At 32.6% G+C, this 41,790-nt stretch carries 41 protein-coding genes; 29 read left to right on the forward strand and 12 right to left on the reverse strand.

Going from position 1 to position 41,790, the window contains the following annotated elements; genetic code table 11:
• Window positions 1–871 precede the first annotated feature (871 nt).
• The 18 genes from AC1DY0_RS16810 to AC1DY0_RS16895 all read left to right on the forward strand — a co-directional run bounded on the left by AC1DY0_RS16810 (window position 872) and on the right by AC1DY0_RS16895 (window position 15,653).
• Window positions 872–1,450 (forward strand): Crp/Fnr family transcriptional regulator, encoded by a 579-nt coding sequence (locus tag AC1DY0_RS16810; protein WP_477189742.1) that lies wholly within the window; start codon window positions 872–874, stop codon window positions 1,448–1,450.
• A gap of 92 nt (window positions 1,451–1,542) precedes the next feature.
• A complete protein-coding gene (locus AC1DY0_RS16815) occupies window positions 1,543–2,088 on the forward strand; it encodes a YceI family protein (RefSeq protein ID WP_477189743.1) in 546 nt (181 codons plus the stop codon).
• A gap of 134 nt (window positions 2,089–2,222) precedes the next feature.
• A complete protein-coding gene (locus tag AC1DY0_RS16820) occupies window positions 2,223–2,603 on the forward strand; it encodes a nuclear transport factor 2 family protein (protein WP_477189744.1) in 381 nt (126 codons plus the stop codon).
• Between the two features lie 16 nt (window positions 2,604–2,619).
• Complete coding sequence (locus tag AC1DY0_RS16825) at window positions 2,620–3,705, forward strand: NAD(P)H-dependent flavin oxidoreductase (RefSeq protein WP_477189745.1); 1,086 nt, start codon at window positions 2,620–2,622, stop codon at window positions 3,703–3,705.
• 106 nt (window positions 3,706–3,811) lie between these two features.
• Complete coding sequence (locus AC1DY0_RS16830) at window positions 3,812–4,393, forward strand: TetR/AcrR family transcriptional regulator (protein ID WP_477189746.1); 582 nt, start codon at window positions 3,812–3,814, stop codon at window positions 4,391–4,393.
• A gap of 61 nt (window positions 4,394–4,454) precedes the next feature.
• Complete coding sequence (locus tag AC1DY0_RS16835; RefSeq protein ID WP_477189747.1) at window positions 4,455–5,666, forward strand: MFS transporter; 1,212 nt, start codon at window positions 4,455–4,457, stop codon at window positions 5,664–5,666.
• A gap of 284 nt (window positions 5,667–5,950) precedes the next feature.
• Window positions 5,951–6,952, forward strand: coding sequence for a nitrilase-related carbon-nitrogen hydrolase (locus tag AC1DY0_RS16840; RefSeq protein ID WP_477189748.1), 1,002 nt, complete (start codon window positions 5,951–5,953; stop codon window positions 6,950–6,952).
• A 53-nt stretch (window positions 6,953–7,005) separates the two neighbouring features.
• Entirely contained in the window at window positions 7,006–8,304 is a 1,299-nt protein-coding gene (locus tag AC1DY0_RS16845; protein ID WP_477189749.1) for an epoxide hydrolase family protein, read from the forward strand.
• Between the two features lie 58 nt (window positions 8,305–8,362).
• Window positions 8,363–8,773 carry a cupin domain-containing protein gene (locus AC1DY0_RS16850; protein WP_477189750.1) on the forward strand — a complete coding sequence of 137 codons (411 nt, stop codon included), beginning with the start codon at window positions 8,363–8,365 and terminating at the stop codon, window positions 8,771–8,773.
• 41 nt (window positions 8,774–8,814) lie between these two features.
• Complete coding sequence (locus tag AC1DY0_RS16855) at window positions 8,815–9,234, forward strand: organic hydroperoxide resistance protein (RefSeq protein ID WP_477189751.1); 420 nt, start codon at window positions 8,815–8,817, stop codon at window positions 9,232–9,234.
• Window positions 9,235–9,355: 121 nt separating this feature from the next.
• Complete coding sequence (locus AC1DY0_RS16860) at window positions 9,356–9,571, forward strand: DUF2798 domain-containing protein (protein ID WP_477189752.1); 216 nt, start codon at window positions 9,356–9,358, stop codon at window positions 9,569–9,571.
• A 95-nt stretch (window positions 9,572–9,666) separates the two neighbouring features.
• On the forward strand, window positions 9,667–10,389 hold the full coding sequence (locus AC1DY0_RS16865) for a hypothetical protein (protein WP_477189753.1): 723 nt from the start codon (window positions 9,667–9,669) through the stop codon (window positions 10,387–10,389).
• Between the two features lie 870 nt (window positions 10,390–11,259).
• Window positions 11,260–11,793 (forward strand): YceI family protein, encoded by a 534-nt coding sequence (locus AC1DY0_RS16870; RefSeq protein WP_477189754.1) that lies wholly within the window; start codon window positions 11,260–11,262, stop codon window positions 11,791–11,793.
• Window positions 11,794–11,818: 25 nt separating this feature from the next.
• Window positions 11,819–12,037 (forward strand): tautomerase family protein, encoded by a 219-nt coding sequence (locus tag AC1DY0_RS16875; protein ID WP_477189755.1) that lies wholly within the window; start codon window positions 11,819–11,821, stop codon window positions 12,035–12,037.
• Window positions 12,038–12,043: 6 nt separating this feature from the next.
• A complete protein-coding gene (locus AC1DY0_RS16880; protein ID WP_477189756.1) occupies window positions 12,044–12,778 on the forward strand; it encodes an SDR family NAD(P)-dependent oxidoreductase in 735 nt (244 codons plus the stop codon).
• Between the two features lie 71 nt (window positions 12,779–12,849).
• A complete protein-coding gene (locus AC1DY0_RS16885; RefSeq protein WP_477189757.1) occupies window positions 12,850–13,608 on the forward strand; it encodes a type 1 glutamine amidotransferase domain-containing protein in 759 nt (252 codons plus the stop codon).
• A 283-nt stretch (window positions 13,609–13,891) separates the two neighbouring features.
• A complete protein-coding gene (locus AC1DY0_RS16890; protein ID WP_477189758.1) occupies window positions 13,892–14,911 on the forward strand; it encodes a sensor histidine kinase in 1,020 nt (339 codons plus the stop codon).
• Entirely contained in the window at window positions 14,892–15,653 is a 762-nt protein-coding gene (locus AC1DY0_RS16895) for a LytR/AlgR family response regulator transcription factor (protein ID WP_477189759.1), read from the forward strand. Before AC1DY0_RS16890 ends, AC1DY0_RS16895 begins: the two co-directional genes overlap by 20 nt.
• A gap of 147 nt (window positions 15,654–15,800) precedes the next feature.
• Here the strand turns inward: AC1DY0_RS16895 and AC1DY0_RS16900 are convergent, their stop codons facing one another.
• Both AC1DY0_RS16900 and AC1DY0_RS16905 read right to left on the reverse strand, forming a co-directional pair.
• The gene (locus AC1DY0_RS16900; RefSeq protein ID WP_477189760.1) at window positions 15,801–16,595 is read right to left on the reverse strand and encodes an alpha/beta hydrolase; all 795 of its coding nucleotides are present in this window, start codon (window positions 16,593–16,595) and stop codon (window positions 15,801–15,803) included.
• A gap of 13 nt (window positions 16,596–16,608) precedes the next feature.
• Entirely contained in the window at window positions 16,609–17,028 is a 420-nt protein-coding gene (locus tag AC1DY0_RS16905; protein WP_477189761.1) for an organic hydroperoxide resistance protein, read from the reverse strand.
• A 506-nt stretch (window positions 17,029–17,534) separates the two neighbouring features.
• Between AC1DY0_RS16905 and AC1DY0_RS16910 the strand changes: the two genes are divergently transcribed.
• The 5 genes from AC1DY0_RS16910 (at window position 17,535) to AC1DY0_RS16930 (ending at window position 21,381) form a co-directional block, all read left to right on the forward strand.
• Complete coding sequence (locus AC1DY0_RS16910) at window positions 17,535–18,290, forward strand: DUF1223 domain-containing protein (RefSeq protein ID WP_477189762.1); 756 nt, start codon at window positions 17,535–17,537, stop codon at window positions 18,288–18,290.
• 26 nt (window positions 18,291–18,316) lie between these two features.
• Window positions 18,317–18,991 carry an SDR family NAD(P)-dependent oxidoreductase gene (locus AC1DY0_RS16915; RefSeq protein ID WP_477189763.1) on the forward strand — a complete coding sequence of 225 codons (675 nt, stop codon included), beginning with the start codon at window positions 18,317–18,319 and terminating at the stop codon, window positions 18,989–18,991.
• Window positions 18,992–19,180: 189 nt separating this feature from the next.
• Window positions 19,181–19,642, forward strand: a complete 462-nt coding sequence (locus tag AC1DY0_RS16920; protein ID WP_477189764.1) for a DoxX family protein — start codon at window positions 19,181–19,183, stop codon at window positions 19,640–19,642.
• 77 nt (window positions 19,643–19,719) lie between these two features.
• On the forward strand, window positions 19,720–20,211 hold the full coding sequence (gene msrA, locus AC1DY0_RS16925; RefSeq protein ID WP_477189765.1) for a peptide-methionine (S)-S-oxide reductase MsrA: 492 nt from the start codon (window positions 19,720–19,722) through the stop codon (window positions 20,209–20,211).
• Between the two features lie 516 nt (window positions 20,212–20,727).
• Window positions 20,728–21,381, forward strand: a complete 654-nt coding sequence (locus AC1DY0_RS16930) for a M15 family metallopeptidase (RefSeq protein ID WP_477189766.1) — start codon at window positions 20,728–20,730, stop codon at window positions 21,379–21,381.
• Between the two features lie 653 nt (window positions 21,382–22,034).
• On the opposite strand, the gene AC1DY0_RS16935 is transcribed toward AC1DY0_RS16930, so the two are convergent.
• From AC1DY0_RS16935 to tsaD, 8 genes are all read right to left on the reverse strand, one after another.
• A complete protein-coding gene (locus AC1DY0_RS16935) occupies window positions 22,035–22,601 on the reverse strand; it encodes a hypothetical protein (protein WP_477189767.1) in 567 nt (188 codons plus the stop codon).
• Window positions 22,602–22,687: 86 nt separating this feature from the next.
• Window positions 22,688–23,869: a THUMP-like domain-containing protein gene (locus tag AC1DY0_RS16940; RefSeq protein ID WP_477189768.1), complete on the reverse strand. Its 1,182-nt coding sequence runs from the start codon at window positions 23,867–23,869 to the stop codon at window positions 22,688–22,690.
• Window position 23,870: 1 nt separating this feature from the next.
• Window positions 23,871–24,962 (reverse strand): AI-2E family transporter, encoded by a 1,092-nt coding sequence (locus AC1DY0_RS16945; RefSeq protein ID WP_477189769.1) that lies wholly within the window; start codon window positions 24,960–24,962, stop codon window positions 23,871–23,873.
• A 75-nt stretch (window positions 24,963–25,037) separates the two neighbouring features.
• Window positions 25,038–25,988, reverse strand: coding sequence for a zinc metalloprotease (locus AC1DY0_RS16950; protein ID WP_477189770.1), 951 nt, complete (start codon window positions 25,986–25,988; stop codon window positions 25,038–25,040).
• Window positions 25,989–26,185: 197 nt separating this feature from the next.
• Window positions 26,186–27,136 carry a zinc metalloprotease gene (locus tag AC1DY0_RS16955; RefSeq protein ID WP_477189771.1) on the reverse strand — a complete coding sequence of 317 codons (951 nt, stop codon included), beginning with the start codon at window positions 27,134–27,136 and terminating at the stop codon, window positions 26,186–26,188.
• A 317-nt stretch (window positions 27,137–27,453) separates the two neighbouring features.
• Window positions 27,454–28,095 (reverse strand): DUF4159 domain-containing protein, encoded by a 642-nt coding sequence (locus AC1DY0_RS16960; RefSeq protein ID WP_477189772.1) that lies wholly within the window; start codon window positions 28,093–28,095, stop codon window positions 27,454–27,456.
• A gap of 28 nt (window positions 28,096–28,123) precedes the next feature.
• Window positions 28,124–28,831, reverse strand: a complete 708-nt coding sequence (locus AC1DY0_RS16965) for a 16S rRNA (uracil(1498)-N(3))-methyltransferase (RefSeq protein ID WP_477189773.1) — start codon at window positions 28,829–28,831, stop codon at window positions 28,124–28,126.
• Window positions 28,832–28,833: 2 nt separating this feature from the next.
• Window positions 28,834–29,856, reverse strand: coding sequence for a tRNA (adenosine(37)-N6)-threonylcarbamoyltransferase complex transferase subunit TsaD (gene tsaD / locus AC1DY0_RS16970; protein WP_477189774.1), 1,023 nt, complete (start codon window positions 29,854–29,856; stop codon window positions 28,834–28,836).
• Between the two features lie 268 nt (window positions 29,857–30,124).
• Between tsaD and AC1DY0_RS16975 the strand changes: the two genes are divergently transcribed.
• From AC1DY0_RS16975 to AC1DY0_RS16995, 5 genes are all read left to right on the forward strand, one after another.
• Window positions 30,125–34,501 carry a translocation/assembly module TamB domain-containing protein gene (locus AC1DY0_RS16975; protein WP_477189775.1) on the forward strand — a complete coding sequence of 1,459 codons (4,377 nt, stop codon included), beginning with the start codon at window positions 30,125–30,127 and terminating at the stop codon, window positions 34,499–34,501.
• 318 nt (window positions 34,502–34,819) lie between these two features.
• Window positions 34,820–35,806, forward strand: coding sequence for a 6-phosphofructokinase (pfkA, locus tag AC1DY0_RS16980; protein ID WP_477189776.1), 987 nt, complete (start codon window positions 34,820–34,822; stop codon window positions 35,804–35,806).
• Window positions 35,807–35,859: 53 nt separating this feature from the next.
• Window positions 35,860–36,864: a type I glyceraldehyde-3-phosphate dehydrogenase gene (gene gap / locus AC1DY0_RS16985; protein WP_477189777.1), complete on the forward strand. Its 1,005-nt coding sequence runs from the start codon at window positions 35,860–35,862 to the stop codon at window positions 36,862–36,864.
• 128 nt (window positions 36,865–36,992) lie between these two features.
• Complete coding sequence (locus AC1DY0_RS16990; protein ID WP_477189778.1) at window positions 36,993–37,844, forward strand: N-acetylglucosamine kinase; 852 nt, start codon at window positions 36,993–36,995, stop codon at window positions 37,842–37,844.
• Window positions 37,845–37,848: 4 nt separating this feature from the next.
• On the forward strand, window positions 37,849–38,223 hold the full coding sequence (locus AC1DY0_RS16995; protein WP_477189779.1) for a methylglyoxal synthase: 375 nt from the start codon (window positions 37,849–37,851) through the stop codon (window positions 38,221–38,223).
• On the opposite strand, the gene AC1DY0_RS17000 is transcribed toward AC1DY0_RS16995, so the two are convergent.
• Window positions 38,204–38,584 carry a RidA family protein gene (locus AC1DY0_RS17000; RefSeq protein WP_477189780.1) on the reverse strand — a complete coding sequence of 127 codons (381 nt, stop codon included), beginning with the start codon at window positions 38,582–38,584 and terminating at the stop codon, window positions 38,204–38,206. The genes AC1DY0_RS16995 and AC1DY0_RS17000 overlap by 20 nt on opposite strands.
• Before the next feature lie 22 nt (window positions 38,585–38,606).
• The gene (locus AC1DY0_RS17005) at window positions 38,607–41,282 is read right to left on the reverse strand and encodes a putative LPS assembly protein LptD (protein ID WP_477189781.1); all 2,676 of its coding nucleotides are present in this window, start codon (window positions 41,280–41,282) and stop codon (window positions 38,607–38,609) included.
• A gap of 128 nt (window positions 41,283–41,410) precedes the next feature.
• Between AC1DY0_RS17005 and AC1DY0_RS17010 the strand changes: the two genes are divergently transcribed.
• Window positions 41,411–41,790 (forward strand): N-acetylmuramoyl-L-alanine amidase family protein (locus tag AC1DY0_RS17010; protein WP_477189782.1); only part of this gene is annotated, 380 nt, incomplete at its 3' end.

Raw genomic sequence — 41,790 nt, forward strand, 5'->3', positions numbered from 1 at the left:
AAATGCATTAAACTCTTGTGGAGGTTTGATTTTCTCCTCAAAATACAAGTGTAATATTTCTTCTGTGTTAGTAGCGGAAATCACTTCAAAGTGATCTACTAAAAAATCAGGTAGCATAAATTTTAAAAGGTCTATAGGAGTCATCTCTAATTCTTAGATTACAAAGCTCTTATTTTATTTTGACATTTCCTCCCCAGGTTTTGTTCTTGATCCCATTTACCGAGATAAATCACGTAATTTTGATATGAAATTGCATATTTTTCGCATATGACTATAGAGATAAAATTATTCACGAATGAAAATGAAACGCCTGAAGGTTTTCCTTTGGCGGTCCATATTTCTCATCAGGGGAAAGAAAGCTTAAAAACATTGCTTTTTGCAAATAAAGTCATTTTATCCAGGATGGAAAAACAATTTCCGAGAAGCATCCGGATTATGATGTTTTGGCGCCTATATTTATGATAAATGCTAATTTGAATACCTTAAAATCATTTTTCTAATAATACATATCATAGTTTGGTTTGGAATAATTTAACAGCATCCCATCATAAATTTGTTTGGTGTATGCAATCTGTTTACTTGTCTCATATTTAGTAAATATTTGTTACAAAACTTTTTAATATTTGATTTTCCTTTTGTTACAAAGTGTGTAATGTTCTGCAATTTAAATTTGATTATTTTATGGACAAAATTGCGTCAGAAGTTTTCAAAATTATATTGAAATCATATTGAATCGGATAATTTGAATTCAAAATAGATAATCAATAAGTTCATTTGATTTTATAACTTTACAAAGGTTTATTAAGATTAAATCGGGTTATGAATTTAATTTGATTTTTTTGAAAATTAAGCCAGTATTTATTCAAATTAAATGATGGAAGCCAAATTATTATTGCAAGAACATATAGCCAAAACGGCTTCACTTACAGAAGAAGAATTCGATTATATATTTTCTCATTTTAAACCTCAGTCTTTTAAAAAAGGACAAGCTGTTCTTAGTGAAGGGGATAAAGTAGAGTGTGAGTATTTTGTGATTTCAGGTTGTTTGAAAGCTTTTTTTATTAATGATGAAGTCAAAATGTACATATTACAGTTTGCTATGCCAACTTGGTGGACTTCAGATTATACTGCTTTATATAATCAGACTCCTGCAACAATAAGTATTGACTGTATTACTGATGCCGAAGTGCTTTGTCTTTCTAACAATGATCGTGAAAAACTTTGCAAGGAGTTTCATCAAGTGGAGCATTTTTTCCGCTGGCGAACCAATAAAGGATATATCGCCTCCCAGAAACGATTATTATCTTTTATGAATAATAATGTAAAAGTTCGCTATGAAGAACTTTTGGCATTATATCCACAATTATACAATCTTGTTCCAAAGCATTTGATTGCGGCTTATTTAGGAGTTTCTAGAGAAACCTTAAGTCGGCTTTATGCCTCACATTAACCCAAATCAGAATGTGATGTAGGTCACGTAACCAATTTCTATATCCACCGTTCCTTTGTATTGTACTTTTAAATACAATAAAAATGGAAACAATGAATTTTAAAATCGTAAGCTCAAACAGCAGCGTCGATTGGACTGGCAGAAAAGTAACCGGTGCACATAATGGTACAATTGGTATCAAAGAAGGTAATTTCATCCTAAACGATGGAAAGTTGAAAAGTGGAATTGTTGTTATCGATACAGCAACCATTAAAATATTGGATATAGCAGATTCAGATACAAATGCGCAATTTGCAGGTCATCTCGCCTCTGATGATTTTTTCTCTATCGAAAAATTCCCTACAGCATCTTTTGATATTTTTACTGCAAAAGAGTTGTCAAACAGCGCTTATTATCTTGAAGGAAACCTTACTATAAAAGGTATTACACATCTTGTTGGGTTTGAAGCAGAAGTAGAGAATAATAGAAATATAATTTCTCTTAATGGAAAACTGATCATTGATCGTACAAAATATGATATCAAATTCCGTTCTGGTAATTTCTTTAAAGATTTGGGAGATACACTGATTTACAACAATTTTGAGTTGGATTTTAATGTTACTGCCGAAGCCATATTCTCAGAACAATCTAAAAACTAAAGCGATGCCTTACGTAAAAATTGAATTGATCAGTGAAGCTGGGCATAATTTAAATTAAGATGAAAAAATTTGCAATACTAATAGCTTTAATGTCCTGTGTAACATCAGGACTTAAAGCACAAAATAATATCAAAATGGAAAATCAACAAGAAGATGTATTAGCCATCACAGACGCAGTAGAAAACTATTATTTTAAAGGAATTTATGAAGGAGATGTAATACTGTTAGGGAGTATTTTTAATCCCGGAACATTAGTTTATGGCGACGTAAAAGGGCAACCATATTTTAAAACAGTAGATGTTTATTTAGATGGTGTAAAAAACAGACAGAGTCCGAAAGATTCTGGAAAACCTTTTAAAGGGGAAATTTTGAACATAAAAGTCGTAAATTCAATTGCGATTGCGGAGATTAATGTCAAAATGTATGACTTTAATTATCGAGATTTTTTATCTTTTCATAAGATTAATGGTAAATGGCTCATTGTCAATAAAATGTTGTCAGATATAAGTAGATAAACTAAAATGATATATCATGTGGTACAATACAAAAGCTTCAGCGTTGTTAGGAATCCAGTATCCAATACTTCAAGGACCATTTGGAGGTAATTTGTCATCAGTAGAATTAACGGCAGCGGTTTCCAATGCAGGAGGTCTTGGCGGTTATGGAGCGTATACAATGAGTCCGCAGGAAATTTATGAGGCAGACAGGCAAATAAAAGCAGCAACTAATAAACCTTATAACTTAAACCTGTGGGTATCTGATTCGGATATGGATCCAAACGGTCTAACGGATGAGCAGTACAACAAAGCTAAAGAGGTTTTTAAACCTTATTTTGATGAAGTCGGTATTCCTTTGCCGGAGAAACCAGCATCATTCCAATCCAGATTTGAAAATCAGTTGGAAGTGATTTTGGATGTTCGTCCAAAAGTGTTCAGTTTTATGTTTGGCGTCCCTTCTGCGGATGTTTTAGAGCAATGCAAAAAAATGGGTATTGTGACCGTTGGTGCGGCAACAACTTTGGATGAAGCTATTTTTTTGGAAAATTCAGGAGTAGATATGATTATCGCGTCAGGTTTTGAAGCTGGTGGTCATCGACCTTCCTTCTTAGCATCGGCAGAATCTTCTTTAACAGGAACTTTTGTTTTATTGCAATTAATTCGGGAAAAAGTAAAAATTCCGGTTATTGCAGCTGGTGGAATTGCCAATGGAAAAGGCGTTGCAGCAGCTTTAGCTTTAGGAGCAAGTGCAGCTCAAATAGGAACAGCTTTTTTAGCTTGTGATGAGTCAAATGCTTTGCCAATTCATAAACAAATGTTGTTTTCTGATGCAGCAAAATATACCACATTGTCACGGGCATACACAGGAAGACTCGGCCGGGGAATAATCAGCAGAATTGCTAAGGAAATTATAGGCAAAGAAGCTAATGTGCTGCCATTTCCATTGCAGACGACTTTTATCTCGCCATTGCGAAAAGCAGCACTTGATCAGCAAAAATGGGATATGATATTGTTTTGGGGCGGCCAAATAGCGCCAATCTTAAAACACACAAAAGCTAATGAGTTAATGCGTTCTTTAATTGAGGAAACCTCAGCTTACTTTAATGATTTAAAGGCATAAGAACAAAAATCAAATAAGTCCTTGTCATGTTGACATTTAAAAAAAAAGTTAAAATGATTGCGATTAAGACCGAACGGTCTATATTTGCATTTTAAAATTGAAAGTTATGAGTAAAGCAGAACGCACTAGACAATTCATAATTGAAACATCCGCTCCTATAATTAACAGAAAGGGGATGGCTGGAACTTCTTTGAGTGATATTATGGAGGCTACTAAACTGGCCAAAGGCGGTATTTATGGCAACTTTGAGAACAAAGAAGAGATTTGTATGAAATCATTTTTATATCTAAGATCTCAATTGGCCAATAAGTTAGATAAAGCTGTATTGGAAGGTAAATCGGCCAAGGTAAAGTTTTATAATTTGTTGGATGTGTATGCAAATGATAAAAATACTGTAGATGGTTGTCCTATTTTAAATTTTGGAGCGGAAGCTGATGATACAAATCCAGCTATGAAAGAACACGTAAAAAATGCTATTTGTTCCGCTCAAAAAAGATTTTTTAATATAATAGAGAATGGTATTGAGAGTCAGGAATTATCACCAAAAGTAAATGCGGAACATTTTGGCATAAAAGTTTTCGCTACGATTGAAGGAGCTATTTTATGTAGAAAAGTTCTAGGAAGTAATGACCAAATGAAAATTATTTTAGAGAGTATCAAAACTGAATTTGACACATATTTACTGTAGTTTTTTTTTGATTATTTTAAGACCAATCGGTCTTTTTTATTAATTGTTACTATAAAAAAAAATGAAAAATTTAAAAGAAAATCATCAAGGCTTTAGTACCATATTGGCCTTGGCACTTATTCCGTTATCGGGATTTGCAACAGATATTTATTTACCGTCACTTCCCTCCATGGCTAAGGATCTGCATGTTTCACCATCTGCCATTCAACTTTCGCTTGTCTTCTTTATGTTCAGTTTAGGAGTTAGCCAGATTTTCATCGGGAGTATATTGGATAGCTTCGGACGCTTTAAAATTAGTATTGCGTCACTGGCGGTATTTTCGGTTACAAGCTTCATTATTGCTTTTGTTCCCAATATTTATGTGATATATGCTATGCGAATTATTCAAGGAATTGCAATTGCATTTATTGTAGTCGCTAAACGTGCTTATTTTGTAGATCTTTATTCGGGTGAAAAATTAAAAAATTATATTAGTATATTCTCTATAATTTGGGCTTGCGCACCTATAATGGCGCCGTTTTTAGGAGGATACTTGCAAAGTAATTTTGACTGGAGATCCAACTTCTATTTCCTCGGTGGGTTATCATTACTTTTTCTGATTTTAGAACTTTTATATAGTGGCGAATCTATAAAGTATTATCATCCTTTTAAATTAAAATCTATAGCAAAAACCTACTCCGGTATGCTAAAATCAGGTGATTTTACGTTGGGATTATTAATTCTTGGCATATGCTTTGGTCTTGTTGTAGTTTATAGTCTATCAAGTCCTTTTATCGTAGAACGTGTATTTGGGTATTCAGCAATTACTACAGGCTATAGTTCTTTATTATCAGGACTATCCGTTATGACTGGAGGGATTATTTCCAAATCTCTTATTCATAAACCTTTAGGAAAGAAAGTAACTATTGCGGTTTCTGTACAAGTTATTTTGGTTTTACTTATGATTTTTACAGCTTCGATAGAAAGTAATATTTATACTTTGATAGGCTTCACAATGGGAATCAACGTCTGTGGAGGTTTTATTTTTAATAACATTTATGGGTATTGTCTAAGTCGTTTTTCTAAAAATGCAGGAGTGGCAAGTGGTCTTACTGGCGGTGGTACATATATGGTAAGCTCAATATTCAGCTATGGATTTGTAAATTTATATGCTGTAAAAAGCCAGTTATTGCTAGGATTTGCAAATATTTCACTAATCATGCTTATCTGCCTTATTTTCATGGCTTTTAACAGATTTAGGTTAATTAATTTGGCTATTAGTGCTACCAAATAATAAATTATAAAGCCCAAATATTAGGGTTTTTATCTAGGTTTTAAATGAATACCAGTTTCCCCAAGACTGTTTGTCAAATTGATAGCTTTTTCTAGCTATTGATAAAAAACATTAAAACAAATAAAGAATTTTTCAGATTAAGGACATACAGAAAAATTTGACTTTCAACATTGTCCACTTCAGCTCCCATTTTGTCCTATTCCCTTATTTATTAGTAGCATAGACTTTTATGGAGCATTAATTTTGACACATAATAAAATAATAAATCATTAAAAAAAGAAACAATGGAAAATATCAAAAAATCAGAAACTAGTAGAGTGGTTAAAGTTGCCGCTGTACAAATCAGTCCAGTATTATACAGTAGAGAAGGTACTGTTGAAAAGGTGGTAAACAAGATTCGTGAGCTAGGAAAAAAAGGAGTGCAATATGCCACTTTTCCTGAAACAATTATACCCTATTATCCTTATTTCTCTTTTGTTCAGGCTCCATATGCAATGGCGAAAGAACATCTGCGATTATTGGAAGAATCAGTTACTGTACCATCTGCCGACACCGATGCTATTGGTAAGGCAGCTAAAGAAGCAAACATGGTGGTATCGATTGGTGTAAACGAACGTGACGGAGGAACAATTTATAACACACAACTACTATTTGATGCAGATGGAACACTTATTCAGCGTCGACGCAAATTAACGCCAACCTATCACGAAAGAATGATTTGGGGGCAGGGTGATGCATCCGGTCTACGTGCTGTTGACAGTGCTGTCGGACGCATTGGACAGTTGGCCTGTTGGGAACATTACAATCCATTATTCCGTTATGCACTTATCGCCGATGGTGAACAGATTCACTCAGCGATGTATCCCGGGTCTTTTTTGGGTCCTTTGCACAGCGAGCAGACAGAAATTAACGTTCGCCAACACGCTCTTGAATCAGCTTGTTTCGTGGTTGTTGCAACAGGTTGGTTGGATAAAGATCAATTGGCACAAATAGCATCAGATACTGGAGGTCCAATTGGTCCCATATCAGGTGGTTGTTTTACTGCCATTGTTGGTCCAGATGGTCAACTTATTGGAGAACCAATTAAAGATGGCGAAGGTGAAGTTATTGCTGATATTGATTTTGCACAGATAGATGCGCGTAAAAGATTAATGGATGCCAGTGGTCATTATAGTCGTCCTGAGTTGTTGAGTTTGCTTATAGACCGTACACCAACTGCTCACGTACACGAACGTTTAGTTTATACAGAGCCAGCTACAGTTCAAAATCAAGTTTTGAAAGAGTAATAATGAGCAGAAGAATAAAGAATAAAAATTAAAAGAAAAAAAGAAATAAAAAAATGAAAAATTCAAGAAATATTATGGGTCGTGCTTTATGGACTGGGGTGTTAGCATTACAGTTAACTGTTGCTGCGGCGCAAGGAGGATCAAAAAAAGCGGATGTAAAAAATGATGAGGCTATCCGCCCTTATCGGGTTGCTATTTCTAATACAGATTTGAAAGATCTACGGGAACGTGTATTGGCCACAAAATGGCCTAGTAAAGAAACTGTTGCTGACCAGTCACAAGGTGTACAACTTTCTAAATTGCAAGGTTTGGTGCAATATTGGTGCACCAATTATGATTGGAGAAAAGCAGAAGCAAAACTAAATGCATACCCTCAATTTATAACTAAGATAGACGGAGTGGATATTCACTTCATCCATGTTCGTTCTAAAGTGCCTAACGCTATGCCACTTATATTAACACATGGATGGCCGGGTTCAATATTTGAATTTATTAAAGTCATTGGGCCACTAACTGATCCAGTAGCTTATGGTGGAAAAGCAGAAGATGCTTTTGATGTTATCATACCTTCATTGCCAGGTTTTGGTTTTTCAGGAAAACCAACTGAAGCAGGATGGGATGTAGACCGAATAGGAAAAGCTTGGGCAGTATTAGTAAATCGTCTTGGATATAAACATTACGTTGCTCAAGGTGGAGATTGGGGTGCTGGAGTAGTTAATTCAATGGCATTGCAGGCTCCTGAAGGATTATTGGGTATCCACAGCAATTTACCTGCAACATTACCTGCAGAAGCAGGTAAAGCACTAGGAAGCGGAATAGCACCAGAAGGGTTTTCTCCTCAGGAAAAAGCAGCTTTCGATCACCTTAGTAAATCGATCAAAGAGGGAAATTTTACCTATAAATCAACAATGACTTCACGTCCACAAGCGATTGGTTACGGTATGAACGACTCTCCAGTTGCTCTTGCTTCATGGCTTCTTTTGCATCCTGGTTTTTCTAATTGGTCTTACGGAAATGATCCTAAACAGTCTCTAACAAAAGATGAGGTATTGGATGATATTACACTTTATTGGTTAACCAACTCTGGAACTTCCTCAGCCCGAATTTACTGGGAAAACAGAAACAAAGAAATTGTTAGCGCAGGTTCAATGAAAACCGATCAAATCAAGTTGCCGGTTGCTATTACAGTATTTCCTGAGGATGTATTTACATCTCCGCAATCATGGGCCCGTCGTGCTTTTAATAATCTGATTTACTTCCATGAAGTGGATAAAGGGGGGCATTTTGCAGCATGGGAGCAACCACAATTATTTACACAAGAATTGCGCCTGGCATTTAAATCACTGCGCTAATCCATACGAAGGGCAACATATATTAGTTGCCCTTCTATTACCACAATAAATAGAACATATGAAAAAGAGAAAAAAAATATTGCTGATTGCCATTATTGTCATGGGTATTGGCGCACTACTGTTCCCAAATGATGCTTTAGCACAACAGTCCGGAATAAAACGTACAGATCTTCAGCGACACGATATTAGTGTTTCTGGATACGAAACTGTTCAGGCTCGCATTGACTTTGAACCGGGTACTGCCTTCGGAATGCATTCTCACCCAGGTGAAGAAGTGATCTATGTTCTGGAAGGATTGTTGGAGTACGAGGTCGAGGGTGAACAACCGGTAGATCTCAAAGCCGGAGATGTACTCTTCATCCCGGCAGGAAAGAACCATTCCGCCAAGAATGTAGGAAAGGTTAAAGGTGCCGAGCTGGCGACGTATATTGTTGTGAAAGGGAAGCCTCTACTAGTTATGAAAAAATAAAACAATTTATAAAACAAATATTAATTTTAATACACTTAAAAATGGAAACAAACAATGCAAAAGTGCTTTACACAGCAGTAACGCACACAACGGGAGGAAGAACAGGTGAATCTAAAAGTTCTGATGGTCAATTAGACATAATACTTTCATCTCCTGGGAGCAATAGACCCGGGACAAATCCGGAACAATTATTTGCTGCTGGCTGGTCAGCATGCTTTATTGGAGCAATGGGGAAAGCGGCTGCCAATTTAAATGTAAAACTTCCTGCGGACCATTCCGTGAGTGCTGAGGTTGACTTAGTATCAAGCAATGATGGCTATTCGCTACAGGCACGTTTAAATATAAGCTTACCGGGATTAGATTCTGATGTGGCTAAAAGCATTATTGAAGGCGCAGCACAAACCTGTCCTTATTCAAAAGCGATACGTGGTAATGTTAAAACCGAGTATAATCTTATCTAATTATCTAAGATTGTTTTGATGATTGTTTTTGCTCCTTATTTCGGGGAGCAGAACCAATTTTAAATAAGTAATAAATTGAATAGTAACCCTATTTGAATAAATATTATAATTACACAAAGTCATGAAACAAAGAATTGCAGCCGCTTTTATTATGGGCATTATTACCACTGGCCTTATTTCTTTTACGCTAATTAGCATAAATGTTGGTTTTACCGAAAAATTTTTAGCAAGATGGATCAAATCCTGGGGAATGGCTTACGTCCTAATTGTACCTGTCATTCTTTTTGTTGGGCCTAAAGTGCAAAAATTAGTGTCCTATTTATTTAGAAATAAATGAGGCGTAAATTAGGTCTTGCTCATGATTGAAAAGATGAAACGCTAACAATATATAGCTTATAAAAAAAACATAATTAATTAAAAAAATTAAACAAGATGAATGATTTATTAGATTTTACAATTAATGCTCATGGCGGTCTCGAGAATTTCAACAAGTTTGAAACTGTCACAGCACGACTTATGTGCGATGGGGTACTTTGGTCAATGGTAGGACACCCAGGATCGGTCGATGATATTTATGTCACTTCTCACACAAATAAGCAATTTACTTCGCACCGCCCTTTTCTTAATAAAGACTGGCATACTGCATTTACACCAAAACATGTTGCCATCAAGAATAGTAAAGGAGAGGTTGTTGAAGAACTGTCAAATCCCAGAGATTCATTTGCTGGGTACACTACAGAAACACCATGGAGTCAACTTCAGCTGGCGTATTTTACCGGATATGCTATGTGGACCTATTTTAATGCTCCCTTTAATTTTGGCGATGCAGGTTACAAACTAAAAGAATTGGAACCTTGGGAAGAAAACGGAGAAGTATTTCGAAGACTTCAGGTAACTTTTCCTGATGAGGTAGCTACACATAGTTCTGTTCAAACCTTTTATATAGATAAAGACGGTCTTATAAAAAGACATGATTACAATGTAGATATTGCAGGCGGAGCCACTGCTGCACATTACTTGTCGAATTATATAGACGTGCAGGGTATTAAAATAGCGACCAAAAGAAAAGTATATGTAAGACTGGAAGACAACACACCACTATTTCCTGAACCTTTGTTGGTATCAATTGATCTAAGTGAAATCAGCTTTAAATAAAAAGACTTAATTGCATGAAAAAATATCGGGATTTTGTTCCGATATTTTTTTTGTTAAATATATATGAATTGTATTAATACAAAATTCAGTGATATTGAGTACTATTTATATATAATTGTATTTGCGTGCTTTTTACGACAAATACGTTGTTAAATATTACCTTATACTGATTGTAAACAAATGAATTATATTGATATATGTGTAATTTTGTTCTTTTGTGTAGAGTCTTTTTTAAAGACTAATAATATTATTTTGGGAGTGTTGAAATAGCTCAATAATTGGATGTATTGTAAGCTTATGACGAATTGTCCAAAGAACTATTACAAGAGCACATTGACAAGACTGCATTACTAACTGATGAACTGTTCTATTATTTATTTTCTCATTTTAAAAGTATGTCTTTTAAAAAGGGACAGACTGATATAAGTGCCGGTGATAAAGTTGATTGTGAATATTTTATACTTTCTCGTTGCTTAAAAGCTTTTTTATCAATTAGAAAATCAGATCTAGATTCTAAAACAAATGTTGAAGTACTTTGCTTATCGAACAGTAATAACTTTGTATTGAACTGCAACAAGTGTTTTTTTTCGCTGGTGCACTAATAAAGGATATGTTATTTACCAGAAAAGACTTTTATCCTTTATAAATATTGATGCGAAAAAGTACTGCGAGGAACTTTTGTTGCTATATCCACAATTATTAATTTTTTATTCTTAAACACCTAATTGCTGGCTATTTGTAAGTTTTCAGAGAAATCTTGAGTAGATTTTATGCTTCTCATTATTACCTTTTTTAGAATGTGATGTAGATCACGTAACCGACTTCTGTTTCTGTTTTTACTTTGCACTATAATTTTAAAGCAAAAAAAAAATGAAAACAGAAAAATTTGAAATCGCAAACGCACAAAGTCGTATCGATTGGATTGGAAGAAAAGTAACTGGAGCACATAACGGGACTATTGAAGTAAAGGAAGGTTCTTTCTTGCTTACTGATAAACAGGTTACTGGAGGGCAAGTCATCATTGATATGTCCACACTCGTAATTTTGGATGTAACTGATTCGGCTACGAATACGCAATTTGCAGGTCACCTTGCCTCGGATGATTTTTTCTCAATTGAAAAATTCCCAACGGCTACTTTTGAAATTGTATCAGCAAAACCACAATCGGGTAATCAATACCATTTTGAAGGTAACTTGACCATCAAAGGGATTACTCACGCTGCAGGATTTGATGCAATTGTCAATAGCAGCGAAGACACCTTAAACTTAGTAGGTAAACTTATCGTTGACCGTACCAAGTATGACATTAAATTCCGTTCAGGTAATTTCTTTAAAGATTTAGGCGATACGCTAATCTACAATGATTTTGAACTTGATGTGAATGTAACTGCAAAAGTAGCATAAACAAAACTTTTTAAAAATTAAAGACATGCCATTTGTAAAAATTGATTTGACTCGTGAAGGAGTTACCCGCGAGCAAAAACAGCAACTAATCAGTGGGGTTACCAATCTGATTACAGAAGTATTGAACAAAGACCCACACCTGACCCATGTGGTGATCAACGAAATTGAATTGGATAATTGGGGTTACGCAGGAGAACAAGTATCAGTATTAAGAGAAAAAGGCATTACAGCCGATAAAAAATAAATAATTATGAAAAAACAAACAATAATCGTTACCGGTGCAGCATCAGGTATCGGTAAAGGAATAGCCAAATATTTTTTGGACAGAGGAGACAATGTAGTAATCAACTCATTTACTCCAACTTCACTGGAAAAAGCATACAATGAATTTGGCGCAGGGGATAATTTGGCAATGCTTGCCGGTGACGTAAGCGATAAACGTACAGGAGAACAATTGGTTGCCTTAGCTGTTGAAAGATTTGGTACTGTGGACGTACTTGTGAATAACGCAGGAATCTTTGACAGTAAACCATTTTTGGAAGTTGATGAGGCATACCTTGATAAATTTTTGACAACCAATTTAAAAGGAGTTTTTTTTACTACTCAAGCTGCAATCCCTCAAATGTTGAAGCAAAAAGATGGTGTTGTAATTAATATTGGGACTCCACTTGTAACTCATGGACTGGGTGGATGGCCTGCTACTGCACCAGTTGCAAGTAAAGGGGCTATTCATGCACTAACAGTACAATTAGCAGCCGAATTTGGAAAACAAAACATTAGAGTGAATACAGTTGCACCAGGTGTAATCCGTACTCCTATGCATGGCGATAAAGCAGATCAAAATGCTGGCTTACATCTATTAAATCGTGTAGGTGAAATTGACGATGTTGCAGAAATGGTTTATACCGTTGCCAAAAGTAATTTCATTACCGGAACAGTTATAAATGTTGATGGAGGCAAAGCTGCTGGCCATAATCTTAATTAATTAAAACAATTGTAGTACAAGCTTCTTTATCCAATACTTTATTGGGTAAAGAAGTACAAAAAATAAATAAAATGAAAAATATAATGAAATCATTGTTAATTGCAGTTTTTGCAATACTAAGTTTTGCAACATATGCACAAAAAAACACTAAAACAAAAATCCTTTTTGTTTTAACATCTCACGATAAATTAGGTGATACAGGGAAACTAACAGGTTCATGGATTGAAGAATTTGCAACACCTTATTATTACTTTTTAGATAAAGGGATTGAAGTAGTAATTGCTACCCCAAAAGGAGGGCAGGCTCCTATTGATCCAAAAAGTACCGATCCATCATTTCAAACACCATCAACTAAACGATTTTATGGAGATATAAATGCTCAAAAAGCATTGAGTACTACCGTAAAACTTGAGGGTGTAAAACAACAGGACTTTAAAGCAGTATTCTATCCAGGAGGACATGGCCCAATGTGGGACCTTTCAACAGATAAGAACTCAATAAAACTCATTCAGGATTTTTACAATAATAGCAAACCGATTGCTTTTGTATGTCATGCTCCTGCAGCTTTGGTAAATGTTAAAGATAAAGAAGGAAAATACTTGATTGCAGGAAAAAAAATAACTGCCTTTAGTAACACTGAAGAACAAGCTGTTGAATTAACCAAAGTAGTTCCATTTTTATTGGAAGATAAATTGAAAGAGCGTGGAGCAAACTATTCTAAAGGAGCCGATTGGAGTTCTTACGTACTAGAAGACGGTTTATTACTGTCGGGACAAAATCCACAGTCTTCAGAAGAAGTAGCATCTAAACTACTTTCTAAAATAAATTAATGCAATCAATAGTTATTATTTCAAATAAATAAATCATCACTGAGATATTAATTGATTGAAGCTTAATTCTAATTTTTGATTTGGTATAGTATTAAAAACACTATACCAAATCTTTATTTTAAATTATTTAAGCACATTCAAAATGAAATACCATTTTATATCTCATTTAAAATTTGCTTCATAAAATATATCCAAGGCTATAAAATATGCGAAAAGGATAAAAGATAGCGGAATAAATCAGACCTTTAACTAGGTCTTTTTAAAATTTAAATTAAGAATTTTTATGAACAACCAACCCTTTAAAGTATCACCTTGGCTTATTTGGAGCAGTTCTTTAGCTATTGGACTTTTGTCATCAGTTCCTAAAATAGCAGAACTACATATAAAACCTGAAGAAGCATTGGTTAATTCATTTATTACCTTTTTGTTTGCCCTTTTTGTTTGGTATCTTAATATTTATATGCTTCCCAAAACATATAAAAGGAATGATTCGAAAGGAGTATCAGCTTTAAGACTTTTATGGAACTTACTCTTTGGGATTGGTGTTATGCTGGCACTATCCTATTTGCAACAGTTACTACTTCCTTATTTGGAATTTGGTCCTGCTATGTTAATGTTTGAAGTTCGAGGGGTATTTATTAATCTTATATTTTATATGTTTTTGCAAATACTTTATCAAAGTCACTATAATCAGCAAGTTGGAGTCGCATTTGAACGTTCTAAATCCATTAATCTGGGTGCCCAATATGAGTTATTGAAACAACAAATCAATCCGCATTTTTTGTTTAATAGTTTGAACACTTTAAAATCAATGGTGGAAACGAATGATGAACACTCGGTAGAGTTTATTTTAAAGCTTTCGGATTTTTATAGGTTTACGCTTGAAAGCCGAAAACTTGACTTGATTAGGTTAGGTGAGGAATTGCAGATTGTTAATGCTTATATGTTTTTACTTAAAAGCCGATTTGAAGCAGGCATTGATTTGACTATTACTGTTGAAGAAAAGTATATGAATTCATTGATTCCCCCTTTTACGTTACAATTATTAATTGAGAATTGTGTCAAGCATAACGTGGTATCGCTAGACAAACCATTGCTGATAAAAATATATAGTGAACGTGATTTTATTGTTATTGAAAATGGAATTCGGCTTAAAGCCAATTCAGAAGCTTCAACGGGTATTGGCTTAGAAAATATAAACCAACGATATATTCATTTGGCTAACAAAAAGATAGAAATAACCGATGCGAATTATACATTCGCTATAAAACTACCCATAATATATGAACATTCTAATCATTGAAGATGAACTGAAAGCTGCAAAGTCATTAACAACAATGATAGCCGCCGTAAGACCCAACGCGAAAATTTTGTCTCAAATTCAAAGTGTGGAAAGTGCAATAAAGTTTCTTTCCGAAAATGAGATGCCCAATCTTATCTTTATGGATATTCAATTGGCAGATGGACTTTCTTTTGATATTTTTAAAAGTGTAGCTATCAATTGCCCAGTTATTTTTTGTACTGCCTATAATGAATATTCTCTAGAAGCTTTTAAGGCCAACGGGATTGATTATATACTAAAGCCCTTTTCAAAGGAAGATATAGAAGTCGCTTTTGAAAAAGTGGATCAACTTAAAAACTATTTTCAACAAAATCTTGTACCTGATATTGGAACTTTGTTGAGTAGACTGGAGCCACAAGGTGGAAAGAAGAGTTTTTTGGTATTTAAGCATAACAAGTACATTACAGTTCAAACTGATACAATAGCTTATTTTTGCATCAAAAATGAGATGGTTAATATCGTTTGTCTTGATAAGCAAGAATACCCGCTTAACCAATCACTGGATCAAATTTATTCAATGTTATCGCCTTCCATGTTTTACCGACTAAACCGACAATATATTATTAATTTTAGTGCAATTAAGGAAATAGAGCCATATTTTGCCCGAAAATTGTACGTGAAGCTAATCATACCAACTGAAGAAAGACTTTTAATAAACAAGGAAAGATCAAGTAACTTTTTGCATTGGATGGAAAATAGATAGTGTTATTTTCTGTCTGTCGTTTTTGTTTTGATAGTAGTGCAATGTTAAATTTTTAAAAGTATCATTTTATTTCACAAACAAAAGCCGCTCCTATAAAGAACGGCTTTCAACCTAAATAAACAAATTAAAAATAACTATTAATCCAACTTATTTTTGTAATGATGCCTTGATGATTACGTCGGCAACTGATTGTGGTTGTGAAATATATGAGACATAACCAGCTTTTAATTCGGTAACTTCCACTTTTGCATTTTTATACATACTTCTTTGAAGATCCGGATTAATGGTTCGGTCGTTGAGAGTCAAAATCCCATAACTTGGTTTTGTCCTCCAGGCAGCAGAAGCTAGGGGAGTATCGAAGCAATCTTTGTGGATTGGTATTTGAGAAGCATTCATAAAATCGGCATCCTCCTTACTTAAATCACCCGCCACACCAGCTCTAAAGGTACTTCTGTCATAAAATACAAATCCGCCATTGTCAGGAGCTTCGGTTCTCATCTCAGGAGGTTTGGGAAATGTTTTTGCCAATTGTCTAGTGGTTTGGCCTTTATCGGGCATAAACCCAGTCACGTAAACTAAACCTGCTACTTTTGAATGCATGCCTGCTTCCGTAATCACAGTTCCACCCCAAGAATGTCCAACTAGAATCGCTGGTCCGTCTTGATTGTCTAAAATATTGTTGGTTGCTGCTACATCATCTTTTAAGGATGTCAACGGGTTTTGTACCAAGGTAACGTGATAGCCTTTTTTAGTGAGTATGGAATAAACTCCTTTCCAACCCGAGGAGTCTAAATAGTGACCGTGTACAATCACAATATTCTTAACTAATTTTTCCTGTGCATCAATTTTTGTGGTTCCCATAAATATGGCTGCGGCAGCTAATGAAAAAGTCACATACTTTTTAAACCACAGTTGTTGTTGTTGTCTTATTGAGGTCTTCATTTTTTAACTAATACTAAATTAAGTTAATTGTAACCTTGATGTTACCACGTGTAGCTTTTGAATAAGGACATACTTGGTGAGCACCATCAACGATACTTTGAGCCACCTCTGGATCTAATCCGGGTAAGCTTACATTCAAACGGGCTTGTAATTCATAACCATCATTGGTTAATACTAAGTCAATCTCAGTGTTTACATAATGATCTGTAGGCAATTTTACATTTAAACTGGCGGCAGTTTTTCCCATAGCACCGATAAAACATGCTGACCAACCAGCTGCAAATAATTGCTCTGGATTTGTTCCTGGACGATTGCTTCCTGGAGATGAAAGTGTAATATCTAATTGACCATCAGAACTTTTAGATTCACCTGTTCTACCACCTGTTGTGTGAGTTACACCTGTGTAAATCACTTTTTCATTGTTTGTTTCCATTTTTTTTTATTTAATATTAAATTATTGGAGCAAATGTATATTGGTAACAGATTGAACTCAACCTGTTTTTTATTTAAGAGGACAAACTTTACCGTGAAATAGACATTTTGATATCTGAGCATTCTATTGCTTTGTTTGAGTTCCTGTTTGCGGAGTGTTTTGGCTTTTTTTGTTCCAATGGAATTATAGAAAAATAATTTTAGCATATAGTAATGGCATCCTATCTGTTGTTCTTTGATTTGTCTTAGAATAAATTATACTTATATCTTCTTTGTTAATGAATAGATTACGTTATAATTGATTCAGATGGAAATAATCTGAATCTGCCTTTAGGTTATGTGTCTGATATAAAAGGATATAAAGTGCGGCTTCAAAGCGGTATTGCAAAATAAATGGAGGCAGCTTTTGACTACTTTGAGTGGGAATTTGTCTATTTGGGCTAGTTTGTAGTGATTCGCCCGTTCTTTAACTGCTAATTTCGTTGAATAATTAAAAAACCACATAACATGACACACATTAAATTAACATCCATTTTATTTCTTTTAGCATTAGTCTTTAACATCTCAGCTTTTGGACAAAGCAGTACCGACAAGCTTACAAAAAAAGGTTTTGCGGTTTTGGAACTGTTCACTTCAGAAGGATGTTCCAGTTGTCCTCCAGCAGATGACCTAATGGGTAAAATCCAAAATGAATTCAAGGACAGACCTGTTTATGTTCTTTCCTATCACGTTGATTACTGGGATAATCTAGGGTGGAAAGATATTTTCAGCAATGCGGATTATACCAAGCGACAATATGACTATGGCAAGTGGCTTAAAAAGGAACCTATTTATACTCCCCAATTGATTATCAACGGTAAAGCGGATTATATTGGCTCACAGGAAACCATTGTTAGAGGAGGAATTACTAAGGCGCTTTCAAAATCGGCTGAAGTGAACTTGGATTTTTCAGCCCGAAAAGAAGCAGAGGGGGTAGTGGTTAACTATAAAGTCAATGGAAATTCAAAAAATACACGTTTAGTATTAACCTTAGTACAGAAATCAGTAAAAAGCAAAGTTAAGCGAGGTGAAAATGAAGGGAAGTTACTTTCTCATTATCAAGTCGTGAGGAATTTGACTTTTCAAAAATTAGCAATTGACGAAAAAGGAAGCGTGAATATTTCTTTTCCTAAGAATTTTGATTCTCAAAATGGAGAGATAATAGGATTTGTTCAAGACAACAGTACAGGAGCTATTTTAGGGGCAGCAAAATCCAGTTTTTGACATCTGTATAATTAAAAAGTATCGTAATGAAAAATAAAGACAAAGTGGTATGGATAACGGGAGCTTCTTCAGGTATTGGGAAAGCTACTGCTAAACTTTTGCTCGAATACGGCTATGTGGTTTACGCATCAGCGAAAAAGAAAGAAAAAATTATTGATCTGAAGCGACTAGGTGCCCATATAATGTTGACGGATATTAACAAGGATGACGATATCCAAAGTGGTTTAGCTGAGATAATTGCAAATGAAGGACGTATTGATATTCTTATTAATAGTGCCCGATTTGAATTATTGGAAGCGATAGATGGTATACCCATTTCGGAAGCAAAGTCTCAATTGGACTCAAGTGTTTTTGGTTTGGCAAGATTATCACAAATGGTTTTGCCTTATATGAGAAGACAAAAGTCGGGTAAGATAGTTATGATATCTTCTGTTTTTAACAAAAGAAAAGTTGCGTTATCTGGTTGGTATAATGCCAGCAGATACGCTTTAAAAGCTTTAAGCGACAGCATTAGGAAAGAAGTTTTACCACTTGGTATTGATGTTATGCTTATCGAGTCTGATGATGTGAAATCGGACTGGAGTACTATTGCTGCAGAAAGCTTAAATAAAATATCTGAAGGCAAGTCATACAGTAAACAGGTAGAGCAATTTTGGCACCATCAAAGTAGACCTTCTCAAAAAATGTTAAGTCAAGCGTAGTAGTCATTTTTGTTTTAACACTATCATAGATATATAACTTAAAAGAGGTATGACCGTTTTAGAATAATTACAAATTAATAAAAAGTTTCAATTAAGATTATCTGGGACTTTTATATTGGACTTACTCATAAACCTTTAATTTTATGCTGGCAGTAATAGCTGATTCGATCAATTATCAAATTGAGTATGATGGAAAATCTTAATGATTTATTGAAGACTGATCCCAACTGGGTTTATACTTTATGTAGACTGGTAGCCGGAATTATTATTTTTCCGTATGGAATGCAAAAACTACTTGGTTGGTTTGATGATTTTGGAGGAGGAGTGGGGATTAGACAATCTCTAGCAAGCTTCAAAAGCAAAAAAATTCCAGCCGTTATTGCATGGTTAGTGATAATCGGGCAGTCTTTTGGAAGTATAATGCTAGTGGTGGGCTTGTTTTCAAGATTTGCGGCAACTGCTAATTTTATCATCTTTGTGGGTGCATTATTGAGCCACCGTAAGGATGGTTGGACTATGAATTGGGTTGGATTGAAGAAAGGTGAGGGTATTGAGTATTTTATATTATTACTAACTTTACTTGTAGTTGTTATTTTTAAAGGAAGTGGAATGTTTTCAGTCGATTTTTTGCTGTGGCAAATATGGAGGTAGTGGTTAAAAAAAAGGATCATTTCAATACTCGTATTGTTGTAATCCATTATTACTGTTAATTTAATAAATAATTAGATATGGAAAATTTTAAAAAAGCGTACATCGCAGGGGGCTGTTTTTGGGGAATGGAAGATCTGTTCCGTGTGCGTCCAGGTGTAAAGGACACTGAAGTAGGCTATTTGGGCGGTCTAAACGAGAACCCGACCTATCACAACCATCCTGGACATGCAGAAGCAATAGAAATTACATACAATCCAAATGAAACATCATACAAGGAGTTATTGGATTATTTTTTCAGAGTGCATGACCCAACAACAGTGGACAGTCAGGGGAACGACAGAGGTTCCAGTTACCGATCAGCTATATTTATCCAGAATGATCAAGAGAGGGAAGTTGCCAACGAAGTATTTAAGATTGTTGATGATTCGGGAAGATGGCCAGGTAAAGTGGTCACAACACTGGAGCCCTATACAAAATTTTGGCCTGCTGAAGAATATCACCAAGATTACCTTATAAAGAGTCCCAATGGGTACACTTGTCATTTTGAGAGGTTTGGCACTTTTCTGTAAAGTGGCTGTTTGGAAAAATCTAACCTGAAAATGCTATTTCAACATTGAATGCCAGTTGAGGTAACAGTGATAGCTGTTGGATAACTAATGCTAATTATTAAATGTAAAATAATCTAAAAGATAGCCTCGCTTAATTCGTTTTAGGTGAGGTTTTTTTTAACAAAGTTGTTTGGATATGTGAACTTAGCTTAGAGATATAGTTAAGAACAAAATTTGAACTATAGACTTTGAAATAAATTCGAGTAACATATGATCGTATTTTTAAAGAGGAGTGGTACAAATAGTTAAAAAGAGAATTTAAACTTAAAGGACAGTCTAAAGTTTTGGTTTTGATATTACTTATATTTAAATAAAACAGATTCATATAGTTTACATTCATTCTCGATTTAATTTTAGATTTACCCGTGTAACACTAGAAACCTTATAATCTTTTGATTATGAGGTTTTTTTGTTTTAAGATGGATTTGCTTTTTTAAACCCTTTAAATTTTCCTATTTTTATGGAAATTTATTTGTTATGACTTCTTACATCAAATCCTTCTTAGTTTTTCTTTTTCTTCTAAACTTTATCAACTGTAATTCACAAACTGTAACAAACACTTCAGTACCTACGGTTGTTATCAATGATACGACTTTTGTAAATTTAAAAGACTTCAGTCAAGATTTTATTTATGATATGAAGTATGCCACAGATGACAATTTTTTAAAATCTAAAGTATATGATTGCGCCGAATGTTATTTGCGTTATAAAACAGTAAAAGCACTGATTTTGGCCAATAAAAGATTTATGAAGAAAGGTTATAAAGTAAAACTTTTTGATTGTTACCGACCTTTGGATATTCAAAAAAGAATGTGGGCTATAGTTTCAGACCCCCAATACGTCGCAAACCCAAGTAAAGGTTCAATTCATAATAGAGGAGGGGCCGTAGATATTACATTGGTAGATTTTAAAGGAAAAGAATTAGATATGGGAACTTCTTTTGATTTTTTCGGAAAAGAAGCCAGTCATGATTATTGTGGTTTTTCTAAAGAAATTCTAAATAATAGAAATCTATTGAAAAAAAATATGGTTAAAGAAAATTTTAATTCTTTCAATTCAGAATGGTGGCACTATAATTTGAAAGCTGGTTTGAATGATAAAGTCTCTAATTTTAAATGGGAATGTAAATAGTTTTTTTTTCTAAAATTCTTTTTCTTATTTAAAAATCACCTGTTTTTTTATGGTATTCTTATTCCTAGGGAGTTACAAAAACCTAGGTTTAATGATCTTTTTTTCTTACTGAAAGTTAAAAATGTTAAGTGTCTGTACACTCGACAGTTGCTTATTTCGTAAGAATTGACATTAAAATAAGTGTAAAACACGCATTTCATCGATTATATTGTTGTTTAATTGATTTATATTTTTACTTTCGCACTTTAAATCATTTAAAAACAATGGTTTAAAGTTATAATGAATTAACCCCAATTGAAGACATAAGCAAGTATTCAAATTTGCTTTTAAATTCAGCTTTTGATTTAATAATAATGAGATTAACTTGATTAATTTTATTTTTTAAATTAAAAAAAGAAAAGAATCGTTAGATGAAAAGGATATTACAGAATAGTTTTTTTAAATGTATTGGACCAGAAAATAAATCAGGAATTACATTTGTTGAAGTACTTGTTGTAGGACTACTAGTTCCATTGGTAGTGCGGAATGTAAAAAATTATGTTATCAATATTGATAAACAAAATGATAACCAAGAGAGTTATAATGCATAAAAAAAACCTTTTAAAATGAATTTAACTCATTTTAAAAGGTTTTTGTTTTTGAATAAAAGATATTTATTCTATACAACGTAAGTTTTCTATAAAATAAGTTTCTGGATGGTAAACTTTTCCGTCAAGCTCAGCGGTAAATTCTTTCTTGATTATAATGTCTTCAACGTCTGTTAGGTATTTTATTCGCATTAAGGAAACAGGAGATGTTTTTAAGTCAGCATAATTATCTTTCGTAAACATAAAAATTCCTGACTTCACTCTATTGTCAAAACCTTTGTCATCTCGTATCATAGTTCCACAATTTTCTTGGTCTATATGCAACAGAGTAATTATTTTACCATTTTGAAGCTGCAAGAAAATTTTTGAATCTTTATCAAAACAATTTGCTTTTACAAAATCTTTACTTTTTTGTATAAGTTGTACGGTTAGCGTAGGCAATCCATCAGTCAATGCCAAAGAATAAAAAATGTAATTAGAATTTCCTCCAAAAACCTTTTCACTTATTAAGTATTCTTTTGTGGATTTATAAGTTCCTATGGAATCAGTGACATTTGTTGCATATTCACAAGGTTTCTGAGCAAAAAGATTAAAACTTAAAAAGCATAAGGCCGTAACAAGTATGTATTTCATATTAATGTAAAATTTATTTTTTAGAGAGCATAATATATTATCGCCTTTTGTTTTTTGCATTCGCAAAAAGGTTGCTTGCGGTGATTTTATTTTATTTTGGTGCAAATTAAAACAATTTTAGTGTTATTTTCATCGGTTGTAAAAAAACAATACAAATCTCCACCATCTTTGATTTTCCATTTTTTGCGAATACTTTCAACTGAATCGGAAAAATTTCGTGTAGTAATATTAGCTTTTTGATTTTCTAAATATTGTTTCATCTCACTTTTGCTATAAGCTATACAATTTTTAATTTCAAAAATTCTTCCAGGAAATTTTTTTTGTTCTTCAGAGGTGTATAAATGGGAATGTTTATGCAATTTATTCAATCCATAAAAAAGCCCTACTTGATCAAAACCTCCTGATTTCATAATGGAGCTATTGGGTTCGTACAGGTATTTTTGTGGTAAACTAAAAGATGGTTGTTCGTGGATTTCATTTAAAATAAATTCAAATGTTTCTGCTTTTTCTTTTATAAGATTTACGGTTTTAATAATAACAGATCCTTTAAAGTTTTTATTTAATTCCCAAAGCAATTCTTTTACTTCATTGTCAACAGCAACTATATGTATGGATTTGATAAAGTTTAGTTCATTAATACCTGCTGTAATGTCCAATATTGGTGCTGTTTTTATTAAGATAGAACTTGTTTTTTCAAAATAAAAAGCCAAATTTTCTGGTACATTAGGTAAGCAATCCTTTAGCATGAATACCTTTCCTTTGCTGTCATTTCTTCTGGATGGATCTATGTAAATCCAATCCCATTTGGTGTTTGTGTTTGATAATGTTTCAAAACTGTCTCCTGCATAACAAGTGATATTATTAATGTTTAATTGTTTGCAGTTGTGTTGAACAATGTTAGATAATTCAGTGTTGATTTCACAATGCACTACATTTTTTGTTGTTTTTGAAAAATAATAATCGTCAATACCAAATCCACCAGTTAAGTCAATTAGATTGTCTCCCGAAACAATAGAGCTTTTGTATAATGCCGTCTTTTCAGAAGAAGTTTGTTCGACTGATATTTTACTGGGATAAATTATATTTTGGGTTGAAAACCAGGTAGGCAGTTTGTCTTTTGCCTTTGATTTTGCAGCAATTTGATTTATTATTGAAATCCATTGAACATTAGGAAATGGATTTTTTTGAAGAGCCAATTTTGAAATGGAGGCTCCAATATTTAAATCAATATATTCTTGAATTTTAGAGTCTAAAATATCTAGGTTCAATTTATATGTTTTTTGTTATTAGTTGAATAAATTTATTTTCCGGAAAAAATTCTTTGCTAATTACTTTTATAATCGTGTATAAAGGAACAGCAATAATCATTCCCATAATACCAAATAAGAATCCTGCAATCAATATTACAAGAAATATTTCTAAAGGGTGGGAGCTAACACTTTTTGAAAAAATGATAGGTTGTGAAAAGTTATTGTCAATTACTTGCACGAGCCAAAAGCCTATCAATACATATATGGTTGTGGGTAAAATTTCGGATTGAAAGTCGGAACCCAAGTTACTTAACATCGTTAAAACTGCTGCTAAGATGGAAGCAATTAAAGGTCCTATATAAGGGATAATATTTAAAACTGCACATAAAAAAGCAATTACAAATGCATTAGGTATTCCAAAAATAAACAATACAATAGTGTATAATATGAAAACGATAAAAAGTTGGATTAGTAAACCTATAAAATATCGAGAAAGCAATAGGTTTATTTTTTCTACTGAGTTTAAAATTTTTTCTTCGTGTGAATCAGGAATAAGTAGTTTGGCTCCTTTTAAGAATGTGGATTTGTCTTTAAGAAAGAAAAATGTAATGAATAGCACGGAACCAAGCCCCATTCCAAAATTACTAATTGTTCCCATTACAGAATTTAAAAAATTAGGTATTATATTGAAATTTATTATCGATTTAAAGTTTTTTGGATCAAAAACTGTTGCAGAGTCTATATGATGTTGCTCTAAAAAATTGTTTAATTGTTTGATAAGCTCTAAACTGTTCTTTTCAATTTCTACTGTATTTAAAAGTGATAAATTTTGGCCTTGTGATATAATCAATGGAATGAACATCATTATAAAACCAAATATGATTAAAATATAAATCATTAAAATCGTAATTGACGCAAAAATATGCTTGAATTTCAATCTTTTCTTTAAAAAATCTAAAACTGGTAAACCAATTAAGGCTAGTATTAATGAAACTAATAAATAGATTAATACGTTTTGAATTTGATACAGAAAATAAAGAAGTAAAACGGCTAAAACTAAAGTACCGATTGCTCTTAAAATTCCATTTGCAATTATTTTGGATGTAATCATATCGTTGTATTTGGTTATAAAGATAAAAAAACTCGCTAATAAGTAGCGAGTTTTAAAAACTATAAATTTATATGTTTATTGGGCAAATCCAGCTCTTACTCCACCAGAAACAAATAATGCCGACATTCTTGCTTTTTGGCCAATGGTAAACATATACATTGCTCTATCATCAGTATAATCCATGTAGTTCATTGTCATTTCGTTATGGGTTGGTAAGCATAAGCTTACGTAAGGATATTTCGGGTCACCGAAATTATAAGTTTTAGCAACTGGAGTGTCAGCTACTAAATCATTTCCGCAAGAGGAATCTCCCCAAATATGGCGTAAATTCATCCAGTGCCCAACTTCATGGGTTGCCGTTCTACCTAAATTGTAAGGGTAATTCGCTGTGCCTGATATACCAAAATATTTAGAATCAATAACAACTCCATCAGTTGATGATGAACCTCCGGGAAATTGCGCATATCCTAAAATTCCTCCACCAATAGTGCACACCCATAGATTAAGATTTGTTGCAGGAGTTGTAGGATCTAGCCCTCCTTTTTTTGTACTTTTCATAGCGTCTCTTGTACCCCAAGAAGTTTTTGTTGTTGATTTCCTGTTGATTTTTACCAATTCAAAAGTAATATCAACATTTGCTGCTACATTTGAAAATTCAGTTGGAATAAGTCTAAAATCATTGTTTGCAGCTGTGTAATCATCATTCAAAACTTTAATTTGAGATTGTATTTGACTATCAGTGATGTTTTCAGCAGGTGTTCTATATAAAACATTTACAATAACAGGAATTACTATTTTACCGTTTACTAAACGTTTAGTTAGCATTGCTTCTTGGGTAAAAGCTTCTATTTGATTCATTCTCATTGCTAATGTGGGATCAGCTTTTAATTGAGCTTCTAGAACTTCTTGTGTTGCACAACTACGAAGAGTAGGTGATTCTGCTTGAGAGACTACTGTGTTATTATCCTCATTTTGACATGAAAAAAGCATTACAAATGCTACAGTGGATAAAATAATTTTTTTCATAATAAATGTTTTGTATTTAAAAAATTGATTATCAGTTTATTGTAATGCTAATTTACTGTTAATTGTTATCAAAGTATAAATTAATCGGTGAACTACACTTTTATACTAATGAATGTGAAATTCTTAGAAAATTTAAGTAAAAGCTAAAAAAAAACTCGCTAACAAGTAGCGAGTTTTAAATTCTAAAAAAAGATAAATTATAGACCGAAAGCAGCTCTAGCTCCTCCAGAAACAAATAATGCGCTCATTCTTGATTTTTGACCATTTGTGAACATAAACATTCCTCTGTCGTCTGTGTAATCCATATAGTTCATTGTCATTTCATTATGAGCAGGAAGACATGTACTTACGTATGGATAAACAGGCACCCCAAAGTTTGAAGTTTTAGCAACTGGAGTATCAGCAACTAAATCGTCTCCGCAAGATGCATCTCCCCAAATATGTCTTAGGTTCATCCAGTGTCCTACTTCGTGACTTGCTGTTCTTCCTAAATTATAAGGATAGTTAGCTGTACCAGATAAACCAAAATATTTAGAATCAATTGCTACTCCATCAGTAGCAGAAGATCCTCCTGGGAATTGAGCATAACCCAGAATTCCTCCACCAATAGTACAAACCCATAGATTAAGGTTTGTTGTTGGAGATGTTGGATCTAGTCCACCTTGTTTTGTTTTTTTCATGGTATCTCTAGTTCCCCATGAACTTTTTGTTGTTGATTTTCTGTTGATTTTTACTAATTCAAATGTAATACCAACATTTGCAGCAACTGAAGCAAATTCGGCAGGAGTATTTGAAAAATCGGAGTTTGTTGCAGTGTAATCTTTGTTTAATACATCAATTTGTGATTGTATTTGTGCATCCGAAATATTTTCTGCTGCAGTTCTATACAATACGTTCACAACTACTGGTATTACTACTTTTCCATTTACTAAACGTTTTGTCAATAAAGCGTTTTGAGTAAAAGCTTCAATTTGATTCATTCTAATAGCCAATGTCGGGTCGGCTTTTAATTGAGCTTCCAATACATCTTGTGTAGCACACTTTCGTTGAGTAATTGCATTTGTTGAATCGTTTAGAGATTCAGTCTGGTCGTTTTGACAAGAAAACAACATCAAGCAAGCTGCTGCTGATAAAATTAATTTTTTCATAATGGTAATCATTTTGTTAAATAAAAGTTTGTTTGGTTAATTATTTTGCAATTTTATAACAAAAGTTCAATTATTTAAAATTTATTTAACAATATTTTTACCTGTTTTTGTAAAACCTTTGATTTTATTGACTTGGTTAATTGTAATTTGGGGGTATTTACGTAGTTTAAAACTTGTTAAATTTTTTAATTGACAAAATATGATATAATAACATATATAGTTTTTAATATTTTACTTGTTAAAAATTAAATAAAATGAAGACTAGGTTCACTAGGAGAGAAGTAAAATATTGCTAATGAATTTTTATTTTAGAGAAATCAATTTGTGAAAATATAATTAATAATATTGGCTCCCATTTTTAAAGCTTTTTCACGAACTTCAAAAGGGTCATTGTGAACTTCTGGATCTTCCCAACCATCACCAAGGTCACATTCATATGTGTAGAGGAGAACTAATTTGTTCTCCATAAATATTCCAAATGCTTGGGCCCTAGTGCCGTCGTGTTCATGGATTTTAGGTAAACCATTGGCAAAAACAAAAGGCTTTTGAAATATTGGATGATTTGATGGGATTTCAATCAAATTGTTATTTGGAAATATTTTTTTTATTTCCTTACGAATATATTGATCCATACCGTAATTATCATCAATATGTAGAAAACCGCCACCGTATAGATATTTTCTTAGGTTTGTAACGTCACTTTCGCTAAAAACGACATTACCATGGCCAGTCATGTGGACAAATGGATAGAAAAAAAGATCTGGACTGCTCGGTTCAACAGTTCTAGGTTTCGATTTTATTTTTGTGTTTATATTGGCATTACAGTATTTTATTAAATTTGGTAAAGAAGTTGGATTTGCATACCAATCGCCACCACCACTATATTTTAGCAAAGCGATTTCTTGAGAGAAACCGGTTAAAGAAGAGAATAGTAATAATAAAAACACTGTTTTTTTCATAGTATGATTGTGAATTGAATTTTAAGATCTAGTCTTCATTAGTGAAAACAACACTGTGACAGGCCACTAAAGCAGCAGTTTCTGTTCGTAATCTGGTTTCACCCAAAGAAACAGGGATGTAATTGTTTTCTAGTGCCAATTCGATTTCTTTATTGGAAAAATCACCTTCCGGACCTATTAAAATGATGTAATCCGTTTTGGCTTTGAGTATTGATTTTAAAGATTTTTTATTTGTTTCTTCGCAATGTGCTATTAATTTTTGTCCTGTATTCCCTTTTTTTATGAATTCTTTAAGCGAAATGGCAGGGTTCAATTTTGGCAGGTACGTTTGATTGCATTGTTTCATTGCAGAGAGAATGATTTTTTCAAATCTCTCAGGATTTATTACCTTCCGTTCAGAGCGATCGCATATAATTGGAGTGATTTCATAAATTCCAATCTCGGTTGCTTTTTCAAGAAACCATTCGTAACGATCATTCATTTTTGTAGGAGCAACGGCAAGATGCAATTTGTGTTTAGGAGCTTCTGTTTTATCTATTTCCAAAACCTGAACAGTACATTTATTGTCGGAAGCTAATGTGATTTCTGTTTTAAATATAAAACCTAAACCATTAGTTACAAATAGTATATCAGAGTCTTTTTTACGTAATACTTTAATAATGTGTTTGCTTTCTTCTTTGTCAAAAGAAAAGGTTTCGGTAGTTTCGTTTATTGTAGGGTTATAAAATAATTGCATAATTAAAATTGTATTCGTGCTTTTGAAACAACTTCTGAAGTTTCAAATTTTTGGGATAAAAACTTTTGATAACCTACAATTCCAATCATTGCAGCATTGTCGGTTGTATATTCAAATTTAGGGATGTATGTTTTCCAGCCATATTTTGTTTCTGTTTCTTTCAAAGTATTTCGAATTCCAGAATTGGCCGAAACTCCTCCGCCAATTGCAATTTGTCTAATACCAGTTTCTCTTACGGCTATTTTTAATTTATCCATCAATATTTCTATAATAGTGTATTGAATGGAAGCACAGATATCGTTTAAATTTTCAGTTATAAATTCTGGGTTTTCAATTGTTTTCTTTTGAATAAAATAAAGAATAGCTGTTTTTAAACCTGAGAAACTAAAATCCAATCCGGGAACTTTTGGTTTAGTAAAAGGAAATGCTTTCGGATTTCCCAATTGTGCATATTTATCAACCAAAGGTCCACCTGGATAGGGTAGGCCAAGTATTTTGGCACTTTTATCAAATGCTTCGCCCACAGCATCATCTGTGGTTTCACCAATGATTGTTAAATCAAAAAAATCATCAACTCTAACAATTTGGGTATGCCCGCCACTTATAGTTAACGCCAAAAAAGGAAAGTTAGGTTTGCTAAAACCTTCTTCTTCTATAAAATGTGCCAAAATATGGGCATGCATGTGGTTAACCGCAATAAGAGGTATTTGTAAAGCCAATGCCATTGATTTTGCAAATGAACTTCCAACTAAAAGCGATCCCATAAGTCCCGGACCTTGCGTAAAAGCAATTGCTGATAGTTGTTCTTTTTTAATGTTGGCTTTTTTTAATGCGGCTTCGATTACTGGAACTATATTTTGTTGGTGAGCACGAGAAGCAAGTTCAGGAACAACACCTCCATATTGATTATGAATTAACTGATTGGCAACAACATTTGACAGTACTTTGTCGTTACATAATACTGCTGCGGCAGTATCATCACACGAACTTTCTATGGCAAGTATATAAACCTGTGGAATTTGCATATAAACAGATGAATTTTGAAGTATATTTGATGGATTACTATAAAAATAGTATTTTTACAGCTGTGCCAAAATTAAAGATTTTTTAGTTAAGGTATTACCATTTCCAAAGGCAAATTATTTATTTGTAMTAAAAAAAMAAAAAGCGACTCTTATCAAAAAGATTAAAAAAATAGTATTCCGTACTCTGCTTGGACTAATATTACTTTTGTTAGTACTTTTTATAGCCCTTACTTTACCTTTTGTTCAAACTAAGTTAGCACATTATTTCATGGAAAGTATCAATGAGGATTATGGTCTTCATATGAATGTTGATGAAGTACAGCTTACTCTTTTTGGTGGTGTAAAACTTAAAAAAGTATTGATTATAGATCATCATAAAGATACTTTAATTTATGTCAAAAGATTGAATACATCCTTTTTGGGGGCTAAGAAAATTTTAGATGGGGATTTAATTTTTGATGATTTGGCAATGGATGGCGTTCTTTTTAATTTAAAAACTTATAAAAAAGAAAAGAAGACGAATCTAGATTATTTTATTGATGCTTTTGGTACAAGTAAAACACCTTCCAAGAAACATTTTTTATTAACGGCTTCTAGTATCGATTTGTCAAACGGTAGATTTATTTTGAGTGATGAAAATCATGAAACCGTAAAGCCTGTTGATTTTACAAGATTGAATATATCGGTTACCAATTTTAAAGTATATGGACCTGAAGTGTATGCTAATATTCAAAAAATGTCTTTTTTGGATCATAGAGGCTTGTATGTAAAAAGCTTAAAAGGGAATTATAGTTTTACCCAACAGCACATGATATTGGATAAAATGGAAATTGAAACCAAAGAATCCAGTATTAAAGGTTATGCTGCGTTGAATTACGAGATTGAAGATTTCTCTGATTTTCAAAATAAAGTAGAGTTTGATGTTAAGTTGAAATCAGCAAAATTAGCCTCTAATGATATTCGTTATTTTTACAATGAATTAGGTAAGTATCAATATTTTAAGCTTAGATCACATATTACCGGGCCTTTAAATAATTTAAAATTTCTTGATTTATACTTAAAAGATAATAGAGGAACCAAAATTATAGGTTTTATAAATTTTAAAAACCTTTTAGGAACAAAAGAGCAAAAATTCTATATGAATGGAAAGTTTGATCAATTGAATGCTAATTATGATGATTTGGTAAGTATATTGCCTAATGTTTTAGGCAAAAAGCTACCCATTATTATAAAGAAATTTGGTAATGTTTCATTAGTTGGAAACACTCAGGTTACAACCACTTCAATACGTGCCAATCTTGCGGCAAACACAGCTTTGGGGTCAGTAAGATCAAAATTTATAATCAATAATATGGATCAAAGCGATAAGGCTGACTATGTTGGTTATATTGTTTTGGGTGATTTTAATATTGGTAATTTATTGGATAATAAGGATTTATCTAAGATAAGTTTAAATATTGATGTTGATGGGCATGGTTTTTCTGAAAAGTATTTAAATACCTCGCTGAAAGGTATTGTTTCCAGCGTTGCCTATAATGGATATAATTATAAGAATGTTGTCGTAAATGGTAATTTCAAATTGCCTTTATATAAAGGGTCAATTATTGTAAATGACCCTAATTTGAAAATGAATTTTGATGGATTGGTAGATTTAAGTAAAAAAGAAAACCAGTACGATTTTCAGATTAAAATAGATAAGGCGGAATTGAATAAATTAAATTTTGTAAATGATACTATTTCTAAATTTAATGGTAATATTATTGTTGATGTGCAGGGGAATTCTATCGATAATATGCATGGGAATATCTATGTGAATGATGCTACTTATATCAATTCTAGAGATACTTATCAATTCAACGATTTTAATCTAAATTCGAGTTTTGATGATCAAAGAATTCGAACGATAAAAATAGCAGCGCCGGATATAACTAATGGAACGATTGTGGGAAAGTATAAATTTTCCGAATTAAAAGGATTGGTTACAAATTCATTGGGAAGTCTTTATACTAATTACAAGCCTTTAGCAGTTAAAAAAGGGCAGTTTTTGAAATTTAATTTTGAAGTTTATAATAAGATAGTTGAAGTGTTTTTCCCTGAAATAAAACTAAGTGAAAATACTATCGTCAAAGGGAATATTAATTCGGATAGCAATGAATTCAAATTCAATTTTAATTCTCCAAATATAAAAGCAGCTGATAATTCTTTTGATAATATTAGAGTTTCTATTGATAATAAAAATCCATTGTATAACGCATATATTGAGTTAGATAGTATTAAAACTAAAATGTATAAAATACGTGATTTTAGTTTGATAAATGTCACTTCAAAAGATACTCTGTTTTTTAGAACTGAATTTAAAGGAGGTTCAAAAGGGGAGGATTATTTTAATTTGGATTTATACCACACAATTAATAAAGAGAATAAAAATGTTATTGGTTTCAGTAAATCAGAAATAAAATTAAAAAATAGTTTATGGCTTTTAAATGAGCTGAATTTATCTAATAATCGTCTGGTTTTTGATAAAAAGCTAACGGAGTTTAAATTGGATGATTTTATTCTTTCCAATAAGGATCAAGAAATAAAGCTTGATGGGGAGTTTAAAGGTAGCTCTTATAAAGATATTAATGTTGAATTCAAAAATTTTGATATTAATGCATTAACATCGGCTCAAGAGAGTTTTGTTATTTATGGGAATTTAAACGGAAAAATTAATTACAATCAAAATAAACAGGTTTTTAAACCTACAGCATCATTACGGATTGATAGTTTGAAGGTTAATAATCATGATTTAGGAGTTTTAAATTTTGATATAAAAGGTGATGAAAGTTTTAGAAAATTTACTTTGTTTTCTACTATCGAAAATAAAGATTTTGAATCTTTTAGTGCCGATGGAAGTTTTGAAATAGTAAATAAAGAAACATTACTTGACTTAAATTTAAAATTTGATCAATTTAATTTGAAAACATTAAGTTCTTTAGGAGGAGATGTTATTTCAAATATAAGAGGGTTAGTGTCTGGAAACGCAACGATTGGAGGGACTTTAAGTAAGCCAGATATAAATGGGCGTCTATATGTTAATGAAGGAGGATTGGGAATACCTTACCTTAATGTCGATTATGCATTAAAGGATAAAACTATAATTGATCTTACTGGTGAGAAATTTCTTTTTAGGAATAACACTTTGATAGATACAAAATACAATACAATTGGAACTTTAAATGGAGTAGTAGAGCATAAAAATTTTTCGGATTGGAAATTGGATTTAGCTATTAACTCAAAAAGACTTCTTGTTCTTGATACTAAAGATAGTGAAGATGCTGCCTATTTTGGAACAGCATTCATTAATGGTAACGCAACAATCAAAGGCCCTGCAAATGGTTTGTTTATTAAAGTTGATGCAAAATCTGAAAAAGGATCAGCTCTTAAAATACCAATAAATAGTGCGGAAAGTGTTAGTGAAAATAGCTTTATTCATTTTATAACTCCGAAAGAAAAATTCAATTTGCAAAAAGGAATTGTTGATAAAACAAAAAAATATAATGGCCTCGAGTTAGAGTTTGATCTTGAAATTACACCTAATGCGGAGGTTGAAGTTATTTTGGACAGGAATTCGGGACATGGGATGAAAGGACGCGGAAATGGGACACTTTTGTTTAAAATCAATACACTAGGCGCTTTTAACATGTGGGGAGATTTCTTGCCTTATGAGGGTACATATAATTTTAAATATGGAGGATTAATAGATAAAAAATTCAAAGTTAGAAAAGGAGGTTCCATTATTTGGGAAGGAAACCCTATGAGAGCCCAACTGAATTTGGAAGCAGTTTATAAGACATCTGCAAATCCTGCTCTGTTAATAGAAAATTCAAGTGTTAATAAAAAGGTTGATGTTGAAGTCATTATTGGTATTCGTGGAGATTTGACTCGACCAGAGCCCGATTTCATGATAGATTTTCCTACTGTTACAAGTGTTTTGAAGTCAGAACTTCAAACAGAATTAGCTGATAAAGACGTAAGACAAACCCAAGCTTTGTATTTGTTGTCAACAGGGAGTTTTTTGGGTAAAGATGGTTCAAGTCAAGCCGTTGCATCAAGTATGTACGAAACTGCTTCAAGTATGTTGGGAAATATAGTTCAATCAAATAATGAAAAATTTGAAATGAATTTTAATGTAGTTTCACCAGATAATAGACCAAGTACCCAGACTGATGGAAGAGTTGAAGCTATTGTATCTTCTAAAGTAAATGAAAGAATTACAATAAATGGTAAAATTGGGGTGCCATTTGGTGGAGTAAATGAATCTGCTATAGTAGGAGCGGTTGATATTAAGTATAGAGTAAACGATGATGGATCATTTAATTTTCATGTCTTCAATAAAGAAAATGATTTAAATTATATTGGACAAGATATTGGTTATACTCAAGGTGCTGGTATTACTTATGAGGTAGATTTTGATACTTTTAGAGAGTTAGTCGATAAAATGTTTAAAAGCAATAAGCTAACCAAAGAAAAAGAATCTAAAACAAAAGTTGATAACTCAGATTCCAATTTGAATCCTGATTATATAAATTTCACCAAACCGAAAGAACCTAGTTCGGACAAGCCAAAAGTTAATCAAGATGCTGTACTTCCAGAGGATGATTAGTGTTAATTTATTATTAATGAGGTTATTATGTCTCTTTTGAAAATTTTAGTTAACTTTATAACTAGAATTTTTATTCCACTTTGTCTAATTTTTTATGTAGTCTGTTTATTTCTTTTTTTTAAAAGCGATAAATAGCTCGTATTTCCTCAATTTTCAACTGTTTCGGATTTTAAAAAAGGAAATAAATATTAGGTTTTTTTGAATTAAAAAAACTTATCAACGAAAACGTTTGAATTTCAGTTATTTTATTAAAATGTTAGAAAGCACCCCTAAAATGTCTTCGATATATGCTAAATTTACACTTTAATACTTAAAAAAATGTCAAAAACAATAAAAAAGATAGGTGTACTTACCTCTGGAGGAGATTCTCCAGGAATGAATGCTGCTATTCGTTCTGTTGTGCGAACATGTGCTTTTCATAACATAGGATGTGTTGGTATTTATAGAGGTTATCAAGGAATGATTGAAGGGGATTTTAAAGAAATGGGACCCCGAAGTGTAAATAATATAGTAAATAAAGGAGGAACTATTTTAAAATCTGCACGATCAATGGATTTTAAGACTCCTGAAGGACGTGAAAAAGCACACCAAAATTTAGTTAAGGCGGGTGTAGAAGCTTTAGTAGTAATCGGTGGCGATGGTTCTTTTACTGGAGCATTACTATTTAATTCAGAATATAATTTTCCTGTAATTGGAATTCCTGGAACTATTGATAACGACATATTTGGTACAAGTCATACTTTAGGTTATGATACCGCTTTAAATACTGTTGTTGATGTAATTGATAAAATTCGTGATACTGCAAGTTCCCATAATAGATTGTTTCTTATCGAGGTGATGGGACGTGATGCTGGTCATATAGCATTGAATGCTGGAATTGGCGCTGGAGCTGAAGAAATTCTTATTCCAGAAGAAGATTTAGGACTGGAACGTTTATTAGATTCTTTAAGAAAAAGTAAAGCGGCTGGTAAATCATCAAGTATTGTCGTTATTGCAGAGGGAGATAAAATAGGTAAAACTGTTTTTGAACTAAAAGATTATGTAGAGTCTAATTTTCCTGAGTACGATGTTCGTGTATCAGTGTTAGGTCATATGCAACGTGGTGGTGCTCCATCTTGTTTTGATAGAGTTTTGGCTAGTAGATTAGGAGTAAAAGCTGTTGAAAGTTTATTGGAAGGTAAATCAAATTATATGGTTGGTTTGTTATGTGATAAAATTGCGCTTACACCTCTAGAGCAAGCGATAAAAGGACACAGTGAAATAGATATGGAATTACTACGTGTTTCTGATATCATGTCAATTTAAAGTAAAAAAAAGAAAAGAAAAATAAAATAAAAAAATAATTTAAATTTAATACAATGTCAAAAGTAAAATTAGGAATAAACGGATTTGGAAGAATTGGAAGAATCGTTTTTAGAGAGTCATTCAATAGAGATAATGTAGAAGTAGTAGCAATCAATGATTTATTAGATGTTGATCACTTAGCTTACTTATTGAAATATGATTCAGTTCACGGTCGTTTCGACGGAACTGTAGAAGTAAAAGAAGGAAAATTGTATGTAAACGGAAGAAATATCCGTATCACTGCTGAAAGAAATCCAGCTGATTTAAAATGGAATGAAGTTGATGTTGATGTAGTTGCAGAATGTACAGGTATCTTCACAACTATTGAAACTGCAAATGAGCACATTAAAGGTGGTGCTAAAAAAGTAATCATTTCAGCTCCATCTGCAGATGCTCCAATGTTTGTAATGGGTGTAAACCACGAAACTGCAAAAGCTTCAGACCTTGTTGTTTCTAACGCTTCTTGTACTACAAACTGTTTAGCTCCTTTAGCTAAAGTAATTCACGATAATTTTGGAATTGTTGAGGCTTTGATGACAACTGTTCATGCTACAACTTCAACTCAAATGACAGCTGATGGTCCTTCTAGAAAAGACTGGAGAGGTGGACGTGCAGCAGCAATAAATATCATTCCTTCTTCAACTGGAGCTGCTAAAGCTGTTGGAAAAGTTATTCCAGAATTGAATGGAAAATTGACAGGTATGGCTTTCCGTGTTCCTACTGCTGACGTTTCTACAGTAGATTTAACCGTAAAAGTAGCTAAAGAGACTTCTTACGAAGAAATTATGAAAGTTTTGAAAAATGCTTCTGAAACTACAATGAAAGGTATCTTAGGATATACTGAAGATGCTGTTGTTTCTCAGGATTTTATTTCTGATAAAAGAACTTCAATCATTGATGCTACTGCAGGAATTGGTTTAAATTCAACTTTCTTCAAACTTGTATCTTGGTATGATAATGAATATGGATATTCTAGTAAATTGATTGATTTATCTGTGCATATTGCAGGTTTAAAATAATCTATAATTTTTACAAAATCCCATTATGTAAAATTAATGGGATTTTATTTTTTTGTTCAATTAAATGTTTTTCTCACAGGAGGTGTTTAAAATGAGGAACAAAATTCATAACCAATAAACCAAATTATATGAAATTAATAGTTGATAGTGGTTCTACTAAAGCAGATTGGATTGCGATAGATGATGATGGGAAAGTTATGTTTACCACACAAACATTAGGTTTAAATCCTGAAATTCTAAATGGTGATGAGATCGTTGATCGCTTGAATGACCGTTTTGATATATTACAAAATAAAAAAACAGCCACTCATTTGTTTTTCTACGGTGCTGGTTGTGGTACAGAAAGAATGAAAAGCATGCTTTCTCAAATTTTTAAAACTTATTTTCCAAATGCAATTGTAGTTGTTGAGGAAGATACTTATGCAGCTGTTTTTGCTACAACTCCAAAAGGTGAAAAAGCAATTGTGAGCATATTGGGTACCGGTTCAAACTGTAGTTATTTTGATGGTAAAGTTTTAGAACAAAGAGTACAATCATTAGGATATATCGTTATGGATGATTGCAGTGGTAATGTTTTTGGAAAACAGTTAATCAGAAAATACTATTTTAATAAAATGCCAAAAGAGTTGGCTGATGTTTTTGAAAAAGAGTATGATGTTACTCCTGATTATGTTAAAAATAAGTTATACAAAGAACCAAATCCAAATGCATATCTTGCCACTTTTGCGAAATTCTTAATTCAAAATAAAGACCATGAATTTTGCAGAAAAATAATTTTTAAGGAAATGAAATCTTTCATTAAAAATTATATCAAGCAATTTGAAAATTGCAAAGAAGTACCTGTACATTTTGTAGGTTCTATTGCTTTTTATTTAAAAGATGAATTAGCAGAAATTTTCGAAAAATATGAATTACAATTAGGTAATGTATTAAGAAGACCTATTGACGGTTTAATTGCTTATCACGTAGCAAATAATTAATAAAATGGAAATAGCAATTATTGCCCATGACGGTAAAAAAGAAGATATTGTTAAATTTCTAATTAAAAACCGTGAGGTGTTACAGCAAGAAAACATTCAGTTCATTGCAACAGGAACAACTGGAGGAAGAGCTGAAGCTGCTGGTTTCAAAACTCGAAGAATGCTTTCAGGCCCATTAGGTGGTGATGCTCAGATAGCTGGAAGAGTTGCCGAGGGTAAAACACAAATGGTTTTGTTCTTTAAAGATCCTCTTTCAAGTCATCCTCATGAGGCTGATGTTAATATGCTTATACGTGTTTGTGATGTACATAATATACCATTGGCAACTAATGAAGCAACAGCTCAATTATTGATTAATGCTATAGCACAGCAATCATAGATATTTCTACATTTACATTTTTTGGCAAACAAGCCACTTGAACCGTTTCACGAGCTGGAGCGGTTTTTTCATTAAAATAAGATCCGTAAACAGTATTAATACTTCCAAAATCATTCATATTCATGATGAAAATGGTGGTTTTTACAACATTTTCAAAAGTCATTCCAGCAGCCTCGAGAACGGCTTTCATGTTTTCCATCACCTGTTTGGTTTCTGATTCAATATTGTCTACTACCAATTCCATTGTTGCTGGATTCAATGCAATTTGGCCAGAAGTATATAAAGTATCACCTTTTAATACGGCTTGATTATAAGGGCCAATTGGTGCAGGGGCATTTTCAGTGTAAATTATTGTTTTCATAACCTATGTGTTTAGATTTTATCTATTGATTGGTAAGTTTTCGTTTTTCCCATTTAATGTCACTAAGTACTCCGGATTTGATTCCAATGAAAAAATTCCAACTAGAATTATCTCCAAATGGTGTCCAGTTGAAAGCCATTCTCCAGCTCATTAAATCTCTCTCAAAACGAAGTTGTGTAAAGGTAACACCCTTTTGAACAAAATCATATCCAGTAGAGATTCCAGCCTTCCATTTTGGTGTTAGATCAGCATTTGCAGAAATCATTATGGAGTTTCCAGTTATTTTTTTCTCTCTATTGTTGTTTCCATACGTTAAAGAATAGGCAAATGTCATGTCCCATGGTAATTTTGATTTAAAGAATTCTGAAACAACATCTTTATCTTCTTTATCATCGTCAAATTGGCTTTTTCTAATATTATTGGCATCAATATTTGACCCAAATAAATCATCTTCACGCCCTCCATTTCTTTTACCTTGATCGTTTTTGTCTTTTTCTTTGTTTTCTTTTGAGCTTGATATTGAATAATTCATTGTCAAATTGGCGCTTGTCATTCTAAAAAGACTTCCTCCGTTATTGATATTGTAAACATTTATTCTAGTACCAGAATTGTCAATTGCATATGGATCCAAGGTTGCTCCAAAATTTGCACTCAATTTATTGTCAAAAAATTGAGTTCCACCGCTTACTCTTACAGGAGACCAAGCAAGTTCCTTGGCATCAAAATTATAACTCGTTGAAAAGTTTAAATTATTAAGGAGCATTATTTTTTTAGCTTCAGTTTTGGTACTATCCTTATCTGCTACTTTAGCTTCAAATGTATTGCTAAGATTGAAACCGACAAAATTGGAACTATTCATACCAGGAGTGCCATACATACCTCCTTCAAATCGAGTATAGTCTTTTTGCATTGTACCGCTACCATCTGTTGCGTAAGTATCATAATATTTTTCAAAACTTGGGGTGTAACTATGCGAAATTGCAGGACGCATTACATGTCGAATGGATTTTATTTTTTTGTCATCTCCAAAATTGAATGTACCATAGATGGTCGTTCCAACGCTTGTAGAAGAAGAGTATGTCCTAAAAGAGTCAAACCCTTTTACATCAGTAGTTACAACAGTGCTTAATTGGTCGTCATAATGTTTGTTGATTGTATTGAAATACCAAACTTCTTCATAGTTTAAAGAAGTAGAAACGCTAAAATATTTAAAAATTTTGAAGTTGGTACTTAATGGAATTGTATGTTGGAATCCAAGTTCTGCATCTCGGAACATTTCGGGTTTGAAAAACAATGAATCGGTTGTTACAAAGCTGTTTTTTCCGTTTAGATTATATTGTAAGTTGATGTTTTTGAAGAACCCCTTTTTAGCTCCATCATTTATTGCAAATGGATAAATACGATCTAAGCTAAACTGTAGCGTAGGAAGTGTCATGTTGATTACTTTGGTATTTGTATTTTGGGAATGTGTTGCAGTTAGTGATATTCTACTTTCTGGAATTGTATGGAATACGGTACTATATGAAATGGAGGAGCTTAAAGTATTGTTTAATGAGGAACCAACATTAACTTGATTGATTGTTTGCTTGAAATATTCACTACTTCCTAAGTTCACAGAAGCTGAAAAAGTGGAATTTGGATTGGCTTTGGAATCTTGGGAATGTGACCATTGAATATTGTAAATTTTAGTTTTGGAATAATCTGGATATCCTCTTTCACTAATGATATTGTTCTCAAATCTAATATGTATATTTCCTTGATAATGATATCTATCTGCATATGACGATTGCATTCCTAATCCGTAACTTCCATTTGTATAGTAATCTCCAATAACGGTTAAATTATAGTGGTCACTTAGTGCGAAATAATATCCTCCATTTTGAAGTGAAAAGCCTTTGTCGTTAGAATCATTATATGATGGCAATATAATTCCTGAAGTACTCGTTTCTTTTGAAAGAGGGAAATACGCAAACGGTAAAAATAATGGAGTAGGTACTCCTTCAATTACCATATTAGTGAAACCTGTAACTATCTTTTTGCCAGGAATAAACTTTATTTTGTTAGTTTGAAAATAATATTCAGGATTATCAACATCTTTTGAAGTTGTAAATCGCGCTCCTTTTAAAAAGTATACTGAATCATTTTCCTTTTTAGTGATGGCAGCTTTTACGTTAAATTCTCCTTGTGAGGATCTTGAATTCCAAATTAAAGCCTTTTTAGTTTTAAAATTAAAACGAATCGAGTCAGGTTCGATAACATTTGAACCTTGTTTAAAATTTGGAAATTGTGTGTAATTGCCTAATGAGTCTTTTATTCTTCCGGCATAAACCTCATTTTTTTCGTAATCCATTACTATAATACCCGATTTTAATTCAACATCTTGGTAGTATAATTCGGCTTTGTCGTATAAAGTAATGAGTTTCTTTTTTTGCTCAATCTTTGTGTATTTTTCCGCTTTGTATTTTACTTTGCCATTAAGTAAGTTTTTTTTAACCTTAATAGTGTCTAGTCTAACTGTGTCTGTAGGTGTTTCAACTAAAGGATTTTTAATACTATCTTCTTGGATCGGTTTCTTAACTTCTTGTTTTTTAGAAGGAATTGTAGTTTGTTTCTTTTTTATATCTTGTGAATATAAATTAGAGCATCCTAAAGATAGGAAAATTGATAGTAAAACGATATTAAATAAGTTTGTATGCAAAGGTTTAAATGCTATTTTTGTAAAATGAAGACTCGAATATTCGCGAGCCAAAATTACTATATTTTTTTGGCAAAAATAATCAAATCATAAATTTATAACGGAAGTCTTATAATTAAATTAACTAATAGATGTATATCTCAAAAAAAATAAAAATTGCATTCACATTTTTATTAGTGATGTTAACGGTTAATTCGTATAGCCAATCCAATGATTTTAAAGTTACTTTAGATGCTGGTCATGGAGGTCATGACTTTGGCGCAAATTATAATGGACGAGTAGAGAAAAATATTGCATTGGCTATTGTTTTAAAAGTAGGCAAAATTTTGGAATCGTATCAAAAGATAGATGTTATATATACGAGAAAAACAGATGTTTTTATTGATTTGATAGAACGTGCAAATATTGCCAATAGAGCTGATTCTCATATTTTTGTTTCTATACATTTGAATGCCAATAAAAACACCGCTGCCGATGGTACCGAAACCTATGTGATGGGGATGAATAAGAT

The organism is Flavobacterium sp. P1_E4, from assembly GCF_056405915.1.

Excerpts from the sequence above, each read along its gene's own strand:
- AC1DY0_RS16995 (WP_477189779.1), top strand. The coding sequence starts at position 37,849 with ATGGAAATAGCAATTATTGCCCATGACGGTAAAAAAGAAGATATTGTT.
- AC1DY0_RS16850 (WP_477189750.1), top strand. The coding sequence starts at position 8,363 with ATGAAAAAGAGAAAAAAAATATTGCTGATTGCCATTATTGTCATGGGT.
- AC1DY0_RS16895 (WP_477189759.1), top strand. The coding sequence starts at position 14,892 with ATGAACATTCTAATCATTGAAGATGAACTGAAAGCTGCAAAGTCATTA.
- AC1DY0_RS16945 (WP_477189769.1), bottom strand. The coding sequence starts at position 24,962 with ATGATTACATCCAAAATAATTGCAAATGGAATTTTAAGAGCAATCGGT.
- AC1DY0_RS16815 (WP_477189743.1), top strand. The coding sequence starts at position 1,543 with ATGAATTTTAAAATCGTAAGCTCAAACAGCAGCGTCGATTGGACTGGC.
- AC1DY0_RS16900 (WP_477189760.1), bottom strand. The coding sequence starts at position 16,595 with ATGAAGACCTCAATAAGACAACAACAACAACTGTGGTTTAAAAAGTAT.
- AC1DY0_RS16990 (WP_477189778.1), top strand. The coding sequence starts at position 36,993 with ATGAAATTAATAGTTGATAGTGGTTCTACTAAAGCAGATTGGATTGCG.
- AC1DY0_RS16845 (WP_477189749.1), top strand. The coding sequence starts at position 7,006 with ATGAAAAATTCAAGAAATATTATGGGTCGTGCTTTATGGACTGGGGTG.
- AC1DY0_RS16935 (WP_477189767.1), bottom strand. The coding sequence starts at position 22,601 with ATGAAATACATACTTGTTACGGCCTTATGCTTTTTAAGTTTTAATCTT.
- AC1DY0_RS16975 (WP_477189775.1), top strand. The coding sequence starts at position 30,125 with ATGGAAAGTATCAATGAGGATTATGGTCTTCATATGAATGTTGATGAA.
- tsaD (WP_477189774.1), bottom strand. The coding sequence starts at position 29,856 with ATGCAAATTCCACAGGTTTATATACTTGCCATAGAAAGTTCGTGTGAT.
- AC1DY0_RS16825 (WP_477189745.1), top strand. The coding sequence starts at position 2,620 with ATGTGGTACAATACAAAAGCTTCAGCGTTGTTAGGAATCCAGTATCCA.
- AC1DY0_RS16890 (WP_477189758.1), top strand. The coding sequence starts at position 13,892 with ATGAACAACCAACCCTTTAAAGTATCACCTTGGCTTATTTGGAGCAGT.
- AC1DY0_RS16870 (WP_477189754.1), top strand. The coding sequence starts at position 11,260 with ATGAAAACAGAAAAATTTGAAATCGCAAACGCACAAAGTCGTATCGAT.
- gap (WP_477189777.1), top strand. The coding sequence starts at position 35,860 with ATGTCAAAAGTAAAATTAGGAATAAACGGATTTGGAAGAATTGGAAGA.
- AC1DY0_RS16810 (WP_477189742.1), top strand. The coding sequence starts at position 872 with ATGATGGAAGCCAAATTATTATTGCAAGAACATATAGCCAAAACGGCT.
- AC1DY0_RS16885 (WP_477189757.1), top strand. The coding sequence starts at position 12,850 with ATGAAAAATATAATGAAATCATTGTTAATTGCAGTTTTTGCAATACTA.
- AC1DY0_RS16835 (WP_477189747.1), top strand. The coding sequence starts at position 4,455 with ATGAAAAATTTAAAAGAAAATCATCAAGGCTTTAGTACCATATTGGCC.
- AC1DY0_RS16960 (WP_477189772.1), bottom strand. The coding sequence starts at position 28,095 with ATGAAAAAAACAGTGTTTTTATTATTACTATTCTCTTCTTTAACCGGT.
- AC1DY0_RS16820 (WP_477189744.1), top strand. The coding sequence starts at position 2,223 with ATGGAAAATCAACAAGAAGATGTATTAGCCATCACAGACGCAGTAGAA.
- AC1DY0_RS16840 (WP_477189748.1), top strand. The coding sequence starts at position 5,951 with ATGGAAAATATCAAAAAATCAGAAACTAGTAGAGTGGTTAAAGTTGCC.
- AC1DY0_RS16950 (WP_477189770.1), bottom strand. The coding sequence starts at position 25,988 with ATGAAAAAAATTATTTTATCCACTGTAGCATTTGTAATGCTTTTTTCA.
- AC1DY0_RS16875 (WP_477189755.1), top strand. The coding sequence starts at position 11,819 with ATGCCATTTGTAAAAATTGATTTGACTCGTGAAGGAGTTACCCGCGAG.
- AC1DY0_RS16910 (WP_477189762.1), top strand. The coding sequence starts at position 17,535 with ATGACACACATTAAATTAACATCCATTTTATTTCTTTTAGCATTAGTC.
- pfkA (WP_477189776.1), top strand. The coding sequence starts at position 34,820 with ATGTCAAAAACAATAAAAAAGATAGGTGTACTTACCTCTGGAGGAGAT.
- AC1DY0_RS16965 (WP_477189773.1), bottom strand. The coding sequence starts at position 28,831 with ATGCAATTATTTTATAACCCTACAATAAACGAAACTACCGAAACCTTT.
- msrA (WP_477189765.1), top strand. The coding sequence starts at position 19,720 with ATGGAAAATTTTAAAAAAGCGTACATCGCAGGGGGCTGTTTTTGGGGA.
- AC1DY0_RS16855 (WP_477189751.1), top strand. The coding sequence starts at position 8,815 with ATGGAAACAAACAATGCAAAAGTGCTTTACACAGCAGTAACGCACACA.
- AC1DY0_RS16860 (WP_477189752.1), top strand. The coding sequence starts at position 9,356 with ATGAAACAAAGAATTGCAGCCGCTTTTATTATGGGCATTATTACCACT.
- AC1DY0_RS16915 (WP_477189763.1), top strand. The coding sequence starts at position 18,317 with ATGAAAAATAAAGACAAAGTGGTATGGATAACGGGAGCTTCTTCAGGT.
- AC1DY0_RS17000 (WP_477189780.1), bottom strand. The coding sequence starts at position 38,584 with ATGAAAACAATAATTTACACTGAAAATGCCCCTGCACCAATTGGCCCT.
- AC1DY0_RS16930 (WP_477189766.1), top strand. The coding sequence starts at position 20,728 with ATGACTTCTTACATCAAATCCTTCTTAGTTTTTCTTTTTCTTCTAAAC.
- AC1DY0_RS16830 (WP_477189746.1), top strand. The coding sequence starts at position 3,812 with ATGAGTAAAGCAGAACGCACTAGACAATTCATAATTGAAACATCCGCT.
- AC1DY0_RS16905 (WP_477189761.1), bottom strand. The coding sequence starts at position 17,028 with ATGGAAACAAACAATGAAAAAGTGATTTACACAGGTGTAACTCACACA.
- AC1DY0_RS16920 (WP_477189764.1), top strand. The coding sequence starts at position 19,181 with ATGGAAAATCTTAATGATTTATTGAAGACTGATCCCAACTGGGTTTAT.
- AC1DY0_RS16865 (WP_477189753.1), top strand. The coding sequence starts at position 9,667 with ATGAATGATTTATTAGATTTTACAATTAATGCTCATGGCGGTCTCGAG.
- AC1DY0_RS16955 (WP_477189771.1), bottom strand. The coding sequence starts at position 27,136 with ATGAAAAAATTAATTTTATCAGCAGCAGCTTGCTTGATGTTGTTTTCT.
- AC1DY0_RS16880 (WP_477189756.1), top strand. The coding sequence starts at position 12,044 with ATGAAAAAACAAACAATAATCGTTACCGGTGCAGCATCAGGTATCGGT.